The organism is Curtobacterium sp. 320 (assembly GCF_031455235.1).
Taxonomy (GTDB): Bacteria; Actinomycetota; Actinomycetes; order Actinomycetales; family Microbacteriaceae; genus Curtobacterium.
This window is the reverse complement of record NZ_JAVDSI010000007.1, coordinates 110978-168103: the sequence shown is the minus strand read 5'-3', so window position 1 is coordinate 168103 and position 57126 is coordinate 110978. Positions and strand designations below refer to the sequence as shown.

The 57126-nt window shown below is 69.1% G+C and carries 49 protein-coding genes and 1 pseudogene (2 of these 50 only partly in view); 17 read left to right on the top strand and 33 right to left on the bottom strand.

The genetic code is table 11. From position 1 onward, the window contains the following. The 4 genes in view from J2X60_RS11470 to J2X60_RS11455 are tightly spaced (at most 39 nt apart) and all read right to left on the bottom strand, a layout consistent with a single transcriptional unit that may run on beyond the window. A protein-coding gene (locus tag J2X60_RS11470) for an ABC transporter substrate-binding protein (protein WP_309887567.1) crosses the window boundary here: on the bottom strand, positions 1 to 1045 show its 5' portion. 515 nt of this gene lie to the left of the window's left edge; 1045 of the gene's 1560 nt are visible here — the first part of the coding sequence; its start codon is at positions 1043 to 1045; the stop codon falls past the left edge of the window. A gap of 39 nt (positions 1046 to 1084) precedes the next feature. Continuing rightward, on the bottom strand, positions 1085 to 2407 hold the full coding sequence (locus J2X60_RS11465; RefSeq protein ID WP_309887565.1) for an NtaA/DmoA family FMN-dependent monooxygenase: 1323 nt from the start codon (positions 2405 to 2407) through the stop codon (positions 1085 to 1087). Further along, positions 2404 to 3747 (bottom strand): LLM class flavin-dependent oxidoreductase, encoded by a 1344-nt coding sequence (locus J2X60_RS11460; protein ID WP_309887563.1) that lies wholly within the window; start codon positions 3745 to 3747, stop codon positions 2404 to 2406. Before J2X60_RS11460 ends, J2X60_RS11465 begins: the two co-directional genes overlap by 4 nt. Then, positions 3744 to 4805 carry an LLM class flavin-dependent oxidoreductase gene (locus tag J2X60_RS11455; protein ID WP_309887561.1) on the bottom strand — a complete coding sequence of 354 codons (1062 nt, stop codon included), beginning with the start codon at positions 4803 to 4805 and terminating at the stop codon, positions 3744 to 3746. Before J2X60_RS11455 ends, J2X60_RS11460 begins: the two co-directional genes overlap by 4 nt. Positions 4806 to 4941: 136 nt before the next feature. Between J2X60_RS11455 and J2X60_RS11450 the strand changes: the two genes are divergently transcribed. Both J2X60_RS11450 and J2X60_RS11445 read left to right on the top strand, forming a co-directional pair. Further along, complete coding sequence (locus tag J2X60_RS11450; protein ID WP_309887559.1) at positions 4942 to 5751, top strand: DUF427 domain-containing protein; 810 nt, start codon at positions 4942 to 4944, stop codon at positions 5749 to 5751. 131 nt (positions 5752 to 5882) lie between these two features. Then, positions 5883 to 7463 (top strand): Na+/H+ antiporter, encoded by a 1581-nt coding sequence (locus J2X60_RS11445; protein WP_309887557.1) that lies wholly within the window; start codon positions 5883 to 5885, stop codon positions 7461 to 7463. 71 nt (positions 7464 to 7534) lie between these two features. Here the strand turns inward: J2X60_RS11445 and J2X60_RS11440 are convergent, their stop codons facing one another. From J2X60_RS11440 to J2X60_RS11415, 6 genes are all read right to left on the bottom strand, one after another. After that, a complete protein-coding gene (locus J2X60_RS11440; RefSeq protein WP_261647243.1) occupies positions 7535 to 8074 on the bottom strand; it encodes a DoxX family protein in 540 nt (179 codons plus the stop codon). A 57-nt stretch (positions 8075 to 8131) separates the two neighbouring features. Continuing rightward, positions 8132 to 8887, bottom strand: a complete 756-nt coding sequence (locus tag J2X60_RS11435) for an FAD:protein FMN transferase (RefSeq protein ID WP_309887555.1) — start codon at positions 8885 to 8887, stop codon at positions 8132 to 8134. After that, entirely contained in the window at positions 8884 to 9333 is a 450-nt protein-coding gene (locus tag J2X60_RS11430) for an FMN-binding protein (RefSeq protein ID WP_309779492.1), read from the bottom strand. Before J2X60_RS11430 ends, J2X60_RS11435 begins: the two co-directional genes overlap by 4 nt. Next, positions 9330 to 10793, bottom strand: a complete 1464-nt coding sequence (locus J2X60_RS11425; RefSeq protein ID WP_309887553.1) for a ferredoxin reductase family protein — start codon at positions 10791 to 10793, stop codon at positions 9330 to 9332. Before J2X60_RS11425 ends, J2X60_RS11430 begins: the two co-directional genes overlap by 4 nt. A gap of 128 nt (positions 10794 to 10921) precedes the next feature. Beyond that, positions 10922 to 12295 carry an ATP-binding protein gene (locus J2X60_RS11420; RefSeq protein ID WP_309887551.1) on the bottom strand — a complete coding sequence of 458 codons (1374 nt, stop codon included), beginning with the start codon at positions 12293 to 12295 and terminating at the stop codon, positions 10922 to 10924. Beyond that, on the bottom strand, positions 12292 to 12975 hold the full coding sequence (locus J2X60_RS11415; protein WP_309887548.1) for a response regulator transcription factor: 684 nt from the start codon (positions 12973 to 12975) through the stop codon (positions 12292 to 12294). Before J2X60_RS11415 ends, J2X60_RS11420 begins: the two co-directional genes overlap by 4 nt. A 185-nt stretch (positions 12976 to 13160) precedes the next feature. Between J2X60_RS11415 and J2X60_RS11410 the strand changes: the two genes are divergently transcribed. Continuing rightward, positions 13161 to 13625 (top strand): DUF2231 domain-containing protein, encoded by a 465-nt coding sequence (locus tag J2X60_RS11410; protein ID WP_309887546.1) that lies wholly within the window; start codon positions 13161 to 13163, stop codon positions 13623 to 13625. Positions 13626 to 13695: 70 nt separating this feature from the next. Here the strand turns inward: J2X60_RS11410 and J2X60_RS11405 are convergent, their stop codons facing one another. After that, complete coding sequence (locus J2X60_RS11405; RefSeq protein WP_309887544.1) at positions 13696 to 14709, bottom strand: cation diffusion facilitator family transporter; 1014 nt, start codon at positions 14707 to 14709, stop codon at positions 13696 to 13698. Beyond that, positions 14706 to 15068 (bottom strand): metalloregulator ArsR/SmtB family transcription factor, encoded by a 363-nt coding sequence (locus J2X60_RS11400; protein ID WP_309887541.1) that lies wholly within the window; start codon positions 15066 to 15068, stop codon positions 14706 to 14708. The genes J2X60_RS11405 and J2X60_RS11400 overlap by 4 nt, the downstream gene beginning before the upstream one ends. A 91-nt stretch (positions 15069 to 15159) precedes the next feature. Between J2X60_RS11400 and J2X60_RS11395 the strand changes: the two genes are divergently transcribed. Further along, on the top strand, positions 15160 to 16494 hold the full coding sequence (locus J2X60_RS11395; protein ID WP_309887539.1) for an MFS transporter: 1335 nt from the start codon (positions 15160 to 15162) through the stop codon (positions 16492 to 16494). A gap of 118 nt (positions 16495 to 16612) precedes the next feature. Here the strand turns inward: J2X60_RS11395 and J2X60_RS11390 are convergent, their stop codons facing one another. Genes J2X60_RS11390 through J2X60_RS11380 form a run of 3 tightly spaced genes read right to left on the bottom strand, consistent with a single transcriptional unit; the run spans position 16613 to position 18301 of the window. Then, positions 16613 to 17518, bottom strand: a complete 906-nt coding sequence (locus tag J2X60_RS11390) for a helix-turn-helix transcriptional regulator (RefSeq protein WP_309779481.1) — start codon at positions 17516 to 17518, stop codon at positions 16613 to 16615. After that, positions 17515 to 17889: a DUF2255 family protein gene (locus J2X60_RS11385; protein WP_309887537.1), complete on the bottom strand. Its 375-nt coding sequence runs from the start codon at positions 17887 to 17889 to the stop codon at positions 17515 to 17517. The genes J2X60_RS11390 and J2X60_RS11385 overlap by 4 nt, the downstream gene beginning before the upstream one ends. A gap of 4 nt (positions 17890 to 17893) precedes the next feature. Further along, complete coding sequence (locus J2X60_RS11380) at positions 17894 to 18301, bottom strand: cupin domain-containing protein (RefSeq protein WP_309887535.1); 408 nt, start codon at positions 18299 to 18301, stop codon at positions 17894 to 17896. Positions 18302 to 18415: 114 nt separating this feature from the next. On the opposite strand from J2X60_RS11380, the gene J2X60_RS11375 reads away from it, so the two are divergent. Then, positions 18416 to 20470, top strand: a complete 2055-nt coding sequence (locus J2X60_RS11375) for a GMC family oxidoreductase (RefSeq protein ID WP_309887533.1) — start codon at positions 18416 to 18418, stop codon at positions 20468 to 20470. Positions 20471 to 20488: 18 nt separating this feature from the next. Here J2X60_RS11375 and J2X60_RS11370 read toward each other — a convergent pair whose 3' ends face one another. The 3 genes from J2X60_RS11370 to J2X60_RS11360 form a co-directional block, all read right to left on the bottom strand. After that, positions 20489 to 21280, bottom strand: a complete 792-nt coding sequence (locus tag J2X60_RS11370; RefSeq protein WP_309887531.1) for a GAF and ANTAR domain-containing protein — start codon at positions 21278 to 21280, stop codon at positions 20489 to 20491. Positions 21281 to 22920: 1640 nt separating this feature from the next. Further along, positions 22921 to 23295 (bottom strand): hypothetical protein, encoded by a 375-nt coding sequence (locus J2X60_RS11365; RefSeq protein WP_309887529.1) that lies wholly within the window; start codon positions 23293 to 23295, stop codon positions 22921 to 22923. Further along, positions 23292 to 26354, bottom strand: coding sequence for a cutinase family protein (locus J2X60_RS11360; protein ID WP_309887527.1), 3063 nt, complete (start codon positions 26352 to 26354; stop codon positions 23292 to 23294). The genes J2X60_RS11365 and J2X60_RS11360 overlap by 4 nt, the downstream gene beginning before the upstream one ends. A gap of 513 nt (positions 26355 to 26867) precedes the next feature. Between J2X60_RS11360 and J2X60_RS11355 the strand changes: the two genes are divergently transcribed. Further along, positions 26868 to 28241, top strand: a complete 1374-nt coding sequence (locus J2X60_RS11355) for an alpha-L-fucosidase (protein WP_309887525.1) — start codon at positions 26868 to 26870, stop codon at positions 28239 to 28241. A 35-nt stretch (positions 28242 to 28276) separates the two neighbouring features. On the opposite strand, the gene J2X60_RS11350 is transcribed toward J2X60_RS11355, so the two are convergent. From J2X60_RS11350 to J2X60_RS11330, 5 genes are all read right to left on the bottom strand, one after another. Next, entirely contained in the window at positions 28277 to 31261 is a 2985-nt protein-coding gene (locus tag J2X60_RS11350; RefSeq protein WP_396127790.1) for a glycoside hydrolase family 2 TIM barrel-domain containing protein, read from the bottom strand. Beyond that, the gene (locus J2X60_RS11345; RefSeq protein WP_309887524.1) at positions 31258 to 32058 is read right to left on the bottom strand and encodes a carbohydrate ABC transporter permease; all 801 of its coding nucleotides are present in this window, start codon (positions 32056 to 32058) and stop codon (positions 31258 to 31260) included. Before J2X60_RS11345 ends, J2X60_RS11350 begins: the two co-directional genes overlap by 4 nt. A gap of 92 nt (positions 32059 to 32150) precedes the next feature. Then, entirely contained in the window at positions 32151 to 33107 is a 957-nt protein-coding gene (locus J2X60_RS11340) for a sugar ABC transporter permease (protein ID WP_309887522.1), read from the bottom strand. Then, positions 33104 to 34369 carry an extracellular solute-binding protein gene (locus tag J2X60_RS11335; RefSeq protein WP_309887520.1) on the bottom strand — a complete coding sequence of 422 codons (1266 nt, stop codon included), beginning with the start codon at positions 34367 to 34369 and terminating at the stop codon, positions 33104 to 33106. Before J2X60_RS11335 ends, J2X60_RS11340 begins: the two co-directional genes overlap by 4 nt. Before the next feature lie 90 nt (positions 34370 to 34459). Beyond that, positions 34460 to 35464: a PfkB family carbohydrate kinase gene (locus J2X60_RS11330; protein ID WP_309887518.1), complete on the bottom strand. Its 1005-nt coding sequence runs from the start codon at positions 35462 to 35464 to the stop codon at positions 34460 to 34462. A 116-nt stretch (positions 35465 to 35580) separates the two neighbouring features. Here J2X60_RS11330 and J2X60_RS11325 point away from each other — a divergent pair, with 116 nt between their 5' ends. The 3 genes from J2X60_RS11325 (at position 35581) to J2X60_RS11315 (ending at position 40823) form a co-directional block, all read left to right on the top strand. Then, positions 35581 to 36336, top strand: coding sequence for a DeoR/GlpR family DNA-binding transcription regulator (locus tag J2X60_RS11325; RefSeq protein WP_309887515.1), 756 nt, complete (start codon positions 35581 to 35583; stop codon positions 36334 to 36336). Continuing rightward, complete coding sequence (locus J2X60_RS11320; RefSeq protein WP_309887513.1) at positions 36333 to 37673, top strand: 6-phospho-beta-glucosidase; 1341 nt, start codon at positions 36333 to 36335, stop codon at positions 37671 to 37673. Before J2X60_RS11325 ends, J2X60_RS11320 begins: the two co-directional genes overlap by 4 nt. A gap of 63 nt (positions 37674 to 37736) precedes the next feature. Next, a complete protein-coding gene (locus J2X60_RS11315) occupies positions 37737 to 40823 on the top strand; it encodes an alpha-mannosidase (RefSeq protein ID WP_396127792.1) in 3087 nt (1028 codons plus the stop codon). A gap of 318 nt (positions 40824 to 41141) precedes the next feature. On the opposite strand, the pseudogene J2X60_RS11310 reads toward J2X60_RS11315, so the two are convergent. Next, positions 41142 to 41270: pseudogene (locus tag J2X60_RS11310) on the bottom strand (IS481 family transposase); the annotation flags it as partial. Positions 41271 to 41282: 12 nt separating this feature from the next. On the opposite strand from J2X60_RS11310, the gene J2X60_RS11305 reads away from it, so the two are divergent. Then, positions 41283 to 41429 carry a hypothetical protein gene (locus J2X60_RS11305; RefSeq protein WP_309887509.1) on the top strand — a complete coding sequence of 49 codons (147 nt, stop codon included), beginning with the start codon at positions 41283 to 41285 and terminating at the stop codon, positions 41427 to 41429. Positions 41430 to 42102: 673 nt separating this feature from the next. Here the strand turns inward: J2X60_RS11305 and J2X60_RS11300 are convergent. Beyond that, complete coding sequence (locus tag J2X60_RS11300) at positions 42103 to 42534, bottom strand: hypothetical protein (protein ID WP_309887507.1); 432 nt, start codon at positions 42532 to 42534, stop codon at positions 42103 to 42105. Positions 42535 to 42636: 102 nt separating this feature from the next. Further along, a complete protein-coding gene (locus tag J2X60_RS11295) occupies positions 42637 to 42891 on the bottom strand; it encodes a hypothetical protein (protein ID WP_309887504.1) in 255 nt (84 codons plus the stop codon). Positions 42892 to 43506: 615 nt separating this feature from the next. Between J2X60_RS11295 and J2X60_RS11290 the strand changes: the two genes are divergently transcribed. After that, complete coding sequence (locus tag J2X60_RS11290) at positions 43507 to 43851, top strand: Lsr2 family protein (RefSeq protein ID WP_309887503.1); 345 nt, start codon at positions 43507 to 43509, stop codon at positions 43849 to 43851. A 317-nt stretch (positions 43852 to 44168) separates the two neighbouring features. Here the strand turns inward: J2X60_RS11290 and J2X60_RS11285 are convergent, their stop codons facing one another. Then, entirely contained in the window at positions 44169 to 44621 is a 453-nt protein-coding gene (locus J2X60_RS11285) for a MarR family winged helix-turn-helix transcriptional regulator (RefSeq protein WP_309887495.1), read from the bottom strand. Positions 44622 to 44679: 58 nt separating this feature from the next. Here J2X60_RS11285 and J2X60_RS11280 point away from each other — a divergent pair, with 58 nt between their 5' ends. Then, positions 44680 to 45417, top strand: a complete 738-nt coding sequence (locus tag J2X60_RS11280) for an SDR family NAD(P)-dependent oxidoreductase (RefSeq protein WP_309887494.1) — start codon at positions 44680 to 44682, stop codon at positions 45415 to 45417. 80 nt (positions 45418 to 45497) lie between these two features. Here the strand turns inward: J2X60_RS11280 and J2X60_RS19060 are convergent, their stop codons facing one another. Further along, positions 45498 to 45905: a VOC family protein gene (locus J2X60_RS19060; RefSeq protein WP_396127791.1), complete on the bottom strand. Its 408-nt coding sequence runs from the start codon at positions 45903 to 45905 to the stop codon at positions 45498 to 45500. Positions 45906 to 46162: 257 nt separating this feature from the next. Further along, a complete protein-coding gene (locus J2X60_RS11275; protein ID WP_309887492.1) occupies positions 46163 to 46858 on the bottom strand; it encodes a helix-turn-helix domain-containing protein in 696 nt (231 codons plus the stop codon). Between the two features lie 66 nt (positions 46859 to 46924). On the opposite strand from J2X60_RS11275, the gene J2X60_RS11270 reads away from it, so the two are divergent. Continuing rightward, positions 46925 to 48322 (top strand): CoA transferase, encoded by a 1398-nt coding sequence (locus J2X60_RS11270; RefSeq protein WP_309887490.1) that lies wholly within the window; start codon positions 46925 to 46927, stop codon positions 48320 to 48322. Positions 48323 to 48529: 207 nt separating this feature from the next. After that, the gene (locus J2X60_RS11265) at positions 48530 to 49549 is read left to right on the top strand and encodes an acetyltransferase (RefSeq protein WP_309887488.1); all 1020 of its coding nucleotides are present in this window, start codon (positions 48530 to 48532) and stop codon (positions 49547 to 49549) included. A gap of 171 nt (positions 49550 to 49720) precedes the next feature. Here J2X60_RS11265 and J2X60_RS11260 read toward each other — a convergent pair whose 3' ends face one another. The 4 genes from J2X60_RS11260 to J2X60_RS11245 form a co-directional block, all read right to left on the bottom strand. After that, on the bottom strand, positions 49721 to 50584 hold the full coding sequence (locus J2X60_RS11260) for a carbohydrate ABC transporter permease (protein WP_309887486.1): 864 nt from the start codon (positions 50582 to 50584) through the stop codon (positions 49721 to 49723). Next, entirely contained in the window at positions 50584 to 51510 is a 927-nt protein-coding gene (locus J2X60_RS11255; protein ID WP_309887483.1) for a sugar ABC transporter permease, read from the bottom strand. Before J2X60_RS11255 ends, J2X60_RS11260 begins: the two co-directional genes overlap by 1 nt. Beyond that, the gene (locus J2X60_RS11250) at positions 51495 to 52811 is read right to left on the bottom strand and encodes an extracellular solute-binding protein (protein WP_309887481.1); all 1317 of its coding nucleotides are present in this window, start codon (positions 52809 to 52811) and stop codon (positions 51495 to 51497) included. The genes J2X60_RS11255 and J2X60_RS11250 overlap by 16 nt, the downstream gene beginning before the upstream one ends. A gap of 63 nt (positions 52812 to 52874) precedes the next feature. Beyond that, complete coding sequence (locus J2X60_RS11245) at positions 52875 to 54845, bottom strand: cellulase family glycosylhydrolase (protein WP_309887479.1); 1971 nt, start codon at positions 54843 to 54845, stop codon at positions 52875 to 52877. 99 nt (positions 54846 to 54944) lie between these two features. On the opposite strand from J2X60_RS11245, the gene J2X60_RS11240 reads away from it, so the two are divergent. The 3 genes in view from J2X60_RS11240 to J2X60_RS11230 are tightly spaced (at most 34 nt apart) and all read left to right on the top strand, a layout consistent with a single transcriptional unit that may run on beyond the window. Further along, a complete protein-coding gene (locus J2X60_RS11240) occupies positions 54945 to 55607 on the top strand; it encodes a TetR/AcrR family transcriptional regulator (RefSeq protein WP_309887477.1) in 663 nt (220 codons plus the stop codon). After that, the gene (locus J2X60_RS11235) at positions 55594 to 56745 is read left to right on the top strand and encodes a serine hydrolase domain-containing protein (protein WP_309887475.1); all 1152 of its coding nucleotides are present in this window, start codon (positions 55594 to 55596) and stop codon (positions 56743 to 56745) included. The genes J2X60_RS11240 and J2X60_RS11235 overlap by 14 nt, the downstream gene beginning before the upstream one ends. Before the next feature lie 34 nt (positions 56746 to 56779). Then, a protein-coding gene (locus J2X60_RS11230; protein ID WP_309887473.1) for an alpha/beta hydrolase crosses the window boundary here: on the top strand, positions 56780 to 57126 show its 5' portion. 613 nt of this gene lie beyond the right edge of the window; only the first 347 of its 960 coding nucleotides appear in the window; the start codon lies at positions 56780 to 56782; its stop codon lies off the right edge, out of view.

Below are 57126 nucleotides of genomic sequence, written 5' to 3'. Positions count from 1 at the left end.
TCGCCGCGTCCTGCGACCGCTGCTCGAGGCCCTTCGGCTGGATCGCGGAACTCGGGAAGAACGTGGTGTCGTTGCCGACCTCGGCGTTCCCGCCGTAGACCGTCTTGACGATCTCCTTCCGGTCGAGCGCCAGGGCGAACGCCTCGCGGACGTCCGGGTCGTCGAACGGCGCCTTGGTCACGTCGAGGAAGATGCCGTCGAACTTGTTGTAGTACGGCTTGGTCTCGTTGTAGTCGGAGGCCTGCAGCGTCGAGGTCGCGGTCGGGCTCGACGCGATCTGGTCGATCTCGCCGCTCTGGAAGGCCAGCAGCTGTGCCTGGTCGTCGGCGTAGAACTTCACGTCGACCTTCTCGAGGTCGACGTCCTTCGCGTCCCAGTAGTCGGGGTTCTTCGTGAACGTCGCGCCCTGGCCGGCGGAGTACTTCGACAGCACGAACTGGCCGGCACCGACGGGCTGCTTCGCCCAGTTCGTCGACGCCGTGAAGCCGGCGGGCTGGATCGTCGTGTTCGAGCCGGTGAGCAGGTAGGGGAAGTCGGCGTAGGGCTTGTCGAGCGTGAACTCCACGGCGGAGTCGCCGTCCGCGGCGACGGACCCGAGGATGCCCTCGAAGCTCGACTTGCCGGGCGACTGGCTGTCCGTGCCGATGATCGAGTCGAACGTCGCGACGACGTCCTTGCTCGTGAGGGCGGCGCCGTCCGAGAACTTCAGGCCGTCGCGCAGGGTGACGGTCCAGGTGCGCCCGTCGGACGAGGCCTTCCAGGAGTCGGCGAGCCGGCCCTCGAGCTTGCCCTGCGCGTCCTGACTGAGGAGTCCCTCGGATGCCAGCCCGACGATGAACATCGCGTTGTAGTCGGACGTGGTGAGGGGGTTGATGGTGCTGTCGGGCTCCTGGAGGCCGAGCGTGTAGGTGCCGGCGTCCGACGAGCCGGACGAGGCGTCGCCGCCGGACGAGCACGCGGCGAGGGTGAGGGCGAGGGCGGACGCGGTGGCCGCGAGGGCGAGGCGCTTGAGGCGACGCCGCCGCGACGTGAGGTCGACGGTCATGGTTGGCTCCTGGGGTTCGGGGTGCAGGGGGTGGTGCGGTCAGCGGTGCGCACGGTCGGGCACGCGGGGGTGTCCGAACCGCTCGCGCAGGGTGAGGTCGTCGTACGTGGTGGCGGTCCGGCCGCGGCGCTGCAGCTCGGGCACGACGTGGTCGACGAAGCGGTCGATGCCACCCGGCAGGTACGGGAACTGCACGATGAAGCCGTCCGCTCCGCCGTCGTCCGCGAGTTCCTCGAGCCGGTCGGCGATCTCCGGCCCGGTGCCGGTGAGCAGGCTCCGCCGGTACGACCACGAGTAGACGTCGCGGGGCGTCGCCGGCCCGTCCGCGAGCAGGCGCTCGACCGCGGGCTTCGGCGACCGGGTCTCGTTCGAGGTGTCGAACTCCTCGGCGTAGTCGAACGGCACGTCGACGTCGCGCCCCGACAGTTCCTGGCCGATCTGGTGCGACACGTCCTCGAGGATGAGCGCGTCCGGGGTGAGCGCCAGGACCGCGTCCGCCTCGGCCCGGGCGACGGCGGCGGTCTCCCCCACGACCGGCATGACCGAGGGCATGATCTTCACGGCGTCGGCAGCGCGACCGTGCCGGACCGCCCGGGCGCGCAGGTCGTCGACGAACCGACGGACGTCGGCCGCGGACCCACCCCGCGTGAACACGGCGTCCGCGGTGTCGGCGGCGAGCTCGAGGCCGGACTCGGAGCCGCCGGCCTGGAACAGCAGCGGGTGGCCCTGCGGCGGCCGGGCGATGTTGAGCGGACCGCGCACCCGGAAGAACTCTCCGTCGTGGTCGAGCCGGTGCAGCCCGTCCCGGTCGGCGAAGATCCCGGACGCGGCGTCCGCACGGATCGCGTCGTCGTCCCAGCTGTCGAGCAGACCGTGGACGACGTCGACGAACTCGCGGCCGCGCTCGTACCGGCGGGAGTGGTCGATGTGCGCGTCGCCGCCGAAGTTCCGGGCCTCTTCGTCGTAGCGGCTCGTGACGAGGTTCCACGCCGCGCGGCCCCGGCTGATGTGGTCGAGGGAGGCGATCGTCCGCGCCACGTGGTACGGCTCGTTGTAGGTGGTCGAGACCGTCGCCGCGAGTCCGATACGGCTGGTCACCTGGGACAGCGCGGCGAGCAGGGTGAACGGCTCCGGGCGGAGCGCGCCGTAGTGGTCGACGCCGGACGGGTACCGGTCCCAGAAGTACAGGCCGTCCGCCAGGAACAGCGTGTCGAAGAACCCGCGCTCGGCGCTCTGCGCGATGTGGCGGTGGTGGCCGATCGTCAGGTGCTCGGCCGGCCGCGACGACGGGTGCCGCCAGCCGGTGACGTGTGCGCCGCCGGGGTGGAAGGCGAACGCACCGAGCAGGATCCGGTCGCTCATGCCGAGACCTCCGCCGTCCGGAGCGTGCTCGCCGGTCGCGCCAGCCCGAGGTGCTCGCGCAGGGTGTCCCCGCGGTACGTGCGGTCGTACACGCCGCGGCGTTCGAGCTCCGGCACCACCTGGTCGACGAACCGGTCCACGCTCACCGGGATCGACGAGAACGCGAGCATGAAGCCGTCCGCGGCGTCCTGCTCGTAGCGCTCGGTCAGCCAGTCCGCGATCTGCTCGGGTGTCCCGGGCAGGAACCGGCGCCGCAGGATCGTCCGGTAGACCTCGCGCAGCGTCGTGGCGTCCGCGGCGATGCGTCGGATCGACTCGTACACCGACTTCGACTGGGTGATCGACGACTCGTCGAAGACGTGTTCGAACGGCGCGTCGAGCGGCCGGTCGGACAGGTCGGTCTGCAGGTAGTGCGAGAGCAGGTCGAGCGAGACGCGGTCCGGCGTGAGCTCCTCGATCTCGTCGAGCTGGCGCAGCGCGTCCGCCTCGGTGTCGCCGATGACGGGCGACACGGCCGGCAGGATGAGCATCGACGACGGGTCGCGGCCGTTGTCGACGGCTCGGCGCTTGTAGTCGGCGTACAGCGCCTGCGCGTCGGCGATCTCGTCCTGCCAGAGCGTGAAGACGGCCTCGGCCTTCGCCCCCGCCAGCGCTCGGCCGGCCTCGGACGCGCCGGCCTGGAACAGCACCGGGTGCGCCTGGGGCGGACGGGCGATGTTCAGGGGTCCCCGCACCCGGAAGAACTCCCCCTGGTGGTCGAGGACATGCAGGCCCTCGCGCTTGGCGAAGTACCCGGACTGCTTGTCGTGCAGGAAGGCGTCGTCGTCCCAGCTGTCCCAGAGTCCCTGCACGACGTCGACGAACTCGGCCCCGCGCCGGTAGCGCACCGCGTGGTCGAGGTTGGCGTACCGTCCGAAGTTCCACGCCTCTTCGTCGGAGGCGCTCGTGACGAGGTTCCACGCGGCGCGGCCCTCGCTGAGGTGGTCGAGCGAGGCGAGCTTCCGGGCGACGTGGTACGGCTCGTTGTACGTCGTCGACACCGTGGCGGCGAGTCCGATGTGCTCGGTCCGCTGCGACAGCGCGCCGAGCAGCGTGAAGGGCTCGGTGCGGATGTTCACGACGTGGTCGATGCCGGAGTCGAACCGGTCCCAGACATAGAGCTCGTCGGCGATGAAGAGCGTCGCGAACCCGCCGCGCTCGAGCGTCTGGGCGAACCGGACGTAGTACTCCACGTCGAGGTACTGCTCCGGTTCGCTGCCGGGCAGCCGCCAGCTCGTGACGTGTTCACCGCCCGGGTAGAAGACCATCCCGCCCAGCACGAGGCCGCCGTCGCGCGTCATGCCGTCACCGCCTCTCGTGTCCGTGCCGGTGCGACCGGCCCCACCGTCGCCCCGATGCGTGGCGCGACGTCCTCCGCGAAGAGCGCGAGGGCCTCGCGCCGACGCCCCTGGTCGGCGTAGCCGTGCTCGACCTGCACGTTGAGCTGCGTGGCGTACCGGGAGTACGGCTTCGACAGGATCGACTCGGCGATGTCCTCGGCGGTGCCGTAGTGCAGGTTCAGCGACGCGGCCTTCTCGGCCAGGGTCGAGGCCGGGGGCAGGAACGACTCGCCCCACGCGTACTTCGCCTCGATGCCGGCACGGGCCTCGCGCAGCGCCGTGGCGCGGTCACGGGCCGGGTAGATCGCGGTGGAGAGCGCCACCCGCGGCACCGCGCCGTCGGGCAGCGCGTCGAGGTAGGCGGCGGCGGTGACCTCGGCCGGTACTGTCTGGGTGGTGCCGGCCAGGACCCCGTGTCCCCGGGTGGCGGCGATCGCAGCGCTGCCGGCGGTGAGGGTGGCGTCCCAGAGCCGGTCCAGCAGCGCGCTGCCGTCCGGGTTCAGTCGGGCCGTGCCGGTCCCGAGCGGCTCCCCGCGGAGCGCACCGAGCAGCGCGTCGAGCTGGGCGTCGAAGGCCGCCCGACGTGCCTCGTGCTCGGCGTGGGCGAGGTCCGGCGCGAAGACGTCGAGGGTCTCGGGGCCGCCGCCGTTCGCGACGCCGAGCTCGACCCGGCCGTCGCTGAGCGCGTCGAGCACCGCGGCGTCCTCGGCGACGCGGACCGGGTCCTCGTGCGGGAGCGTCACCGCACCGAGTCCGAGCCGCAGGGTCGAGGTGCGCTCGGCGAGGGCAGCGAAGAAGACGAACGGTGACGGCAGCCCGCCGCGGGTCGGGTCGTCGTCGTGCCGGAAGTGGAACTGCCGGACCCACGCGCTCTCGTACCCGAGTCGTTCCGCGGCGGCGAACAGGTCCAGCTCGTCGCGGTACGCCCGGCTCGCCGGCGGCGCTTCCGTCCCGTGCGAGAACACCGCGATCCGCAGTGGCACCGAGGCCACGCGGGCGGCCCGTTCGACGTGCGTCATGGAACACTCCCTCGTCAGTGGAGTGATGCAAACACGCACCACCGACGGTCCACGAGCGGCGACGTAACGGAGCGTTGCGCGACGTCACACAACGTAGGAGTGCGCACGGACGGCGTCCGAGGAGCATGATCGCCCCGTGCCGCAGCCCGTCGAATCCGACACCCTCCGCCGTCGTCACCCCGCCCTGCCGGACCATCTCACGTGGGAGCCGAGCAGCCGCTGGGTCCGCGCGGTCGTCGACGGCCTGACGGTCGTGGACACCCGTGCGCCGATCCTCGTGTGGGAGGCGGGCCACAAGGTCCCCGAGTACGGGATCCCACGAGCCGACGTCCGCACCGACCTCCTGTCGCCGGCGGACGACGCACCCGCACCGGGTCGGTCCTGGCGCCCGGTCCGACCGGCCCGACGCTGGTACCACCTCCGGCTCCCCGACCGGGTCGTCCCGCACGTCGCCTGGTCGTGGGACGACGACGGCCTCGACGGGTGGCTCGGCGTCACGTGGACCCCGGGGATCCTGGACGCCTGGTACGAGGAGGACGAGCGCGTCATCACCCACCCCCGTGACCCGCACAACCGGGTGGACGCACTGCCGAGCAGTCGGCACGTGGTGGTCCGCGACGGCGACCGGGTGCTCGCCGACTCCCGTTCGCCCGTCGCCGTGTACGAGACCGGCCTGCCGACGCGCTGGTACCTGCCCCGCGAGGACGTCCGGTTCGACGAGCTCGTCGCCACCGACACCGCCAGCGAGTGCCCGTACAAGGGCCACGCGACCGCGTACTGGGGTGTCCGACGCGCGGACGGCACCGTCGAGGACGTCGCGTGGTCCTACCCGGACCCCTTCCCCGCGGTCGCCGCCGTGCGCGACCGCGTCGCGTTCTGGGGTGAGCGGGTGGTCGTCGAGGTGGACGGCGTCCGCGCGTCGTCCGCGGTGGACCTGCGCGTCTGACGGACGGGAGGCGCGGGTCGGGCCCGACCCGCGCCTCCCGTCCGGCACTGGTCGCGACCACCGCCCGGCGCGCGTGTGCGCTGTCAGCGCCCACCGCGTTGACTGGGGTGTCGGTCGATCGAGGAGTGCGTGTGCTGGGACCTGAACTGGTGGTCGTGCTCGGCCTCGCCATCGCCCTGACGGCGGGCATCGCCGACCGCATCCGGGTCGCCCCGCCGGTGCTGCTGCTCGTCTTCGGCGCGCTGCTCGCCCTCGTGCCCGAGTTCGCGGGTGTGCAGCTCCCGGCCGACGCCGTCCTGCTGCTCTTCCTGCCGGCGCTGCTGTACTGGGAGAGCCTGACGACGTCCCTGCGCGAGATCCGGAAGAACCTGCGCGGCATCGTCCTGATGGGCACACTGCTCGTCGTCGTCACGGCCGGGGCGGTCGCCGTCCTGCTCCACCTGCTCGGCATGCCGTGGGGTCCGGCCTGGGTGCTCGGTGCCGCCGTGGCCCCGACCGACGCCACGGCCGTCGGGGTGCTCACGAAGATGCTGCCGCGACGGAACGTCACGGTGCTGCGTGCCGAGAGCCTCGTCAACGACGGCACCACCCTCGTGGTCTACGGGATCGCCGTCGCGGTCACGGTCGGCACGCAGGAGCTCACGTTCTGGGGCGTCTCGGGCATGCTCGCGCTGTCCTACCTCGGCGGCGTGGCGGCCGGTCTGGTCGCGGCGTGGCTCGGCACACAGGTGCTCCGGCGCGTCGACACGGTCGTCCTCGAGAACCTGGTGACGCTCCTCGTGCCGTTCGTCGCGTTCCTCGGTGCCGAGGCGATCGGTGCCTCCGGCGTCCTCGCGGTCGTGGCCGCCGGAATCGTGGTGAGCCAGGTCGGTCCGAAGCTCGACCGCGCCGAGACCCGTCAGCAGGTCCGCGCGTTCTGGTCGTTCCTGACCTTCCTGCTGAACGGCGCGCTGTTCGTGCTCGTCGGCATCGAGGCGATGGTCGCCGCCCGTGCACTGGAGCCCGCCGAGCTCCTGCGCGCCACCGGCGTGATCGCCGCCGTGTCGATCGCCCTCGTGCTCGTGCGGTTCGCGTTCCTCAACGCTGCCGGCGGCACCGTGTGGCTCGTCACCCGACGGTCCGGCGGAGCACCGCGCGAGGGCCACCGGGACCGGCTCGTCAGCGGTTTCGCCGGGTTCCGCGGGGCGGTGTCGCTCGCGATGGCCGTCGCCGTGCCCCGGACCCTCGAGTCCGGCGCGGCCTTCCCCGACCGGGACCTCATCGTCTTCGTCACCGCCGGGGTCGTCGTCGTCACGATCGTCGGGCAGGCCCTGGTGCTGCCGGCCGTCCTCCGCCGGGCCGCGCTGCCCGAGGACGAGTCGGTCGGCGAGGAGCGCCGCTACGCCGAGCGCACCGCGATCGAGGAGGCGCTCGACGCACTCCCCCGCCTGGCCCGCTCGACCGGCGCCGACCGAGCGACCGTGGAGCGGGTGCGGAAGGACTACGAGGCGCACCTCGACGTCATCCAGGCCCGCGAGGAGGAGGACGACGACCACCCGGCGCTGCAACGGCACGACACCGCGGTCGCCCTCGAGCTCGCCCTGGTCCGGCACAAGGCCGCGACGCTCCTGCGGTTGCGAGACGCCGACGAGATCGACGACCTCGTGCTGCGGCAGGTGCGGTCGGGGTACGACGCGGAGGAGGCGCGGCTGAACGGGGTCACCACGACGTGACGGTGCGGCTCGCGGATGTCCGGGCGGGAGGCGCGGTGCGGGCTGGCACCGCGCCTCCCGTCCGTCACGTCCTACGACTCGTCGGCAGCCGCCGGTTCCGAGGCGAGCGCCTTCCGACGCTGCGCGACCTGGACCGCGATCGCCACCGGGACCGCCGCGAGGGCGAGTCCCCGCAGCCACGGACGGTCGAAGACGTGGCCGGACGCGTGGTCGAGGGACACCGGACCGGGCCCACCGAGGGCGAACATCGCCGCCGAGAAGCCGAGGAACGCCGGGAACTCGAACCCGCCGTCGGCGTTGAAGAAGCCGTTCGGGGTGTGCACGCTCGAGGCGACACCCATGGTCGTCGCGGCGCCCGCACCGGCGATCGGGGTGGCCAGGCCGAGCGCGAGGGCGGCACCGGAGCCGGCCTCGCCGATCCCGGCCAGGACGGCGTTGCGGCGGCCGGGTCGGAAGCCCATCTGGTGCATGCCCTGGGCGGTTCCATCGATGCCGCCGCCGCCGAACGCGCCGAAGAGCTTCTGGGAGCCGTGCGACACGAGGACGGCGCCGAGGGCGATGCGGAGCAGGGTCTTGGCGGTGACGGAAGCGGTCGTGGTGCGTGAGCTCATGCGTTCTCCCGGTGCGTGGTCGGTGATGTGGTGCGCCAGACGGTACGCCGCGCGCCGTCACGCCGGTGACGGGTTCGCCACCGAGCGGACGAACGTGGACGCGCCGGGGGTGGCCCAGACCGTCCCGTCGGCGGCGAACGCGAGCACGTCCACGCCCGCGTCGCTCGTGAGTCGGCGCAGGTCGTCCTCGTCGCCGGCGACGACCGCGGTCGCGAGGACGTCCGCCGTGACGATGTCGTCGGCGATGACCGTCGCCTGGACGAACGTCGGGGTCGCCCGGCGCCAGATGTGCTCGCCGCGCTCGGCGGTGCCGGAGGTGGCGACCGCACGACGAGGTGCCTTCAGCCGGACGACGCCGACGACGGTGTCCCGGTGGGCCGGGTCGACGACGCCGACGCTCCAGGGGTCGTCGCCGCTATGGTGTCCGCGGACGAGCACGTCGCCGCCGGCGTTGACCATCCAGTCGCCGCCGCCGCTCGCAGCGTCGAGGACGGCTCCGGCGTCGCGGATCGCGAGCGCCTTCACGACGCCGGAGAGGTCGATCACGCCGTCCGGGCGGTGCGGGGTGAACGCTCCCCCGGTGCGCTCCCGCCAGTCGAGCGCGAGCGCGTACACGTCCCGCACCTCGGACGGGGTGTCCGCGAGCCGGACCGAACCGTCGGCGACGCGGCTGAGGACCGACGACGGGTCGTACAGGCTGTAGCGGTGGTCGTAGCCGGCGAAGACGGCGCGCACCTCGGATGCGGCCTCCGGGGTGGCACCCCGGAGGCTCACGACGGTGCCCATCGTCTCGAAGGTGGTGACGCCCCTCACAGCCCGGCCTTGTCGATCGCGGACTGGAGGGACGTCGTGTAGCCCTCACTGGTGAAGGTCGCGCCGCTGACGGACTGGATCTGCGCGGACTGCGCCTGCAGCGCCTCCTGGCGGAGGATCGGGGCCGCCTGCTGACTGATCTGCACCGACCGCCCGTCGCTGTTCGTCAGCTGCAGCGCGGTGACGTCGGTGATCGTCCCCTTCGCGACGGTGATCTGGACCTGCACCGGGCCGTACCGGGTCTGCGTCGTGTCGCCGGTGAAGGTGCCGGTGGCGGAGGACCCGCCGGTGGTGCCGGTGCCGGTGCTGCTGCCCGTGGTGCCGGAACCCGACGTCGTGCTCTGCTGTGCCGGTGCGGTGACCGCAGGCTGGCCGCCGAGCTGCCACCCGACGACCAGGACCGCGATGGACGAGACGACCCCGCCGGCGATGACGCGTGCTCTCATGACTCGAACCGTTCCTGGTGGATCTGGTGCTCGGGGACGCCCGCGAGCCGTGCTTCGCGGACGACCAGGTCGGACCAGGCACGCGGCCCGCAGACGTACAGGTCGGACTGGAGCAGGTTCGGGAACACGGACCGGAGGGAGACCCCGCGCCGGACGTCCTCCTCGGTCATCCAGCTCTCGCGGGAGCGGGACCGGTGGCCCACCATCGTGTAGAGCCGGCTTCCCGTCACCTCGGCGAGGTCGGCAGTCTCGTGCCACAGGTACTGCTGGTCGGCGTCGGTCCCGCGCAGCAGCACGGTGGCCTCACCCGGACGGAGGTCGGTGTCCTCGAGCAGCGACCGCACGGGGGTGATGCCGATGCCGGAGGCGACGAGCGCGAGGTACGGAGCGGTCCGAGCCCGGCTGGTGAACAGGCCGTAGGGGCCCTCGAGCGAGACGAACGCACCCGGGGTGATCCGGCCGAGTCGCGCGGAGCCGGCGCCGAGGTCGCGCACCGTGATCCGGGCACGATCGCGGCCGGGGACGGCGGAGAACGACACCGGGTGGGCGTGCCACCAGGTGCGGGCGGTCCAGAAGCGCCACACCCCGTACTGCCCGCCCTCGGTCCCGAGGCGGTCGAGGTCCCGTCCGGCGAGGTGGATCGACACGACGCCCGGTGCGATGGGCTCGACGCCGACGACACGGATGCGGTGGCGGAGCGTCACGACGAGGGGCAGGGCGAACCGGTACAGGGCGATCAGGCTGAGGGCGAGGACGTAGAGCGCGATCCAGTAGACCCGCTGCCACGTGCCCTGCGCGAGGACGCTGCCGACGCTGAGCATGTGCGGCAGCGCGACGAGCACCGCGGCGTAGCTGAGGAGATGGATGACGTGCCAGGCCTCGTACGGCAGGCGACGGCGGACCGCGACGAGCGAGGACACCACCACGGCGACGAAGAGTCCGAGTCCGAGGTAGGCCAGCGGCATGTCCGGCGTGGAGAAGAGCGCGATCGTCTCGGCGATCGGCCCGGTGCCCGCCGAAGCGCCGTACCCCAGGGTCAGGAGCGCTCCGTGCGCGAGCAGCAGGTACAGCACGGGCTTCCCGAGCGACCGGTGCACCGCGATGGCGTTGTCCTGGCCGAAGGTCCGGTCGATGAGCGGCACGCGCGCGGCGAGCACGAGCATGACGAGCACGAGGTCGGTCGCGACGAGGCCGGCGACGATCCCGGCGTCGGTGAGCCAGCCGCCGATGCCGACGACCGTGTGCGATTCGGGCGACACGAGCCAGAGCATGACGGCCACCGCTGCCGAGACCCAGGCGAGGATCCCGAGCAGGTCGGTGACGGCGTTGCGGCGGCGTCCGGCTCGGCGGCGGCGACGGGCCGCGACCTCGAGGGACTCGGCCGGTGGCAGCGTGCCACGGACGGCGCCGTCGCCGGAGTGTCTCGGCGTCGGGCGGGTGGGGCGAGCGGTGTCGATCATCGGCTCGTTCCTCTCCAGCGTGTGATCGGGTGGCTCACAGCATCGGCATCGGAGCTATGGAGGAACCCGGAACGGGACGTGCGCTTCGTTCGAGACTTCGAGTGATCGACGGCGGCGTCGGATCGGCGTCAGGCCGCCGGCAGCCGGACGGTCGCGACCGCGCCGCGGTGATCGGGGCGCTCGCCGTTCCGGAGCGACGCCGACCCGCCGGCGCGCTCGGCGATCCCACGGACGAGCGCCAGACCGAGTCCGCTGCCACCGAGCACCGCACGCCGCGCACTGTCCGCCCGGGCGAACCGCTCGAAGGCCTGGGGCAGGAAGTCCTCGGGGACACCGTGACCGTCGTCGACGACGGTGAGTTCGAGCGCGTGCGAGGCGTCCTGGGCGAGCGTCACCCGGATCACGCCGCCGTCGTCCCCGGCGGCGATCGCGTTCGCGACCAGGTTGTCCACGATCCGGGCGAACGCGGCGGGCTCGAGGGCGTACCGCTCGTCGGGAGCGTCGAGTGCCGCCGTGAAGTCGATGTCCCGATCGACGGCACCGCCGAGTGCTCGCGCGCGGTCGATCGAGCCCATCAGCTCCGTCACGAGCGCGGCCGCCGGGGTCGACGGTGCAGGACCGGACTCGTCGAGCCGGCTGAGCTCGAGCATCGTGTTCGCGAGTGCCACGAGCCGTGCGGCGTCGCCCTCGGCAGCGCGCAGCTCCCGTTCGAGCGCCTCCGCATCGCCCGACGAGCGGTGTGCGAGCTCGAGCCGAGCGGTCAGGGCGGCGAGCGGTGTCCGGAGTTCGTGACTGGCGTCGGACACCATCCGCCGCTCCCGCTCGGCGTTCTCGCGCTGCCGGTCGATGAATGCGTTGAGCGTCCGGGCGAGAGCGGCGAGCTCGTCGTCCGACGGTCCGACCGGCAGGTGTCCGCCCGCGGTCCCCGCGCTGAGTTCCTCGGCGGTCCGACGCATGCGCGCCACCGGCCGGAGCGCGAGGGTCGACAGCAGCCACGCGGTCGCGGCGAAGGCGAGGAGGGCCAGGACGGTCCCGACGACGAGCGAACGGTCCACGCGGGCGACGGTCTCCTGCCCGGCCCTGCCGTCGTGCGCAGCCCAGACGACGGCGGAACCGGTGTCGCTCGCGACCGGCACTCCGACGACGGTGACGAGCCGGTGCCCGGTGTGGAGACGGAGCGTGACCTCGTCCTCGGGGACACCGGACGGCAGTGATGCCCGGACGTCGCGCGGCAGCGAGTCCACGAGCCACGTACCGGAAGCGGTCCGGATCCCGACCAGGACGTCCTCGGCGGGGCGGTCCGGCGCCTCGTCCGGGTTGTGACGGAGGTCGGAGACGAACGGCGCGGCGTCCCCGGCGGCGAGGGACTCGTCGGTCGCGATCGTCGCCCGCTCGATCTGCACGTGCAGCACGACCGCGATCCCGGAGAGGACCACGGCGCCCACGACGAGGCTGCCGAGCGTGATGCGCGCGCTGATCGAGAGGCGGCGGAGGACCCTCATGCCGTCGGCACGACCTCGAGCGCGTAGCCGACGCCGCGCACGGTGCGGATCGCGACGTCGGCGTCCGCCGCCTGGAGCTTCTTGCGGACGTAGCTGACGTACTGGTCGACGATCGTCGGGTCGAAGTGCTCGGCGCTCCCCCAGACCTCCTCGAGGACCTCGGCGCGGGTCCGCGGTGCCGGCGAGCCCTGGATGAGGAACCGCAGCAGCGAGAACTCCTTGACGCTCAGCGGCAGGTCACGCCCGCGCACGGCGGCGCGGACGGCGACGGTGTCGAGTCGGACCGAGCCGGCCTCGACGACCGTCGCGGTCCCCGCCGCGCGACGGCGCAGGTGGGCTCGGATGCGGGCGTTGAGCTCGGCGATCGCGAACGGCTTCGTGAGGTAGTCGTCGGCTCCGGAGTCGAGCCCGAAGACCCGGTCGTCCACCGCGTCGCGCGCCGTGACGAGCACGACCGGGAAGTCCTCGCCCATCTCGCGCAGCCGACGGCAGACCTCGAACCCGGACATCTCCGGGAGCATGACGTCGATCGCGGCCGCGTCGAACAACTGCGCCCGCGCCTGGACGAGCGCGGCGACCCCGTCGGACACGACCGTCACGGCGTGCCCCTCGCCGACGAGCCCGCGTTCGACGAGTGCGCCCATCTCGGGATCGTCCTCGACCACCAGGATGTTCGCCACGTCACACCACCCCGCTCGTCCCGAGGAGCGATTCGAAGACGAACGTCGCCGTGCTGGTCATGCCCCCAGCGAACCAGGTCCGGGCGCTTCCGTTCGTGTGAGGTTTCGAACGATGCCGGCGCCCGGAACCGCTTGGCTGGAGCCACAGTGCCGGCGCCGATCGGCGCACGATGTGGAAGGCCGACATGGACTGGCAGTTCGGCGGGTTACCGCTCCACCCCCTCTTCGTCCACCTCACCTCTGTCGCGGTCCCGGTCGCGGCCCTGACCGCGATCGCCGTCGCCGTGTGGCCGAGAGCACGACGGTGGCTCGCGGTCGGAGCGCCGATCATCGGGCTCGTCGCGCTGGTGTCCGTCCCGCTCGCGACGTCCTCCGGCGAGTGGCTGGAGCACCACGAGCAGGAGACCGCGTTGCTCGAACGGCACACCGAGCTCGCCGACGGGATGCTCCCGTGGTCGATCGCGGTGTTCGCGCTCCTGACGCTCTGGTGGGGCTGGCACCGGTTCGGGACCGCCCGGGTGACGAACAGCGGCGTGGTGCGGGCCGTCGGGATCATCGGGCCGGTGCTGCTCGCGGTGGTCGCCGTCGTCTCGATCGTCGAGGTCGTCGTCATCGGCCACGCCGGAGCAGAGTCCGTCTGGAAGGGGTAGGCGCCACCCCGCGTCGGACGGGAGGCGCGGTGCGGGCCCGCACCGCGCCTCCCGTCCGAACGTGTGCCGGTCAGTGCGTGTGGTCGCCGATGCTGGTGGCCACCGCGGGGGTCACCGTGAACCGGTCGAGGTTGCGCATCGCGTCGCGGAGGTGCTCCTCGGCGTGCTCCGCGAGGTGCGTGGCGGCGTGCAGGTCGGCGGCCGCGACCTCGACCGTCGCGGATCCCGTGAGCCGGTGCCCGGTCCAGCGGAGCCGGACGTCACGGACGGCGAGCACCCCGTCGGCGTGCTCGAGCGCGTGTTCCGCCCGGGCGACCAGCGCGGGATCGACCGCGTCCATGAGCCGCGCCCCGATCGACCGCACCGTTCCCCAGAGCAGCAGCAGGATCGAGATCGAGATGAGGAGACCGATGATCGGATCGGCGAGCGGGAAGCCGAGCATCACGCCGGTAGCACCGAGGACCACCGACAGCGACGTGAAGCCGTCGAGCCGGGCGTGCACGCCGTCGGCCACGAGCGCCGCCGAACTGATGCGCTGACCGACGCGGATGCGGTAGATCGCCACGATCTCGTTGCCGGCGAACCCGATGAGCCCGGCGGCGACGAGCAGCCAGGGCGCCTCCACCGGCCGCGGGTGGACGAACCGGTCGATCGCCTGCCACCCCGCGACGACGGCGGAGAGCGCGACGACGAAGACGATGAACATACCGGCGAGGTCCTCGGCGCGACCGTACCCGTAGGTCATCCGGCGGGTCGCGAGGCGGCGGCCGAGGACGAACGCGATCCACAGCGGCACGGCGGTCAGCGCGTCCGCGAAGTTGTGGATGGTGTCAGCGAGCAGGGCGATCGAGCCGGTGAACGCGACGATCACGGCCTGCAGGACCGTCGTGGCGAGCAGGACGAACAGGCTGGTCTTGAGCGCGCGGACGCCGGCGGCACTGGCTTCCATCGCGTCGTCGATCGAGTCGGCGCTGTCGTGCGTGTGCGGGACGAAGAGGTGCTGGAGGAAGCTCCGCACCCCACCGTGCGGATGCGAGTGGTCGTGCCCGTGGTCGTGCGGGTGCGTGTGGTCGTGGCCGCTCATGCCCGTCCCGGCTCCCCGCGGTGGTGCGGTGGCGCGCCGACCACGTGTTCCGCCTGCTTGACCGCGTCGATGACGAGCTCGGACGCGTGCTCGTCCGTGAGCCGGTAGAACACCGTCGTGCCCTCGCGCCGCGTCGAGACCATCCGGGCGAGCCGCAGCTTCGCGAGGTGTTGCGAGACCGCTGCCGGAGTCTTGTCCACGACGTCCGCCAGGTGGTTCACGGACATCTCCTCGGCGCTCCGCAGCGCGAGGATGATCTTCACCCGGGTCGCGTCCGCGAGCATCGCGAACACCTCGACCGCGAGCTCGACGTACTCCGACTCCGGATCGAGTCCGCATAGTTGCTTGTCTACGTGCACACGCAGATACTAATGCACTGGTGCGTCACCGCCACCCGGAGTACCCGCTCAGGGCATCCCACCCGGCCGCCCGGCGCGCGACCATCGAACCGTGACCACCTCGGCGCCCCGTGTCGCGCTCCTCCTGGCCTCCCTCGGGTTCTTCCTCATCACGCTCGACATCCTGATCGTGAACGTCACGCTGACGACGATCGGCCGGGAGCTCGGCGGCAGCACCTCGGGCCTGCAGTGGGTCATCGACTCGTACACGCTGCTCTTCGCGTCCCTGCTGCTGTTCGCCGGCAACCTGTCCGACCGCATCGGTGCGAAGCGTGCCATCGGGTGGGGCATCGCCGGGTTCCTGGTCGCCTCGGTCGCCTGCGCGATCGCTCCGACGCTCGGCACCCTGATCGGAGCGCGCGCCGTCCAGGGCGCTGCGGCAGCGGTCATGCTGCCGGCGTCGATGGCGCTCGTCCGCGAGGGGTTCCCGGACGCCCGCGAACGCGCCCACGCCCTCGGCATCTGGGCGGTCGGCGGCGCGGTGGCCGGAGCGGTCGGGCCGGTCCTCGGCGGCGCCCTGACCACGGTCGACTGGCGGCTCGTGTTCGCGATCAACCTCCCGGTCTGCTCGGTCATGCTCGGCATGCTGCTGCGGGTGGCGCCCTCGCCCCGTCACCCGAGCCGGTTCGACCCCGTGGGTCAGGTTCTGGCGCTGCTCACCCTCGCCGGACTCGTCTTCGGCCTCATCGAGGGCGGCGCGCACGGCTTCGGCACCGGGTACGTCGTCGCCGCACTCGTGGCCGCCGCTGCATCGCTCGTCGGGTTCCTCGTCGTCCAGGCCCGGGGTCGCTCCCCGATGATGCCGCTCGACCTGTTCCGGTCGAGCGGCATGCGGATCGCGCTCGGAGTCGGGTTCGCGTTCATGGTCGGCAACTTCGGCAGCGTCTTCGTGCTGAGCCTGTACCTGCAGCAGCACCTCGGGCTGTCGCCGCTGCTCGCCGGACTCGTGTTCCTGCCGTCTGCGGCGTGCAGCATCGTCGGCAACGTCGTCAGCGGCACCCTCGCCAACCGCTTCGGCGCCCGCGTCCCGGTCGTCGCCGGACTCACCACGATGGTCCTGGGCCTCGTCGTGGTGATCGTGTCCGCACCGTTCGACTCGTGGGTCGCCGTCGCCGTCTGCGCGGTCCTGACCGGCGCGGGCGGATCGGTCGCGATGCCGCCGGCGACGTCCGTCGTCCTCGCCAGCGTCCCCCCGGAACGCTCGGGGACCGCGAGCGCCGTCTTCAACACCTTCCGCCAGGTCGGCGGCGCGGTGGCCATCGCCGTGTTCGGCGCCCTCCTCGCCGACCGGGCGCACTTCGTGACCGGCACCCAGGTCAGCTTCGTCGTCGCGGGAGCCGTCATCCTCGTCGCCGCGGTCGCGGCCACCCGCATCCGCACCACGTGACGGTCGGTCCGGTCGGGCGGGAGGCGACCAGTGACGGACGGGAGGCGCGGTGCCGGCTGGCACCGCGCCTCCCGTCCGCTGGGTGGTCGCGTCGCGACCCGGTGTCAGCGAGCCGTCGTCACGCGCGTCCGTCCGCCGCAGCGGGGTCGGCGGCGTGCGCCGCGTCCCGGCGCTCGGTGGCGTCGAGGGATCCGAGCAGGCGGAGCGCATCCGACGTCGGCGAGCCCGGTTCGGCCGTGTAGAGCAGGAAGCTCAGCGCCGGGTCGCTCATCAGGCGGGAGCCCTCGAACAGCAGGTCGAGTGCGCCGACGACCGGGTGCACGAAGTGCTTCTCGCCGGTGCCGTGCCGGCGGACGTCGTGCGCGCCCCACTTCGTCCGGAACTCGGGGCTGCGCGTGGAGAGCTCGCCGACGAGGTCCTGCAGCTCCCGGTCGTGCGGGTCGTGCCCCGCGGCTGCGCGGAGGATCGCCACGCTCTGGTCGGCGGCGAGGTCCCAGTCCGGGTAGAACGCGTCCGACCACTCGCGGTCGAGGAACGCTGCGCGGGCGAGGTTCGGGCGCTCGGCCTTCCGGAAGAGGTCGGCGTAGAGTGCCCGTCCGAGCGCGTTCGCGCCGAGCACGTCGAGGCGGTCGTTGCGGATGAACGCCGGTCCCCCCGTGAAGGCGTCGAGCGCGTACTGCAGGCCGGGGCGCAGCGTCTTCGGCGTCGTGGACCGGCGGCGGGCGGCCCGCACCGGCGAGGCGTTCGCGGCTCGGGCGAGGTCGAACAGGTGGTCGCGTTCGGCGTCGTCGAGGAGCAGCGCACCGGCGATCGCGTGCAGGACGCCCTCGGACACCCCGGAGAGACTGCCGCGCTCGAGTCGGGAGTAGTACTCGACGCTCACGTCGGCGAGCATCGCCACCTCGCCGCGGCGGAGGCCCGCGACCCGCCGGTTCGCTCCTGCGGGCAGGCCGACCTGCTCGGGGCGGACGCGGGCGCGCCGGCTGACGAGGAAGTCCCTGACGTCGTCGCGGTTCGTGCTCATGGACGGGGACTGATCCGGACGGTCGCCGAGGTCGGTCCGTCCTGCAGCATCGGGGGCAGGTACGGGCTGCCGGCGTACTTCGCCTCGTAGGCGGCGTCGATGCGGCTGTTCAGGTCGGGGCCGACGGCCTCGAAGGCGACCTCGTGCTCGGCCCCGGCGGCGCGGATCCTGCCGGCACCCTGCTCGACAGCGGCGCGGAACCACCGGGAGCGTCGACCGTTGTAGGCGCGGGCGTACAGCCCGCCGCCGACGACCACGGACCAGATCCACGTCGGCGTGCCGTACGTCGTGCCGTCCCCCCGGAACGGGCTGACGTGGAGGTCGTCGCTCGCGGCGATCGCGGCGATGGTGTCCTCGTCCCAGTTCGTCATCGGGTCACCGGCCCGCGAGGTCGTCGTCGGAGACGTGCTCGAGCCACGTGGTCGTGGTCGACGGGTCGTCGGCGCTCTCGAGCATCGCGAGGTGCTCCATGAAGGTGCCCTCGGCGGAGGCGTGGAAGTGCTCCTCGCCCGGTGAGACGTAGACGGTGTCGCCGGGACGCGCGGTCACGATCTTCCCGTCGCGGGTCCCGAAGCGCGCCACGCCCTGGGTGACGCGGAGGAACTGGCCGCGGGCGTGGGAGTGCCAGGCGGTGCGGGCACCGGGGGCGAACTTCACGAGCGCGAGCGTCGCGCGCTGGTCGCCGTCCTGCGGGGTGACGATCGGGTCGACCCACACGTCGCCGGCGAACTGCTCCGGCGGGTTCTTGGCGGTGGGCTGCTTCGGCAGGATCTCCTGCGGCATGGGTTCGTCCTCTCTCGGCGGGTGGTCGTGCGCCCGCTGCGTCCGACGCTACGACCGATGGCGGTCGGGAGGGATGTCCTGACAGGGTGACCTTGTCGGTCTAGCGTTGCGAACATGGGCAGTGACGCACCCCGGACGACCGGTCGCGGTGATTCGACGCAGCAGGTGTTCCTCCGCCGCAACCGCGTCCGACTGCAGTCCCTCGTCGACCGGGTCGTGCCCGCCGACGAGTACCCGTCGGCGTCCGAGGCCGGCGGGCTCGAGTTCCTGGCGTCGGTCCTCGACGAGCGTCCGGACTGGCTCGACCGGCTCCGTGCGGTCGTGGACGGCCACGACCAGGACGACGACCCCGACTGGGCGTGGTTCGCAGGGATCGTCGCCGCCGGCTACTACGCCGACGCGGGCAACGGCGGCAACGCCGGCGAACGCTCGTGGGACATGGTCGGCTGGCAGCCCGGGCCGCCGGCGGGGTGGAGTGTCCCGGTACCGGTACCCACGGCGCAGCCGGTGGTGGTGCGCCCGTCCGAGTTGGCCGAGCGGTACGACGCGATCGTCATCGGTTCGGGCGCCGGCGGGGGTGTCGCGGCGTGCGGGCTCGCCGAGTCCGGGCGCCGGGTCCTCGTGGTCGAGGCCGGGTCCTGGCCTGGCACCGCCGACCTCGCGCAGGACCACATCCGCAATCCCCGGTCGACGTGGGGGCTCGCACCGCGATCGGGTCCCGTCGACCTCGGCAACCCCCGCGTGATCGCCTCGCAGGAGGGAGACCGGGTCGCCCGGCCGTCCGACTGGGACTGGCACAACAACGCCTTCACGGTGGGCGGTGGCACGAGGGTCTACGGCGCGCAGGCGTGGCGGTTCGCCCCGAGGGACTTCACCATGGCCACCGACCACGGCGTACCGGACGGCAGTGCCCTGGCGGACTGGCCGATCGGCTACGCGGACCTCGAGCCCTGGTACGAGCGGGCGGAGTGGGAGCTCGGCGTGAGCGGCGACGGCGACGGTCCCTGGGCCGGTCCCCGCACACGGGCGCTGCCGATGCCGGCCGTGGCGGCGGGACCCGCGCGGGAGCGGCTGGCGCGGGCCGCGACCGAGCTCGGCTGGTCGACGGTGCACGTCCCGCTGCTCGTCAACTCGGTCCCCTTCCTCGGGCGGGGAGCGTGCGAGCAGTGCGGGATGTGCGTCGGGTTCGCCTGCCCCGTCGACGCGAAGAACGGCAGCCAGAACACGATGCTCCCCCGGGCCTTCGCCACCGGCAACGCGTCCGTCCTCCTCGAGACCCGGGCCGCGCGCATCCGGACGGACCGGTCCGGCCGCGTCGTCGGGGTGACGCTCGTCGGGACGGTCGACGGCGTGGACTGGCGTTCGGACGTCGACGCGGCGGAGGTCGTCGTCGCGGCGGGCGCGGTGGAGTCCGCCCGGCTCCTCCTCAACAGCCGCAGCGAGCAGGAGCCGAACGGGCTCGGCAACGGCCAGGACCAGGTCGGACGGCACCTGCAGGGGCACCGGTACGGCGGCGCGATGGGCATCTTCGACGACGTCGTCGAGGACGGCCTCGGGCCCGGGCCGTCCATCGCCACGACCGACTTCCGACACGGCGTCCCCGGGCAGATCGGCGGCGGGATCATCGCGGACGAGTTCGTCGCGACGCCCTCGAACACCTACGCGTACCTCACCGGCTTCGGGCTCGTCCCCCGTGCGGGCATCGACAGCAAGCACGGGATGCGCGACCTCGCCCGCCGGAGCATGCGGCTGATGGGGCCGATCCAGGAGGTCACGTCCGCCGACTCCCGCGTCCGCGTCGACCCCGCCGTCACCGACCGGTGGGGCGTCCCCGTCGCCCGGTTCAGCGGTGGCCCGCACCCTGAGGACACCCGTGCCCGAGACCACACCAGTGCGCGGAGCGGGGACTGGCTCCGGGCCGCGGGTGCGACGCGGGTCGCCGAGATGCACGGGGAACTGACCGGGACGAGTGGTGGCCAGCACCAGGCCGGGACCCTCCGCATGGGCGACGACCCGCGCACGTCGGTCGTCGATCCGTTCGGCCGGGTGTGGGGACACGACAACCTGCGCGTCGCCGACGGGTCGGTGCACGTCACGAACGGCGGGGTGAACCCGGTACTGACGATCTTCGCGACGGCGATGCGGACGATCGACCACATGGTCCGGTGACGTCGGGCGCCGCGGACGCTACCCGCGCCGGCGGGTGCGGGGGCCCGGCGGGTCCGTCGGGTCCGGCGGGTCCGGCGGGTCCGGCGGCTCCGTCGGCTGACCGAGGACGGTCCGACCGGCGAGGACGGCCAGCGCGACCTCGGTGACCGGGAGCCGGTTCCGGCGTGCGTGGTCACGCAGCAGCGAGAACGCGGTCGCGGGGTCCACGCCGTTCCGGTTGGCGAGCCACCCCTTCGCCTGCTCGATGACCGTCCGGCTCTCGAGGGCCGCCTGCAGCTGCGCCTGTGTCGTCACGGCGTCGTCGATGGTCCGCTGCTGCACGACCGAGATCGCGGCGATGTCCGCCAGGGCCCGCGCGGCGACGAGGTCGTCCTCGTTGAACGCGCCCGTGGACTCGCCGAACAGGTTGAGCGACCCGATGACCGTCGCCCGGAGCCGCAGTGGAATCGAGTGGACGGCGCGGTACCCGGCGTCCGCAGCGGCCCGGGAGAAGTGCGGCCATCGAGACTCGGCGGCCAGGACGTCAGGGATCGAGACGACGGTCCCCGTCCGAGCGGCTTCGAGGCAGGGTCCGTCGCCGACCTCGAGCTGCAGGAGTTCGAGCAGTCCGCTGTGGTGCCCCACCGAAGCGGCGATGTGCAACCGGTCGTCCGACCCGAACAGCATCAGCCCGGCGGCCTGGACGTCGAACAACGCCGCCGACTCGTCCACGAGGAGCTGCAGGCGGCCCGCCAGGTCCCGTGGACCGGTGGCACCGCCGACCAGTTCGATGATCGTGTCGAGCAGTCGTCGTTCGCGGTCGACACCCAAGGGGTCACTCCAGATTCGGTGATCAGAAGTGGCCGGTCGTGCGCTGCTCCAGCGGCCGGAGACCGCGTGGTCCCACCGTACGGCCCGCACATGCGAGCGGCCCGGGCGTCCGACGTGCCTGACCGGCGCACGACGGAAGGCACCGCGAACCGCGGGTCCCCGTGGTTCGCGATGCCTTCCGTTGTGCGCAAGCACCCCGCACCGCGGGGCGGCTCCGCGCGCCGCCGCCGCGGCGCCCGAGCACCAGCCGATCTGTCGGGAAACGGGGGTGTCTCTCCGTGTTGTTGGCGGAACACCTGTCTCCTCCGAGGGAGCAACGATTCTCGGCAATCTGCGTTGGGTGTCTCCTCGCATCGACCTCCGCCGGGTCCATGACGAAGTTGTCGGTTCGGGTCCTCTTCCCCCGGCGGCGCGGGCACCTTCACGAAGACTGGGGGCCGTGGGCCCGCAGCACCCGTCGCGACTGATGGAACAAAGGTCGGGCTGCTGCCCGACAGGACCTGATCAACACTGCGCTTGCCCACGACGACCCAATCCGTCTGATGACCGCGGGATCTCCGCCGTCACAGGAGGAATGCCCGGCACGCCCCGAAGTGTGACGAGGATGCCGCACCAGTGCTGAGCTGTCACGCACGATCGCGGACTCAATGAGTGTTGCCGGCGCGACGCGGAGGAGCACACCGAACACGGCGTCGAAAGGGCCGCGAACCCTTTCCGAGTCATCGTCCAGGTCGACGCGCGCGCAGACCATGGCCGATGGACAACGAATGCATTGCCCGCAGCGGATGCCAAGAACGCCGCCTACCGGCACATCCTACAGTGACCAGCACTGTTGCGGTTGGGCAGGGACCCGCGGGCATCACTATCACCCCAGACGGGAGCAAGGCATATGTGGCCAACAGCTCCAGCAAAACAGTTTCCGTGATCACGCTGCAGTGAGCCGCTGCATTGTACAGGAACGCGCCAGCCGCCTCAGCGTGTCAATGGCCTCGAGTCTCGTGTAGGAGCAGCGACGAGTCCAACAATTGTCCTGGTGTCAGCGAGCATCGCGGGTCGGTTTTGTTGGCCCCGATCAGCTTCGCCACGACGCTGCGCCTGTCTCGCAACCAACCTTCATGACAGCGATTCTGGCTGATACTTGCGACACATAGTTACGAGACTCGCCGCCCATGGAATCTCGCGGAACTCGGGTACGCGATCCCGGCACCTACGAAACGTCTCGCAACCGTAGGGATGTAAGTCGGATGGCCAGAACGGCCACTAACGGGACATTGCGGTTAAGTGCCAGTCACACCGCTCGTTGCGGATTTCTTTTGGTCGAACGCAGCGATGCTGGCCAGCACGCTCTTGCGGTGCTGGACTTCCAGCACCCGCACTGCGTCAGCCACACAACAGTCGTCGCCTGCGCACTGCCCGCACCGCCCCGCAGAGCTCCCCACCCTCCACGAAGGTGAGGAGCTCTGCACACATGGCCCGTGTCGAAGTGCCTTTCGTGGCACCGAACAGAGGATCGCTACTCCTGGATCTGCACTAGGTCCGCCGGCCCAAGTAGCAGCGGCAGGATCGTCGGAACATTCAAAATCGCAAACGCTCTTGAAAAGACATCCTGAACCTCGCGCAGCCACCCACTTCCAGGCCGCTCAGTGTTGGGGCAATGCAACCTTGAGAAAGACAACAGCTATTAAGGTGACCAAAACAACGACAACGACTGAGCCAAGGACGAATAGCGCACCACGACGACCAGTTCGGTGCCGACGCACACCGAGGAGCAATCCACCCGCCACCGCCCCAAATCCGATTGCAAGAGATAGAGCCATGCTGCCGTACCACCCCACACCGGAACATGGGACATTTTGCCTCTCCGCACAAAGCGCGTAGGCAGTCAGGTTCGAATCGAACACATAACCAGCCCCAATGATTGCCGCGAACAAACTTATGATGAAGAATACCCAAATCATAACTAAATCGGCGCGCAAGCTCGGTCGTTTACGATCGTCGTTGGTTAATGTGTTCATGCAAACTGCCTCAACCACTTCTCTTCATTACTAGGAGTAGGCTCATTCTTATACGAATTGTGGACGGGCAGCGACGTGCCGAGTGTTTGACAGAAGAGGTCATTCGGGAAACAGTAAGATCGAACTTGCGTTACCTTCTTTCCCTTATTGTTCTTGGCCTTGAGGAAGTCAACGCTATGGTGCCACGGGTAAAGCTTCCCGTTGAGGCCGCCATTGCCCGGTGCGTCCACGTACTCACCCCACCTGTACGTGGGATTGCCTGCGAGCACGCCACCCCGGAAATTAGCTTGCGCTGTCTTGGAGAATTTCCTACTCGCGAGGGTATCCTCGACCACTTGAGCCCCTTGGGAATGTCCGCCAATCCAAATCTTCGTGGAAGAGCAGCTTTTCGCTACGGCGTTAACCTCGGAAATGAGATTTGCTTGCCCCTTTGCTTCGCTATTCCAGTACACCGGACCAACAGACCCGCTCCAACTGGCAGGGTAGTTCAGGGACTCTACAGTGGCGCGAACATCGTTCCTGAGCTTTCGGGCAACCTGCTCCATCTCGCCGTACCCTCCGGATGTCCATCCGTGGCCCCACCTGGATTTTCCGGAGCCAGCTTTCTCATTTGTGCCACGCACGCCAATGAAAAGCCATGACGGACAGCTAGATGCTGCAGACGCCTGCGTCGACTCGGTTTGCGAGGAGTTTGTAGTGTCCTGAGTCGTGGCGCCTGTAATCAGATCCGAGTCTGTGGTTGCGGTGAATGACCAAGTTGGAGTGGTCACGTCTGCGATAGTCGAGCCATCGTTCAGTGGCCCTCTTGCCTCAGCGTGCCAGAAATATGTGCGCCCCGTTGTGAGGGTTCCTGACTCGACAGACAACGGGTGGGATGACCAGTCCGACTGGACGACGACACCGCTTCCGTCCTTATTAGCACTGACTGTGTATTGAAGTTCGACGTCATCACTGAACGGAGCACCGTCGGTGTCGACAAAAAGTGTGGGCGCGATATCCGCAGAAGCCTCTCCATCCTTGATCGACGGTACGTAGTCCGCGTTCGACCACAGTCCCGAGCCGAAAGCAAAGGTTGCGTCGGTGCTAGCGTTTGTCGCATCAATTGACGTCGTGGCAATGATCGAGTGCGCCGCAGCCCCCGCCGGGATTGTCACAGTCATTTGCGTGGGATCTCCAAGACTGAGAGGTTGGCTGCCGACATCGTTTCCGTCGAGAGCAACGGAAAGATTTGCCGCGTCCGTGTACGCCGGCGGCGCCGTAACCGTGCACGTCACGGGCGCATCGAGGGCGTCGTATTGCCAGCTACCGTCCTGATACGGAGAGGGGCAGGAAATAGCAGCGGTCGGTGCCGTGCTCGCTACGAACGACCATGTCGGCGATGTGACGGTCTTGACAGTCGTGGAGCCTCCGCTTGTGCCACGCACCGACACAGACCAGAAGTAGGTGTGCCCTGGCGCCAATGCAGTCGCTGGGATCGGGAAATCACCCGCGACCCAGTCGCTGTCGGCCACCAAATTGCTACCGTCGGCGTCGCTTGTGATGACGTAGTGGAACTGAGCGTCAGGGCCGAATGTGTCGTCGGCAGGAGCGACTGAAAGCGACCCGTCTGTATTGGTCTCCGCCCCGTCAGCGGGAGTCGGAGTCAGCGACTTCAACGACCAATCACCGAGGCCAAAGGAGTAGATATTCGCTGCAATAAAGGCGCCACTTGCGGTATCAACCTCTACCGAAATCGTGTGGACACCCCCGTGCGCCGGGACGGCAACGGAGGTCGTCGTCGTGCCGCTTTCGGACAGGTCATTGAGACTGTCAAGATCCCCGTCGAGGGTGACGGCGAGCTGTTGGCCGCTGCTCGATTCCGTGGGTGTCACGACAGTGCACATGATGTCAGCAGATGGAACCGCTGTTGCCCAGCTGCCCGCGAGATATGGGCTCGGGCACGAGATAGTCGGCGCTTGCGGGTTTGCGTACCAGCCCTGCACGTCGATGATGAAGTTCGTTGCCCCGTTGCCGATGTTGTGGAGGCTGATCTTCCCGTTCGCGCCGACGGGGACGGTGATCGTGTTGCTGCGGATCGTGCCGTTGTCGTAGCGGAGGGAAGCAGTGTCGGGCTCGCTGGTGCCGTTGGCCCAGACGCGACCCCACCCGGAACCGTTCGCAGCGCTGGCGGTCAGGGTCAGGACGACAGAGTTGATGCCCGAGCCCATGACGGGGACGCCGACCTGTCCGGCGACGTCGACTGCGCGGGTCTCGTTCCCAGCGAGAATCGTGTTCCCAGTCGCCCGGGTGTCGAAGATGCGGCCCGAGCCCGGCGTGAACACCGCACCGGAGCCCCCGGTGGCGGTGAAGTAGCCCTGCACATCGATGGCGAGGTCCATGGTGCTGTTGGCGTTGTAGACCGTGATCTTGCCATCAGCGGACAGCTGCACCTGCGCCTGCATCGTCGTGATGGTGCCGCCGGCGTAGTTGAACGAGTTCGCCGGACGCGCCGCACCCGTCGGGTACGGCGTCAGGAACCCCACGTTCGACGTCGCGTTCATCGCAACCAGGTTCACGATCACCGCAGACGCACCCGCCGGCACACCGGCGGTACCGGTGACCTGCAGCACGGCGCTCTTGCCGGTGGTGAGCTGCGCCTGCGGGAACCCGGTCCCGGAGCGGGTGTCCGCGACGCGCTTGCCGTTCAACGGCACGAACCCACCGGGGGCGGTGCCGTCCGTGTTCGCGGTGTAGTAGCCCTGCACGTCGAGGATCAGCCGCGCGCTGGTCTCCGCGTACACCTGGATGGTGCCGTCGGCCCCGACGGCGAGGACGGACGAGAACGACGTGTTCTGCTGCTGCTCGCCGCCGTAGATCCCCATCAGCGTGTACTTCGTGTCCGCATCCGGACGGCCAAACAGCTGCCCTTGCCCGGAGATGTCCGCCACGGTCGCAACGACCGATACCGCACCGACCGAGCCGTCGTCCGGCAGACCAGCAAGGCCGGCGACCTTGACGGTGCGCCACGTCTTTGCGGGCATCGGCGTCGAGTACCCGCCGATGTTGTTCTTCGTGTCCATGATCCGGCCCGTGGCCGGGACGAACACACCACCGGTACCGGTGTCGTTCAACGCGGACGCCGGCGTTGCCACCAGCAGTGAACCGATCAGTGCGAGCGCTCCGAGTGTGGCGGCAGCGATGCTGCGCCTCCTCGAGCGCGGAGCGTGCAACAACGTGCGCACGAGACCCCCTGAGCCAAGCGACAGCACGGTTGCTGTCAGTTCTCGGAGCATAAGAGGAAGCTGAGATCGACTCGGTGGCCCCCTTTCGGGGACGAAAGGAAAACCCCAGTTCACAGGCTTAGTTCCGCGATGGGCTTAATGGACTCTCAGACCCAGGTGGTCGCGTCCGAGATTAACGGTCGTACTCCTCGAGGGCCGATCTCTCCCCTCAAGTGCGCCGATCCGCGGCGGGCTCTGGACGGGCCCCTCGGCACCCTCCTAGGCTTGTCAGCACAAACTCGAAGCCGCTTGGGCAGCCCATCAGTGGCCCCAAAGTCGTGCTGCGCCGCACCTGACTCAGGAGCAACGTCCATGGCCATGTTCGACCCTTCCGCGCGTCGTCCTGCGCTCTATGAGCAGTTCATCCGGCCCGTGCCAGGGTGGTTCCCCGCAGCCAGGTTCGGCATCTTCGTGCACTGGGGTGCGTACTCGGTACCGGCGTGGGCGATCCCGCTCGGCGAGCACGGCACCGCGCACGACGACTGGTTCCTCCGGAACCCGTACGCGGAGTGGTACATGAACACGATCCGGATCCCCGGCTCGCCCGCCGCCGCCCACCAGCGAGACGTGTGGGGCGGCGCCCCGTACGATGCTTTCCTCGACAAGTGGCGCGCTGAGGCGTTCGACCCTGCGGCGATGATCGACCTGTTCGCGCGCGCCGGCGCCGGCTACGTCGTCCCGACCACGAAACACCACGACGGCATCGCGCTCTGGGACGCGCCAGAGACCGGGAACCGCAACACCGTGCACCGCGGCCCGCGACGCGACCTCGTGCGCGAGTTCGAACGGTCGACCCGGGCGGCGGGGCTGCGGTTCGGCGTGTACTACTCCGGAGGCCTCGACTGGCACGCGGCGGACACCGGGCTGATCTGGGACGCCGACGACGACTCCGGTGCACGCCCGCTCGGGGTCGAGTACACCCGGTACGCGAACGCCCACGTCCACGACCTGATCGACCGGTACCGTCCCGACGTGCTGTGGGGGGACATCGACTGGCCCGATGCTGGGAAGCCCGACGGTCCGGACAGCTTCGCTCACGTCCTCGAGCACTTCTACGCGACGAACCCGGAGGGCGTCGTCAACGACCGGTGGGGCACGACGCACTGGGACTTCCGCACGAGCGAGTACCAGGCGGGCACAGACCTCGAGGGCGGCGAGCCGTGGGAGAACTGCCGCGGGATCGGCCTCTCGTTTGGGTACAACCAGCTCGAGGACGACCTGGACCTGGCGATCGACGGCCCCGGCGCGGTCCGGCACCTCGCAGACGTCGTGTCCCGCGGCGGTAACTTCCTGCTCAACGTCGGCCCGGACGCCGCCGGGCGGATACCGGCTCCGCAACGGGCGTGCCTCGAAGGATTGGCGGCCTGGATGGTGCACAACCGGCGCGCGGTGATCGGCGCCGGGCCGGTGCCTACCGAGGTCGCCCGCCGCGGCTCCACGCCGTGGGTGCGCTGGACCCAGGATGGCGAGGACGGGTCCCGGTACGCGATCGTCGACACGGCGGGCGCCGCGATCGACGTCAAGCTCGACGTCACTCCCGACCGGGTCCGGCTCGATGATGTCCACGTACTGCGGGCGGACGGTGGGCCAAGGCTCGACGCGACGGCTGCGGAGGACGGCGTGCAGGTCCGCATCCCGTCGACGGGGTCTTCAGCGCCAGTGGTGCTCCGTTTCGGCTGTCGCTGACACCCCGCGCCCCGGTCCTGCGCCGGGCCCCGCGCTCACGACGACGAGCGGAACACCATCTCGAGCGCGACCTGCCGCGGCCACAGCGCGAACCGCGGTAGCACGTCCGGTCCGCACGCCCGCGAGCCGAGCCCGTGCTGCGCGGCGTCGAGGTACAGGTGCAGGCGATCGGACGGAGCAAGCTCGTGCGGGTGCTCCGCCCGGTCCCACTGCTGCGCCGTGTGCCGGGCGAGCTGGAACCCGGGCAGGTCCGCACCGGCACCGCGCTGGGCGTCGATACAAAGCCGTCCGATGCGCAGCTCCCGGAGGCCAGGACGGTGCCCGGTCTCCTGCGGCCGTGCGTACCGGACGCCGAGGGCGTCGACGGAGGACGCGAACCGGCCGATGACGACGCCGTTGGCAGCGTCCGGATAGGACTCGTGCGGGCCGGTCCCCCACCACTCGACCGCGTCACCGAGGTCGTCCGGCAGGTCCAGGTGCAGGCCGATCCGCGGCCAGGTGCAGTCCCACGGCCCGACGGGCACGGCGCTCCAGCGCAGCCGCAGGTCGTCGCCGTCACCCGACCAGCGGAACTCCGAGTCGATGCCGGACCCCGTGCCGGCCGGCATCGACCGCAAGCGCTGCACGAGCACCCCGCCCTCGTTCTCCACCGCCGTCACACGGTGCGTCAGCCGGTCGAGTCCCCGCTCCCGCCACCGGTCGGCTGAGGGCGGCACGGACTCGTCACCCCGGCCAGCGCTGAGCTCCGGCGACGTCGTCTCGTAGGAGCCCTGGCCGCACGCCCGGTCGTTCTCGGTCGGTGCGCGCCAGAGCTCGGGCACCAGGACGGCGACGTCGATGCCGAACCACGACCGCAACGCCCCGTCCTCGCCGAAGACCGCCGCGGTCGGCAGCGTGCCGGACAGGCGCGCCGACGGCGTCAACGGCACGACCTCGACAGGGGTCTGGACCTCGGCCACAACCTGACCACGCGGCGCCCAGACGGTGTCCCGCCGGAGGGAAGCCCGGAGCGTGAGGTGCGCCTCCCGGCCCCTGCGCGGCGCGACCGCGTCGCTCGGCAACGCGACGATGACGTCGCGCCCCGGGCGGACGGGAGGCACGTCCAGCGCTCCGCCGTCGACCACCCGTCCATCGACGCGAAGCTCCCACGACACGGCCAGGTCCGCCGTGTCGGCATGCGCCCGCTGCGAGTGGACGATGAGCGACGACCCCGTGCGAGTGAAGCGGACCGGTGCCCAAAGCGCGCCGAGGTCGGCCAGTGCCGGGCTCGGCGTGCCGTCGGACAGGACAAGCCCGTCCATCACGAAGACACCGTCGTGCACCGGCTCGCCGAAGTCGCCGCCGTACCCGAAGTACGTGGACCCGTCAGCGGTGGTGGTCAGGATGCCGTGGTCTCGCCACTCCCACACGAACCCGCCGTGCAGCCGCGACCAGCGTTCGAAGCGGTCCTGGTAGTCGGCGAGCGAGCCGGGACCGTTACCCATGGCGTGGCCGTACTCGCACAGGACGAACGGCTTCGCGCGTTGCCGGGCACCGGCTGCCGGACCGACCTCGTGCACGGGCATGGCGAGGTCACCGCAGACCGAGTCGATCTCCTCGAGCGTCGGGTACATGCGCGAGTACAGGTCGGTGTACGCACCCTCGGTGTCGCCCTCGTAGTGGATCGGTCGGGACGGGTCGCGGCGGCGGATCCAGTCGGCCATCGCGGCGAGGTTGCGCCCTGTACCGGACTCGTTGCCGAGGGACCAGACCACGACCGACGGGTGGTTCTTGTCGCGTTCGACGGTCCGGCGGACCCGGTCGAGGTACGCGTCTCGCCAGGCGGGGTCGTCCGACGGGTTGCCCGACCAGCCGACCTCCCAGAAGCCGTGTGTCTCGAGGTCGCATTCGAGCACGACCCAGAAGCCGTACTCGTCGGCCAGTTCGAGGAAGCGCGGGTGCGGCGGCTGGTGCGCGGTCCGGATCGCTTGCACACCGTGCCGCTTCATGAGCGACAGGTCGGCGCGAAGGGTGACCTCGTCGAACACCCGGCCACGGTCCGGATGGGTCTCGTGCCGGTTGACGCCGTGAAACACGAGCGGCACGCCGTTGACGAGTAGCCGGTCGTCGACGACCTCGACCCGGCGGAACCCGACGCGGAGTCGCACCGTCTCGGCGTCTGTGGCGACAGCGACGTCGTAGAGCCGCGGCTCCTCGGCGGACCACGCGTCCACCGTCCCGACGTCGACCCGGGCAGGCGTGCCGGGAGTGACCTGTGCCTCCAGGCCGGTCTCGGGCAGACGGACCGTGACCTGTGTCGCGGTGGTGACCGTCTCGACGACAAGGGTGCCACGGCCGCTCGCCGGGTCGCGGTCGGCGGTGACGAAGACGTCATCGAGGCCGCCGTCCGGGCGGTGTTCGAGGGTGACGGAGCGGAACACACCGGGCAGCCACCACTGGTCCTGGTCCTCGAGGTAGCTCCCCTGCGACCACTGGTGCACGCGGATCGCCACCGTGTTCGCACCGGGCCGCAGGTGCTCAGTCACGTCGTACTCGGTCGTGAGACGGCTGCCCGTCGACCACCCGACCGCCCGGCCGTTCACCCAGACCCGTGCGAGGGACTCGGCCCCGTCCAGCCGGAGCAGCGTTCGGCCTCCGGCGGGCCACCAGTCCGGCAGGTCCACGGTCCGGACGTGGTCGCCCGTCGGGTTGCGGTCGGGCACGTGGGGTGGATCGACCGGGAAGGGGTAGCGGATGTTCGTATAGGCGGGCGCGCCGTGACCGTGGAGGACCCAGTGCGAGGGGACGGGGAGGTCAGACCAATCGGGCTCGGTTACGTCGGCCACTCCGGCCGGGGTGGCCGCGAACGGAGGGACGCCGTCGACCTCATCCCGCGGTACTCGGTCGTGCAGCCGGAAGCGCCACGTACCGTCCAGCGACAGTGTCTTGGCGTCCGAACGGAGTCGGGCGCGCGGTGGTAATCGCGAGTCGGACCCCGGAGCGGTCGTGCCGATCGGTCCGACGGCTCCGGGAGCCGTCACTTGATCGCGCCCTTCGCGATGTCCCCGATGAACTGCCGCGCGCCGATGAGGAACACCACGAGCAGCGGCAGAACGGACAGCAGGGCGCCGGCCATGACCATGCTGTAGTTGTTCGCGAACGTCGTGTTCAGCTGCGCCATCGCCACCTGCAGCGTCAGGTGGTTCGGGTCGTTCAGAACGATGAGGGGCCAGAGGTAGTCGTTCCATGAGCCGATGAACGTGAAGATGCCGAGGAATCCCAGGCCCGGTCGGATGAGCGGGATGCAGACCGTCCACCACTGCCGGAAGAACCCGGCGCCGTCGATCACGGCGGCATCCATCAGCTCGTCGGGAACGCTCGAAAGGATGTACTGCCGCAGCCAGAAGATGCCGAAGGCGTTCGCCGCCGCCGGGACGATGAGCGCCTGCAGGTGCCCCACCCAGCCGAGGTTTGTCATGGTGATGAACTGCGGGATGATCGACAGCTGCATCGGAAGCATGAACGTCACGAGCACGATCGTGAAGAGGGTCCTCCGCAGCGGGAAGTCGAACTTCGCGAAGGTGAAGGCGGCGAGCGAGTCGAAGAAGAGCACGAGCACCGTGACGCTCACCGAGACGATGACCGTGTTGAGCAGCGCGCCGCCGAAGTTGATCTTGTCGAAGACCTCGCCGATGTTCTGGAACAGCCACGGACCCGGAACGAAGACGGGCGGTGACTTGTAGATGTCACTCGTCGTGTTACTCGCCATCACGAACAGCCAGTACAGCGGGAAGATCGAGATCACCGCGCCGATGGTCAGCAGTGTGTAGAGCACCACGCGAGGAGCCCCGGGGCCGCGTCGGCGTCGGGGTCGACGGGTGACGGTTGCGCGGGTGGCAGGCACGGTGTTCGCGGGGCGGGTCAGGGCGGTCACGAGCGTGCCTCTTCCTTCCGGCCGGCGGTGAACCGCCAGCTGATGATGGTGAACACGACGACGATGAGGAACACGCCCCAGGCGATCGCGGCGCCGTACCCGAAGCGGTTGAAGCCGAAGGCCTGCTGGTAGAAGTACAGGACCATCGTCAGGCCGCCCTGCCCGGCACCACCGCTGTTCGTCGAGCCGGCTGTGGTGGTGAGAACCTGGGCCTCCGTGAAGCTCTGGAGGCCGGTGATGGTGCTGACGACGAGCACGAAGATCACTGTGGGACGCAGCAGCGGCAGGGTGATCGAGAAGAAACTCCGGAACGCCCCGGCGCCGTCGATCTTCGCGGCTTCGTAGACCTCGCCACCGATGGACTGCATGCCGGCGAGGAAGATGATCGCGTTGTACCCGGTCCACTGGTACGTGATGAGCAGCGACACCGTGACCTGGATGCCGAACGGCGTGCTCAGCCACGGGACGGCGGGGAGGCCGATCGCGTGCAGCAGCGTGTTCGCGAGCCCGAAGTTCTGCCCGAAGATCGAGCCGAACAGCACCGCCATCGCGACGACCGACGTGATGTTCGGGATGAAGTAGGCGATCCGGAACGCCGTGCTGTAGCGGACGGCGCTGTTAAGCATCGCGGCGATGACGATCGCGATGACGAGCATCGGGAACGTCGACAGCGCGAAGATGACGAACGTGTTCCTGATGGAGAGGTAGAACGTCGGGTCGGTGAAGAGCTTCTGGAAGTTCTCGAGGCCGACCCACGTGGGGTCGCCCAGTCCGTTCCAGTCCTGGAACGACAGGACGAGCGAGTACATCGTCGGGTAGAGCCCGAAGACGAGGAACAGGATGAAGAACGGTGCGACCGCGAGGTACATCGGCCAGGTGCGGCGGATGCCCCGCCGGCGAGGCCGGGTCGTGGGACCCGGCCCCGCCAGCGACGGCGCGACGGACGCGGTCACTTCGCTGATTCCAGGGCTGACTTCGCGGCCTTCACCGCGTCGTTCCACGCCTGGTCCGGGTCCTTGCCGCCCTGGATGTTGGTCAGCTCGACCAGGTACGGGGCCGACACCTGCGCGTCGTAGGGGCTGGTGTACTTCGTCGGCATCGACTCGATCGACTTCTGGAAGACCGAAACGGTGTCCTGTCCGCCGAAGAACGAGTCGCCCTTGGTCAGCGCCGACTCGGAGAGGGCCTTCGACGAGGACGGGAAGTTGCCGACCTGGCTGTACGTGGTGGCCTGCGCGGACGGGGCGACCAGCGCCTCGATCACCTTGAGGGCTGCCTTCTTGTCCGAGGTCGCCGCGGGGATGGTGAGGAACGAGCCGCCCGCATTGCCGGGGCCGCCCGGGGTCGCGGTAACACGCCACTTCCCCGAGGTGTCAGGTGCGGCGCTCTTGATGTCGCCGGCGTGCCACGCCGCGCCGATGACAGTCGGGATCTTGCCCTGGTTGACAGCCGACGCCCAGTCCGGGCTACCGTCCTCGATGTTCGCGACGATGCCGGCCTTCTCGGCGGTCACGGCGCGGTCCCAGGCCTCCTTCACCGTCGCGCTGTCGCCGGTGAACTTGCCCGACTTGCTCACGAAGCCACTGTCGGCCTGCGCCATCGACCAGCTGAAGACGTCGCCCATGGACACCTCAAGCGAGGCCCCGGTCTTCGCCTTGAGCTGCTTGCCGAACGCGAAGTACTTGTCCCACGTGCTCGTGGCGTCGGCGACCGCTGCGGGCTCGCTCGGCAGCCCGGCCTTGGCGAGGACGTCCTCGCGGTAGAACAGGGCCGAGGGACCGATGTCCGTCGGGATGCCGATGAGCTTGCCGTCCGACGTGGTGGCTTCGGCGAGCTTCCACTTCGGGAACTGCGCGAGGTAGGACGCGGGGACGAGCGACTTCAGGTCGGTGAAGAGGCTCGACTGCTGCAGGAAGTAGGGCATGTCCTCGCCCTTGACGCCGGTGATCGACGGCACGTTCGTCTTGCCGGTGAACGTCGTGACGAGCTTCTGCTTGAAGTCACCGCCGATCACGTTCACCTGCAGCTTGTCCGAGGCGAACTCCTTCTTCGCGCTCGAGACGACGGAGTCGCCGAGGGCGCCGGGCCAGAGCCACGCGGTGAGCTTGCCGTCGGAGGCGGACGATCCGGCGGAGCAGCCGGAGAGGATGAGTGCCGCGGCGACCGCGGTGGCGAGGACCGCGGCGGTGCGGCGTCGCTTCGTGGTGGTGCGCATGGAGTCTCCTGTGGTCGGGTGGAAGGGGGAGGAAGAGCGGGGAAACTAATGGGGCTTTGCTGGTGGGGCTGGGGTGGCGGAGCTGGGGGTTCAGTGGGCGCGGTCCGCCGGTTCGGCGGTCGCTGCCGGGAGGCCCGTGGTGACGAAGCCGTACCGGTCCCGGTCCGCGGCGGCCGGGTTGGCAGCCAGCCACGGTGCGAGTTCGTCCCGTCGGGGCGCGGTCGAGGCGCCGCCGGGTCGGGACACGGTGATCGCGGCGACGAGCGCCGCGAAGTCGATGCGCTCGCGCAGTGGACGGTCCTCGAGGGACGCGACCGCGAGCGCTGCGCAGAAGACGTCGCCGGCACCGGTCGCGTCGACGGCGCGCACTCGGACGGGCGGCGCGATGACCTCCTCGCCGGTGGACGAGTCGACGGCCACGACGCCGTCGCCGCCGAGCGTGACGACACTGAGCGGCACCCGCTCGGCGAGGGTCCGGGCGGCGGTACGGGCGTCGCCGGTCCGGGTGTAGGCCATGGCCTCGCGGTCGTTCGGCGTGAAGGCGTAGGCACCGTCGACGGCGTCGAGCAGGGCGGGGTCCCACGACCCGGTGGTGTCCCAGCCGACGTCGGCGAAGACCCGGGTCCCGCGGTTCGCGCTCGTCCGGACCCAGTCGGCGGTCGTCTCGTCGACGTGCAGGGCGGCGACCCGTCCGCCCTGCGCTGGGAGCAGTTCCGGCAGCGGGACGGGAGCCGCCGTCCCGCCGGTGACGATGGCTCGGTCGTGGTCGTAGCCCATGCAGGCGCTTACGGGAATCGACCATCCCGGAGCACGGCGGAGCAACGCAGTGCCGATCCCCTCGCGGGCGAGCGCGGCGCGGCAGAGGCCGCTGAGCTCATCGTCGCCGATCACCGCGGCGACGTCCGTGGACGCACCGAGTCGCGCGGCGGCGATGGCGAAGTTCGCGATGCCGCCTGGTGTCCAGGCGAAGTGCGGAGTCCAGTGCTCCTGTCCGAGCACAGGGCCGTGCGGCAGGTCGGCGAACACCGCGTCGAAGAAGAGCAGGCCCGCGACGAGCACGTCGGCATCGGTGCTCGAAGTTCGTCGGTCGTCCATCGCTGCTCCATCGGTCGGCGTGTGAGCACTTTCTAACACAGTTCGATCGAATACACGCATCTTTTTGGTTGAAAACAATTGCATCTTGAGCGAAGTTGATCGGTATGCTGATCGGCGTGAAGGACATCCGCGATCTCGCCATCCTCGACCACCTCCGGACGTCGCGCGCCGCGTCGGTCTCCGACCTCGCCGCCGCCACCGGGTCGAGCGTCGCGACGATCCGGCGTGACCTGCAGCGCCTCGACGACGCCGGTCTGCTGCGGCGGACGCACGGTGGCGCCGTCCTCCCCGACGCCCACGAGGGCGACTCCCCGTTCCTCGAGGTCGAGACCGTCAACCGCACTGCGAAGCGCCGGATCGCCGAGGCCGCGGCGCGCCTGGTCGAGGACGGCCACACGATCGTGCTCGACATCGGCACGACGGTGCTGCAGCTCGCCGACCTGCTCCGCGGCCGTCCGATCACCGTGATCACGGCGAACATGGCCGTGTTCGAGCTCCTCAAGGACGACCCGGCCGTACACCTCGTGCTCCTGCCGGGCGACTACGACCCCGTTTACCACTCGGTCTCGGGGCACCTGACCACCGACTCGCTCCGACTGATCCGCGCCGACCACGCCTTCCTCGGCGTCAGCGGGATCTCGACAACCGGGGACCTGCGCGATACCACGATCGCGCAGGTCCCCATCAAGCAGGCAATCGCGGATGCGTGCGACGAGGTCACCGTCCTCGCCGACAGCAACAAGTTCCCCGGCACCGGGGCGGCGCGCATCGACCTGCCTAGTTCGATCGTGCGGATCGTTACCGACGACGAACCGCCGGTCCCGGTTGCCGCCGCGTTCGCCGCGCACGGCGTGGAGGTTATCGTCGCATGAAGCTCGTCATGATCGGCGGTGGCGGCTTCCGCACACCGCTCGTGTACTCCGCCCTGATGCGCGACCACGAGCCCGGCCGCGTCACGGAAGTCGCACTCGTCGACGTCGACGTCGACCGCCTCCGCACGATGGCGCGGATCCTCACCGACCAGGCCGAAGGCGTGCCAGACGCGCCCACGGTGAGCGTGCATGCCGACGTCGAGGACGCGTTGCCCGGCGCGGACTTCGTCTTCTCGGCCATCCGGGTCGCGGGCATGGAGGGCCGCGCGACCGACGAACGGATCGGCCAGTCGCACGGCGTGATCGGGCAGGAGACCGTCGGATTCGGCGGGATCTCCTACGCCCTCCGGACGCTGCCCACCGTCATGGAGCTTGCGCACACCGTCAAGCGGCTCGCCCCCGACGCGTGGGTGATCAACTTCACGAACCCCGCGGGCGTCGTGACCGAGGCGATGTCCACGGTGCTCGGCGAGCGGGTCATCGGCATCTGCGACTCCCCGATTGGCCTCGCCCGGCGGGCGCTCGGCACCCTCGGTGTCCAGCACGGCCCCGACGTCGAGCTCGAATACGCGGGCCTCAACCACCTCGGCTGGCTGACCGCCGTGCGCGTCGACGGAGTCGACCGCCTGCCGGAGGTCCTCGCGGACGTCGGCAAGATCGAGTCCTTCGAAGAGGGCAAGCTCTTCGGCGCCGAGTGGATCCAGGCCCTCGGCGCGCTGCCCAACGAGTACCTGCACTACTACTCGTATCGCCGCGACGTCCTGCAGGCCGACCAGTACGCACCGCACACCCGTGCCCGGTACCTCGTCGAGCAGCAGGACCGCTTCTGGACCGTCGCCGGCGCGTGCGAGCACCCCTACCGGGCGTGGCAGGACAGCCGCAACGAGCGCGAAGCCAGCTACATGGCGACGAACCGGGACTCCGCCGGCATGGGCGAGCGCGACGTCGAGGACATGACCTCGGGTGGCTACGAGGACGTCGCGCTGTCGCTCATGCGCGGCATCGCGTACGACCAGCGCGCCCGGCTCATCCTCAACGTCCGGAACCGGGGCGCGCTCACTGGTGTGGACGACGACGCCGTCGTCGAGATCCCCTGCATGGTGGACGCCTCCGGAGCGCACCCGATCCCGGGCGCCCGTGTCCCGGACTTCGGACTCGGCACGGTCACCACCGTCAAGTACGTCGAACGCCAGACCGTCCAGGCGGCGCTGCACGGTGACCGGGCAGCAGCGCTACGCGCCCTCGCGCACCACCCGCTCGTCGACTCCGTTCGTGTCGCCCGCGCCCTGCTGGAGGACGCGCGCTCCTCATTCCCGCACCTGTCCTACCTTTCCTGAACCGCGCCTCCAGGTCGTTCCTGATCCGCGACCTGGAGGCGCCCGCCCGTGGAGACCCCGCCCATGCACCAGAACCAGAAGCTCGTCGAGGCGCGCATCGAGCGCGTCCTGAACGAACGCATCGTCCCGGCCGTCCACCAGGCCAGGACGCCCGTCGACCTCGCCGCGTGGCAGGTACCGGACGAACCCGTGCCCGCGGCCGAGGCACTGACGGCCGAGTACCAGCCGTTCGCGGTCGGCGAGCAGTGGGGCCGGGCATGGTCTACCTGGTGGTTCAAGGTCACCGGGACGGTCCCCGCGGAATGGGCCGGCCGAACGGTCGAGCTCCTCGTGGACCCGGGGTTCCAGGGCGACTGGCCCGGCAACCAGGCCGAAGGACTCCTGCACACGCCGGACGGCACACCGATCAAGGGCATCCACCCCCGCAACCACTACCTCCGCATCGCCGACGAGGCGCAGGGCGGCGAGCAGGTGCACCTCTACCTCGAGGCCGCGGCGAACCCGGACATCCTCGTCAACGAGTTCGTCCCGACGCGGTTCGGCTCGAAGAAGACCGCACCCGAGACGCCGATCTACACGTTCCGCACCGCTGTACTCGCGGTCTTCGAGCCTGAGGTCTGGGCGCTGCGCTTCGACGTCGAGGTGCTCTTCCAAATGGTCAAGGAGCTGCCGGAGACGGATCCGCGTCGCCAGGAGGTGCTCCGCGACCTCGAGCGTGCGATGGACGCCCTCGCGCTCGACGACATCGTCGGCACTGCCGCCGCGGCCCGGGCCGAGCTCGCCGGCGCTCTCGCGAGCCCGGCGAACCCGTCCGCCCACCGGCTCAGCGGTATCGGGCACGCGCACATCGACTCCGCCTGGCTCTGGCCGATCCGGGAAACGAAGCGCAAGACCGGCCGGACGTTCTCGAACGTGCTGGCACTGGCCGAGCAGTACCCGGACTTCAAGTTCGCGGCGTCGAGCGCCCAGCAGTACGCCTGGGTCAAGGAGCACTACCCCGCGGTGTTCGAGGGCATCAAGGCTGCCATCGCCCGCGGGCAGTGGATCGTCGTCGGCTCACAGTGGATCGAGCCGGACGGCAACCTGCCCGGCGGTGAGGCCATGGTGCGTCAGGTCACGCAGGGTCTGCGGTTCTTCGCGGACGAGCTCGGCGTCGAGACGCACGGCATCTGGTTGCCCGACTCCTTCGGCTACACCGCCGCGTTCCCGCAGATCGCCCGGCTCGCGGGACTCGACTGGTTCCTCACCCAGAAGCTGTCGTGGAACCAGACGAACACGTTCCCGCACCACACGTTCTGGTGGGAGGGCATCGACGGGTCGCGGATCTTCACGCATTTCCCGCCGATCGACACCTACAACTCGACGCTCGAGGGCGAGGAGCTGCATCACGCCGTTCGGCAGTTCCGGGAGAAGGGTGCAGCGACGACTTCCCTCGTGCCCTTCGGCTACGGCGACGGCGGCGGCGGACCGATCCGCGAGATGATGGAGCGCCAGCGCCGGGTCGAGTCACTCGAGGGCTCGCCCCGCGTCGAGATCGAGCGCCCCGACGACTTCTTCGCCCGGGCCCGCGAGGAGTACCCCGACGCACCGACTTGGGTTGGCGAGCTCTACCTCGAGCTGCACCGCGGGACGTTCACCTCGCACGCCCGCGAGAAGCGCGGCAATCGGAAAGCCGAGCACCTGCTTCGTGAAGCCGAGCTGTGGTGGACCGCTGCAGCGTTGCAGGGCGCCGCATATCCATACGAGTGCTTCGACGAGCTGTGGCAGGCCACGCTGCTCCAACAGTTCCACGACATCCTGCCCGGTTCGTCCATCCAATGGGTACACGAGGAGAACGAGGACACCTACCGGCGGAACCACGCCGAGATCGATCAGCTCATCCTGCGCGCGCTCTCCTATCTCGGAGCGGTCGGCGTCGTCGTGAACGCGGCGGACCACGACCGACGTGAACTCGTTGCAGACGAAACTGGCGCACCCGTCGGGGTGGTCGAGGCCCGCGCCCACGCGCTCTCTCCGCTGACGGTCCTCACACCCACCAATCCGGTGACCGCCACGCACGACGCGATCGGCGTCGTGCTCGACAACGGCCTGGTGCGCGTGCACGTCGACAGTGAGGGACTCATCGATTCGATCGTCGACCTCGCACACGATCGGGAGCTCGTGCCCACCGACCGCGCCGCGAACCTGCTGTACCTGCACGAGGACCTCCCGAATGCATGGGATGCCTGGGACATCGATGCGCACTACCGGAACTCGTTCATCGAGCTGCGGGGTGCACAGTCCGTCGAGCTCGTCACCGACGGTGACCTGCGCGCTACGGTGCGGATCCGCCGGCTGTTCGGTTCCTCCGAGCTCGTGCAGACCATCGCAGTACACGCCGATGACGTGCGCGTCCACCTCGGGATCGATCTGGACTGGCGCGAACGCGAGAAGCTCCTCAAGGCCTCACTGCCATTCGTCGTGCACGCGCAGCATCACAGTGCGGAGATCCAGTTCGGGCACCTGCGCCGCCCGACGCACACGAACACCTCGTGGGACGACGCCCGCTTCGAGGTGATGGCACACCGCTGGGTGCACGTCGAGGAGCCTGGCTACGGCATCGGCGTCACGAACGCCGGCACCTACGGGCACGACATCACCCGTCACGTGGGCAGCACTGGTGAGGTGGAAACCGAGATCCGCCTCAGCCTGGTCCGCGGCGCGCAGTCGCCCGACCCTCAGCAGGACCTCGGCCATCACACTTTCGCCTACGCCGTGCACCCCGGAGCATCGATCGCGGACGTTGTCGCAAGCGGGTACGACCAAAACCTGCCGCTCCGCGTCGTGAAAGGAGAACCTGCGGCGGCCGTGATCAGTGCTCCTGTCGTTGCAACTTCCTCCGGCATTCGGGTGGAATCCGTCAAGCTTGCCGATGACCGATCCGGAGATGTCATCGTGCGTGTGTATGAAGCACTGGGTGCTCGCACCGACGGAGAACTCGACCTCCGAATCGATGCTGTCTCGGTCGAGCAGGTGGACCTCCGTGAACGTCCGCTCACCGATCCGACCCTCACGGCCCGCCGCTTCACGAAGGACGGTGGGCGTGTCCGGCTCGGGCTACGGCCGTTCCAGGTCGTGACGCTGCGGATCCGACCGCGTGTCGCATCATGAAGGTAGCCTGACGCGGGCATCTCTCCCAAAGCGAAGAACGGCTGTGGCGGGCACTGCAACAGCTCAGCCAAGAGGTCGGTGCCGTGACGTGAGCCACACGATCGAGCGTCATGCGACGAACTCCGCCGGACTGTAAAATCCTCGAAGCGCTATCGACCGCCCCCGGTGGCCGCCTGCAAGCGCGGATCCTCCGAACCGGCTCGGGCTTAGACAAGAGCTGAATCGCTCACCGCATCAAGACACTTGAAGCCGACGAGCTCGTCAAACGCTCTACGTCGCGCGACGATCGCCAATCCGTACTCGTTCAGATTACGAGCGACGGTGCGCACACTGCCGCGAGACGCCGAGCTCCTTGGCGACATGAGCGACGGGACGGTGGTCCTGAATGCCACGAGCGACGAGCAATCGCCGTCCGTGCACCGTCAAACGGGCATTAGCGTGGGACACAGAGGCCTCCTGGTGACGGCAGAACTAGACAACTCCATCAAGCCAGGAGGGGCCGCAGGCCTCGGATGGTCTTCCGCCGCGGTCGACATCGACCTCACTCCCGACGAGATCACTGCGCTCGAGGAGCACTACCAGGCGCGGCCCGCCGGCGGATTCTAAGCGCCACGGATCTCCCGCGACCACCGATTGCGCCGCCAACCACTACATGTAGTGGTCAGCGGCGTGTCGCATCACAACATGCGCGATTACCGAGTGGCCATGGTGGTGTCGAAGAGGGTGGACCGTCCGCTCGTTCGCGGCAGGAAGGAGCGCGGAGTCATGGCCAAGTCCGGCAAGAGCAGCAGCGGTTCGTCGCAAAGCTCGATCACTGGCAAGTACGTGACGTCGAAGTACGCAAAGTCGCACCCCAGCACCACGCAGACCTCGCACAAGAAGAGCAAGTAACAAGCGCCGCGAAGCGGTGACTTGCTGGCGGGAATCCGGGAACCGGGTTCCCGCCAGTGCTCTGCATGAGCGTGCCTGAGGCCTGGGTCTAATGCTGCGACGGCTTCGGCTTTGGCGGCTGGATCTGCGAGTGGGGGCCGCACGGCCGGCGGTCGCTGCAATTGGCCTCCTGGCCCTCACTGGCAACCACCCCGACAACACGACGCTCAACCACCCCTGCAGACTCGTATTCGCAGACGGCGGACGAGACATCACCATCACGGGGCCACTCCTCGAGGAAGAAGCCGCCGCCACCCACACGGGGTTCTGGGGCTGAACCCCGAACAGCGCCCATCGCGGCGGAGGGTCACGTTCATGTCGTCGCTGACGGTTAATGCGGTGGTGCTGGTCATAGCCTCGTATCCCCTTGATGCTGATCGGGTGGGAGCTGTTCTTCTTCCTCGGGCCAGTAGTCCCACTGCAACAGGCGGGTGCGAGCACCCTGGTACGGGCCCTTGTTGGCGTGGATTGCACAGTCGTGGTTGTGGGGGTCGTACGCGGCTCGGTAGTACCGGTCGGCGTCGAAGTCAGCGGCGTTGTAGGCGTTCCACGCGGTGTCGACCTCGGCTTGCCGGGATTCCCAGCCCCACCGCTGTCCCTTTCGGAAGATCGCCCACTCCCGTTCGGTGAACTCCCCCATCGGGATCTCACGCGCTGGCGCCGGCGGCGCTGCGAGCTCGTCGTAGTCCGCAGGCCCGGCGAACACGTCGGCCGGCTGGGATGGCTCGGCGGCCGGCCTCGCCCATTCCCACCGTGGCGGGTTCGACGTGCTGTCGGTCATGGTCTGCATGTCCTCGGTCGTCAGGCGGCCAGCGCCGCGATCTTTTAGGACACACGGGGCTACGGGGAGGTATCCACTCTCGTGGGCACCTCCCCGTCTGTGTCACCGCTGCTTAACGAGCAAATCGAGGCGCTTGCCAGTGCGCCCCTCGGTCTCCACGTAGAGGTCAAACCCGCGCCCCGCCGCGTGCTCGTCAGCCCACGCAAGAACCTGCCGCACGTCGTCAGCACCCTCGAGCCTGTACTCGTCGGTTGACCCATTGCTGTCCACGAAATACACCCGATACACGGAGGTCTCGTACTCCGTCTGTACGTCCCGAGGGTCGACCTGCTGCGCACGCAGTCCCGAAGAGTTCATACGGATCAGGCTAAACGAGGACCGATCGCCGGCACACGACACCAACAGTGAGTGTTCACGCTGACCTGCTGGGTCACTTACCCAACCAACGAGAACGCGCTGGCCGCGGCTCACGCCGCAACGCGTCCTCGTACGCGCCCAACCACGCCAGTGCAGTGAGCTTGCGGACGTGTGCGGCTCCAGCTCGCTTGAGTACCCACAAGACGACACCAAAGAGGGCAGCCGCTTCAGCCGCGGAGACGAGAACAGACCAGCCATCGCCAGCACCACCCCGGAGAGCCGCGAGGATCACGCCGGCAACCGAGATCAGCAACGCAGTCCCGGAGAGCACCACCTCAGCGCCGTTCGCCGCGTGTGTCCGAAGTACTCCGAGTACGGCCATACGCGTGTCAGGATCGCCCGCTGTGGCCGACACGAAACGTTCCACCGCGGCCGCGTCGAGCTTGGCTTGCGAGTCTCCTGGGAGAAAGGGACGTGCGGTGACTTTCACACGCTCAGTGATATATGGAACGTCCTTATGGTCGAGAAGGAACCTGTCTTTCTCCTTAGACTGACCCACTATTTTCCATCCTCTGCAACAATGGACATTCCCGCCTCTCTTGATAGGAGAATTCTGTGGCACAGAAGGTCACCACTCACCTCATCGACGATCTCACCGGGGACACCATCGAAGAAGGCACGGGCAAGACCGTCCAGTTCTCCTTCGACGGTAACCACTACGAGATCGACCTCACCGCCAACAACGCTGACGCACTCCGCGAAGCGTTCTCGGATTACGTGGCCGCAGCGCGAAAGGTCAGCGGCCGCCAGACCCGCAACCCCGGCAGCACCGCACCGAAACGTGGCAACCCAGACGAGCTTGCGAAGATCCGCGAGTGGGCGAACGCAAACGGCTACGACGTCTCCAGCCGCGGCCGCATCAGCCAAGCAGTCCGCGACGCATACAACGCCGCACACTGACACGAAACACACTTCCTCAGGGGACCCGCACCCCCGAGCACCCAGACCGGCCGAACCGCCACGACACTGGCGGTTCGGCCGCTCCTACTACTGGCCGGCCGATACGAGCCTCTTATGTCAGTTTGGTCGTCCCGAGCCTGCCGCCCCACCGCCCCCCTCTTCTTCATCGCGGCCCGCGAGGAGCGCTAGGGCATGTACCGTTTGGCACCCCTCACCGGGCATTCTTGCGGGACCGCCATACGGAATGCCCAGGTCAACTAGCACACGGGCAAGTTGTGGCAATTGACGCCTCGTCCCCGTGCCCCATTAGCGACCGGCTATCGAGATGGCGCTGGTGGGCTGTCGAGCGCGAGGTGTTCGAGGACTCGCACCAGCGCAGCCTGGTCGGTGCCCTCGGTGCGTTGCAGGAGGTGTTTCCGGACCGCGTCGGCGTGGATCGGTCGGGCCACACGCACGAGACGCACTCCCTCGTCCGTGATCCGCACGAGCACGCCGCCATCGACCGCGGTGCGGCTGACGAGTCCGCGCTTCTCCATCCGCGTGAGCTGGTGGGACAGACGGGTGCGATCCCACTGCAGTGAGGCGCTGAGGTCGTTCTGTCGGAGCTCGCCGCCCCCGAGCTCGACGAGTCGGGTCACGATCCCGAAGTCTTGATCGGAAAGCCCGCAGCCAGCCTTGATGTCCTCGGCCACCCGCTGCCGGACGGTGTCCGCTGCGGTCTTCCACGCATGCCAGAGGCGTTGCTCGTGCTCGGTCAGCGGCGCGGTCATGAAGCGACTCTATCGACCCTCTGTTGACGCATCAACACGGAGCGAGCATGCTGTTGACATGACAACGCCAAACAGGATGCAGAAGGTCGCGCTCGTCACCGGCGGGAACAAGGGCATCGGGATCGCGATCGTCCGCGGTCTCGCGCGAGAAGGTTTCACGGTCCTCCTCGGCGCGCGCAGCGCCGAGGTCGGCCAGGCAGCCGCCGTCACCGTCGACGGTGACGTGCGCCCGGTCGTTCTCGACGTGACGAATCAGGACCAGATCGACGTTCTCGTCGCGGATGTCGCTGACGAGTTCGGTCGGCTCGACGTCCTGGTGAACAACGCCGGCGTGAACACGCTCACGTTCCGGCCGCTGGAGGACCTGCCCAAGCCGAGCGAGGAGACCGTCGACGACTTCAAGAACGTGTACGAGGTCAACGTCTTCGGCGTCGTGCGGATGATCGCCGCGTTCCTGCCGCTGCTGACGAACGCAGCGGCGCCTCGGATCGTGAACGTGACGAGCAAGCGCGGCTCGATCGGCGAGGCGGGGGCCTGGGTGGGGCAGCCCTCGATGGTGTACTCGAGCTCGAAGACCGCGGTCAACGCCATCACGGTGCACTACGCACGCGAGTTCGCGGACACCACGCTGAAGATCAACGGCGCCGCCCCTGGACACGTCGCAACGGACTTCAACGGCTTCCGCGGCACGCGCACCCCCGATGAGGGTGCGGCTGAGGCGGTGCGACTCGCGACCCTGCCTGCTGACGGCCCCACCGGCGCGGTCTTCGAGGACGACACGCAGCTCGCATGGTGACCGCGACCTCGCGCGAGATCCCGGTCGCCGGCAATCCCGAGATCCATCCGACGAGACAAGCATCCGGAAAGTAAGCGGTCTCAACCGGCACTCGGCTCCTGACGAGAGGGCGTCCGGTGAGGGGGTGCGATCAGTTCGAGGAATCCGCCGTGCGTACCCTCGAGATAGATAATGCGCGTGCCGGCGCGGGCACCGTTAGTCATCCGGTGTGGCGTCCCGACTGGTCGCCAGCCGTGTATGGCACACAACTCGAGCACCCGATCGAGGTCCGAGACCGTCAGCGCGATGTGCGCCGTGCCAATGCGCGCCGGGGAGCCCGCTCGCTTCGGCGGCTCGGGCGGGATGTACTGCAGGAGCTCGACTCGTTGGTGGCCGAGCGTGACCGTAGCTGCGCGGATCGTCGCCCCTCTCCGACGCCGGTGGTCGCGGCCGTCGTGTCTGCGTCGAGTGAGAAGACGCGTTCGACAGTGAAACCGAGCCCGGATCACCACAGCGACAAGGCGTCGTCCAGGTCGGTCACGGTGAGTCCGGAGTGAGCGACGTCCGAGACGAGCGGTGGTGTCATCAGATCAGTATCGGACTCGAACTCGTGATCACGATCGGCGTGTGACTGGTGCCGAGAATGTGACGAACGAACACCTCCGTCGGCGAATCGCCCGTGTTCGGGGCGTGCTGCGCCAGCTGGGGCGAGCCGTTCGGCGCTCGTACGCGGGCTGTCGATATCCGCGAACGACGCGTCGCGGCTTCATGATGGGCCGTTGCTCGTCAGTTCGTGGGCTGCGGTCTTCAGGAGTGCGGTGTCGATGCCTCGGCGGCCGAAGAGGACGAGCGCTCCGCGGTCGTCTCGGTCAGGGAAGACCGCGACCGCAGCGACGGGTTCTTGTGAGAGGCCGTCACTCCACGCCGTTCGTCGCCGCCGGATGGTGGGCAGGACCCGTTCGTATTCGTCGACGAGCTCCGGATGCGCTGGGCGCGCGTCGCGAAGCACGTTTGCACGCACGTCCTCTGGCGCAGCACTTAGGAGGAGCCGCCCGGCCGCCGTTGTGAGCGGGTTCCTCGGGAGGTACTGATCAGCAACGACAGCGAGGCGCTCGTCGAAGGGCCGCTGCGATCTTGCGGTGTAGACGACGTGGCGGCCGAGGAGAACGGCGATCGCACTTGCAGTGTTGAAGCGTTCCGCGATCGCGTCAACGTCGATCCTGGCCCACTGGACGTGCCGCGCGGCGAGGAGTTCGAGAACCAAAGGAGCCGGCCCGATACTGAGTCCACGCTCGGTGCGGATGAGCCAGCCGCGCGACACCAGCCCGAGGGCGATGTCATGAACGGATGACCTCGGGATGCGCAGTCGGCGCGCCAATTCACTCACCGTCAACGGGACGTCCGCGCGGGCCACCATGTCGAGTACGTCGACGATCCGGTCGACGCTGCGATGGAGACTCATGTGTTCAGGGTGCCGCAGATGCGGCAATTCTGTGATCTGCACCATCGGTGGCCCGAGGCTTCGCGTATGAACTCCACGCCGCTTCAGTACCTGTCCGAAGTTCTTTCCCTCGATCTCTCCAACGCGGAGATCGCTGGCTCCGAGCCCGAGACGACGTCCCCACATCGGCTCGCCGAGTGCATGGCGGCAGCGATGGCCGCACACGGGTCGGCGGCAGCGGGGTTCGGTGCGCTGCGAGGCGGTCCAACACGATCTGTGCGCGTCCGGACCGAGGATGCGCTGCTGCAGCTCATGGCTGTCTTTGCGACGCGGATAGGTGACGTGCCAGCCGCGGCCACCATGGAGGACCCGCATCTGTTGGGGGACAGCGACTTCTACACCTGCCGTGACGGCCGCGAGATCTTCATTCTCCTGTCCTTCCCGCACCTGCGCGATCGAGCCCTTCGCGTGCTCGACTGTGCGCCGGGAGCTGATCGGATCGCGGCAGCAGCCAAGGGCTGGGACGCGCTCGCACTCGAGGAAGCAATCGTTGCCGCCGGCGGGACGGCCACCATGGTGCGGTCCCGAGAGGAGTGGGCGGCGTCGGCCGCAGGGCACGCGATCGCCAGAGAACCGTTGGTGCGCCTCGAACGCACCGGTGACGCCTCCCCCGTCCACCGTGCGCCGCTCGCGCCGTCCGGCCCACCGCTGTCCGGTGTCCGCGTCATCGACTTCACGCATGTGATCGCCGGGCCAATTGCCGCTCGTCTGCTCGCGGAACTTGGTGCAGACGTCCTCCACGTGTCGCGTCCCGACCGGGCCGACCCGAACGCCATGATCATCGAGACCGGCGTCGGGAAGCGGAACGCGTTCTGCGACCTTCGAACAGCAGCGGGCAAGGCGCAGTTCGAGGACGTTCTCGCCGGTGCGGACATCGTCATCCACAGCTACCGCCACCTCGCCAGATTCGGATTGGACGCAGCACAGCTCGCCACCGGACACCCGGGGCTCGTCTTCGCCGACGTACACGGCTGGGGCGACCGCGGGCCGTGGGCAGACCGAGGCGGGTTCGATCAGCTCGCCTGCTCCGCGACCGGTTTCGCTCTTGAAGAGGGCGGCGGGGAGCGTGCCGCTCTTCCGCCGACGTACCTGTTGAATGACTACGTCGCCGGGTTCCTTCTGGCAGCAGGGATCGAGACCGCGCTGACCCGGCAGGCGACCGATGGCGGTTCCTGGCACGTGCACGTCGACCTCGCACGGGTCTGCACCTGGGTCCAGTCATTCGGGCCGAACCCGAACCAAATCACGGCCGGACCCGACCTTCGCGCTGGGCTCGCCGCCGTTGACACGGTGCAGATCGACGGACCGTTCGGACGCACCAGTGCCTTTCCGAGTTTCGTGCAGATCACCCCACCCTGGGACTTCGTGCGCGGTGTTCCTTCCCCGTTGGGATCATCGGCAATGAAGTGGTCGGACGCTCACTGACCTTCCTGGACTGCCGCCCGGGCGACTAGTCGATTCGTGGACCGCGGCGAGCCCGATCACGTTCCTGAAGAGGCGAACTCGTCGGACTGGTCGGCGTGCTCGTGGTCCTCGCCGCGGCCGTCGGCACGCTTCAGGTCGCCAGCAGCGGGAACCTGTTCTAGCGGATTCGGTTCGACGCCGACCGCACCGGCCGGTAGCGTGCACGCCGTGCTCGAGTTCCCGATGACGACCGACCGTTTCACCCTCGCTCCGCTCGGCGCGATCGACGGCTCGTCGTTCACCGCCTACCGTCGCGACCCCGACACCGCACGGTTCCAGTCGTGGACGCCGGCCTGGTCCGAGGCGGATACCGATGCACTCCTCGCATCGCAGCCGAGCACGGTGCGTGCGCAGTCTGGCGAGTGGCTCCAGATCGCCATGTGCGACCGGACGACGTCCGCGCTCGTCGGGGACCTCGCCGTCCACGCCGTCGCGGACCAGCCGGACACGTACGAGGTCGGGATGACCCTCGCGCCGGCGTCGCGAGGCGTCGGCGCCGGAGCAGAAGCGATGGGTCGCCTCGTCGAGGGGCTGTTCTGTCAGCAGGGCGCGCACCGGGTGTTCGCCGTGACCGACGGACGCAACGCCGCGGCGGGGCGGCTCTTCTCGCGCCTCGGGTTCCGGCACGAGGGACGCGCCGTCGAGGCGGACTGGTTCAAGGGCGAGTGGACCACGCTCGATACCTGGGCGGTGCTGCGCGGCGAGTTCGACGACCGGAGTGGGCCCGCCTTCGCCCTCCGAGCGGGCGACCCAGCGGAGTACCCGGCGCTCGGTGCGATCTGGCGGCGTGCCGTCGACGCCACGCACGACTTCCTCTCCGACGAGGACCGCGATGCGATCGAGGCGCAGCTGGCGACCGCGTACCTCCCGGCGGTGACGCTCGTCGTGGCCGAGTCCGGCGGCGAGCCGATCGGGTTCGCTGGGGTGCTCGACGGCGTCCTCGAGATGCTGTTCGTCGACCCCGACCACCACGGGAGGGGTGTCGGATCCGCCCTGCTGGCTCGGGCGGTCCGCGAGCACGGGGTCACCCGCCTGGACGTCAACGAACAGAACCCGGACGCCGCCTCCTTCTACACCCGCCGGGGCTTCCGGACGGTCGGACGGAGTCCGACCGACGAGGCCGGGCGCCCGTACCCGGTGCTGCACCTGGAGCTCGGTGAGCCAGGCGCCGACCGAGCGCGCTCGTAATCGCGAGCCCCATCGGGGCTGGCGGGGCCGCGTGTCCCGTCCGCGCGGCCCCGCCGCGGGGAGAACCACTCCCCGAGCGGGATGAATCAGGGATCCCGCTCCGTCCGCCCGGTCGAGGGCGGACGTCTGGTCACCGCACGGACCGCGGTAAGAGCTCACCCGAGCACGGGTTCACCCCTTCACCGCCCCGGCTGCGAAGGCGTCGATGAGTCGTCGCCGAAGGATGGCGTAGAACACGAAGACCGGGACAACGCTGATCACGACTCCGGCGGCGAGCCGTCCGAGGTCGACGTCGGCGCCTTGGAACGCCCCTTCGCTGCGGAGGAGCGGCAGCGCGACCTGCACCGTGTAGGAGGTGTTGGTCGTGATCACCTGGGCGAAGATGTACTCGTTCCAGGCGGACAGGAAGCACAAGATCGCGACAGTGGACAGCCCCGGGGTGACGATCGGCAATAGGACGTGCCGCATCCGTTGAGCCGCCGTCGCCCCGTCCAGTTCCGCCGATTCCTCGATCTCCTTCGGCACCGCTCGGAAGAACGGGATCATGAGCAGCACCGCCAACGGAACGTTCATCGCCGCGTAGAACAGGACGAGGAACAGCAGCGGCGCATGGATCAGCCCCGTCTTCACCGCGAACAGGTACGTCGGCACGAGCACGGCGAACTGCGGAATGAGGAACGCGAAGCCGAACGCAACCTGCGCGAAGGTCGAGAAGGCACCGGCACGGCGAGCGATCCCGTGCGCCGCCGGAGCGGCGAGCAGGATCGTGAGGGCGACCGAACCGATAGCGACGCCGAGCGAGTTGCCGGACGACGCCAGCAGCGCGACCGACCGGTTCGCGTCGAGGAACTTCTCGAACGAGAACGCAGACGGCAATCCGAGCGGATTCAGGGTGATATCGAGGTTCGACTTGAACGCGCTGACCAGCAGGTAGTAGAGGGGCAGCAGGATGAGGATCGCGTAGACAACGACGGGGGTGTACGCCGCCGTCCATCCCAGCGATCGCTTCACCCGGGTGACACGTGATTGCATCATCACTCCCTGGTCCGGAAGGCGAATCGGATGACGCCCATGCCGATCAGCCCGACCAGCAGGCCGACGACACCGATCGCCTGGCTGTAGCCGATCCGCCCGGACACGAACGCCTGGTCGTACAGGTAGAAGGCGAGGGTCATCGTGCTCGAGCCCGGCCCTCCGTTGGTGAGCAGCAGGACGGTTCCCGCCGATCCGAGGAAGAGCCAGAGGAACTGCAACATCGTCATCAGTCCCACGAAGTCCTTCGTCATCGGGTATGCGATGGAGAACATCTCCCGCCAGACGCCCGCGCCGTCCAGCCGCGCGGCCTCGTACGTCTCGGGCGAGATCCGGCCGAGGGCAGCAGAGAAGATGACACCGGTCGCGCCGATACCGGCCCATGCTTCCGTGGCGATGACGGACCAGAGCGCGGTCGACGGGTTCGACAACCAGAGGTGCTGCAGACCACCGAGCCCGACCGCACCCAGGATGCTGTTGATCGCGCCGGACGGCTGGTACAGGCCGGTGAACATCATCGCCCGCGCGGACGCTGACACGATCCACGGTGTGAAGAGGATCACCGACAGCACCGCGTGGCCAGGTGGTCGTCGGCTGAGGAAGAAGCCGAGCAGGAACCCGCCGGGGATGATGAGCAGCAGCCCGACGCCGACGTAGAGGACGGTGTTGACGATGGCGGTTCGGAGGATCTCGTCCTGGAACAGGTACCGGTAGTTGGTCAGGCCGCCGAAGTGCGGCTGGGCGACGAGGCTGTTCCAGTTGAAGAAGCTCAGCGCGATCATCGCCAGCAGCGGCAGGACCATGAACAGCCCGTACCACGCCAGCGCAGGCGTCACCTCGGTGACCTGACTGCGCCGCTGTCGGCGGACGTGGCGCCGTCGAGCGATCGTGCTCGGCAGCGCAACTGACTCGATCAGTTGGCTTGCCATGCCTGCTCCAAGCTCTGCGTGACCTGCGCTGCGGTCGCACCCTTGACGAACGCCTGGGTCGACGCGCGGAAGAACGCCGAGGTCACCGTGGGTGAAAGGCTGTTGTAGGTGGGCTGGAAGACGGACGTGTCCTTCGGCAGTTCTTCCTGCGACTCGACGTTCAGTTTCGGCAGGGTCTTCGTGTCCAGGTCGAGGGTCCCGGTCTTCGCCGGCGACACGTACCCGAGGTTCGCGAACGCGGTGAGGTTCTTCTTCTCGTACATGAACTGCACGAACTTCTTCACCGCGTCGGCCTTCTTCTCGCCGTTCGGGCTGATCCAGACACCGGTGGACTGGCCGGCGAAGCTGATCGGCTTGTCGACGGGGCTGCCGCTCGGGAGCGGGAAGCCGCCGAGCCGGATGTCGAGGTTCCCGAACGAGGTCGCGGCGTTGCCGTACCCCCAGGAGCCGTCGAAGAGCATCGCTGCTTTCCCGGCTCCGAACGCAGCGACTTGGTCGGGGTACTTCATCCCGGCGGAGTCGTCATCGAACACACCCGCGTCGCGGAGCTGCAGCATGCCGTCGATGACCTTCTGGCCGTCAGCATCGGACCAGTCCCCGGTCGCGAACAGTTTCGTCAAGCGCTTCTCGCCGATCTTCGCGAGGCCCACGAGGGTGATCACGGCGGGCGCGGGGTAGTCGGCGGCGCCGACGGCGAACGGTTGGACGCCGGTGTCGCGGAGCTTCTTCGAGTCAGAGATCAGCTCGTCCCACGTCGACGGAGGCGTGTCGATGCCCGCCTTCTTCAGGAGGCCCATGTTGTACCACATCGGCCAGTTGTAGCCTTCGAGGGGGAAGGCCTGCAGTTGCCCCTTCGTGTTCGTCCACGCCTGCAGCGCGGACTTCGAGAACGTGTCGTCGAGGCCCCAGGACTTCAGGTACTTCTTCACGTCCACGGTGGCACCGTTCTGCAGCCAGGTCGTCGGATCACCGACGAGGTTCGTCATGACGATGTCCTGCTCGTTGCCCGCGACGATCGACTTGCCGTACGTCGTGGGGAGATCGGTCTGTGCGACGAAGTCGTTGCTCACGTCGATGCCAGGGTTCGCCTTCTCGAAGTCGGCACTGAGGCCGTTGAGCCACTTCCCGGCCGGGCTGCTACCGGAGTAGAGACTCAGGGTGGTGATCTTCGTCGTCCCACCGGACGTGTCCGCGGTCGTCGAAGTGGAGCAGCCAGTCATGGCGATCGCCACCGCAGCGGCAAGGACCGCCGCTGCGGCGCTCCTGCGTCGAATGGTCCGGCTGGTCTGGATGATGGTCATCGGGTTCTCTTTTCTCATCGTTGAGTGTGAGCAAGGTGGTGCGGAAAGGGGACCGTCGACAGATCAGGCGTCGGCGGCGACCCCGGTCATCGACGTGCGTGCACGATCAGGGTCGAGATCGTCGTGGCGGTCCAGAACGACTGCCGCGAACGCGGGGAGATGCACCGCAGCCGTGTCGCCGTCGGCGTGGCGGACGATCGTGTCACTGTCCGACCCGGCCGTGTTGACGACGACTGTGTGGACGCCGCCGTCGTCGGTCAGGAGCGTGTCGGCGAAGGAGTCGAGGTCATCGGTGCTGACGTGCGCTGACACGCCTGCAACCACGGCCAACGCTCGGTAGAGCTGAGCCAGCGGGCGGTGGTCGACGTGCGGTGTGCGTGCGCAGAGGAGCTCAAGTGGGTACGTGGAGAGCACTGTGCGTCCGAGGCCGCGTTCGTGCACGAGGATCGCGGGACGTCCGTGCCCGTCCCGCGCCACGACCTGGGCCGCCTCAGCCTCGACGGGCAGGAACGCTCGCGCCTCCGAGGCACCTCCGGCGGGGAACTGCAGCACGGTGCCTTCTTGGATGTCGCCGAAGTCGGCGCAGAAACGGATCTCGATGAGGTCATCGGTGATGGGTTCCGTGACGCCGTAGCGCGATCGCTTCCAGATGCCGAACGCCTCGTCGGCGTCGGGCCACCACCACGCGCGCTGGTTCAACGTCTCTCCGACGCAGTGACTGACCCAGACGGTGGACCCCGCGGCGGCTGCGTTCAGGAGCGCTCGCGTTCCGGGAGTGGTGATGGCCTTCGCGGACGGGACGATCAGCAAGGACGCCGACGGGATGGCGGCATCGTCAGCGACCATGGCCGGTGGCGCGTCTGCAAGTCGTGAGGCGATGTACGCCTCGAGCAGTGCAGCGCGGATTGCGTCGTTCTCGGTCTCGGACCAGAACGGCTGGTGCTCGGTGAAGTAGCCGCTGACGACCAGCCCGACCTGCGCTGGGGCGCGGTGAGCAGCGGCGAGGCCCCGTTCTTCGACGGTCCTCGAGAACCGGGCGAGCTCCTCCAGCGCCGGCTTGGCTCGTCCGGTGGTATCGGTGAGGCCGAACGAGAGCTCGAAGGGGCGGTGGTCGTAGGGCTCCTGTGTGACAGCGGCGAAGTCGGTGTTGTTCCAAGCGATCCATCCCGTCACGCCGGCGGTGAGTGTCGTCCACAGGATCTGCCGGTAGTAGTCGGCGGCGTGGTCCTCGGCGACGAACGAGTCGCTCACACCGAATTCCTCGAGGACGACTGGCTTGCCGTACCCCGCGCAGAGCTCGGCATTGAAAGCCGGGATGAAGTGCTGCCGGAGCAGGTCGTCGCTCATGTGGTAGGCGTGCGGTCCGATCCAGTCGACCAACGGCGCGGTCCAGGAAAGCCTGAACCCGTTGTCCGCTCCCATGACCTCCTTACCCCACGCGCCGTCGCCCAACGAGACGGGCTGGTGACCACCTGCCGCACGGACGGCTTGCACCATGAGCTCTGCCCAGGACCGGATCGCGTCGCCGTCGACGTGTTCGGCGGGACTCATCAGCCCGCCGCCGCCGCCGTACAGCGGCATCTCGTTGGAGATCAGCCACCCGCTGACAGCCGGGTGATCGTGGAAGCGAGCCACCATCTCGCGGATGAACCACGCCTGACGCCCAACCATCCAGACGTCGCTGTAGAGGTCGCGCCCCCCACGCCAGGCCGGATCCCAGTTCTGACCGGACATGTGGCCGATCAAGAACGTCGGGATCGTGGTCATCCCCAGTGCCTGGTGCAAGTCGAGGAACTCCTCGAAGGCAGCACACCGCGTCTCGTCGATCGACCAGGGCTCCGGGTGGAAATCGGGCCAGAAGAAGAACGACCGCGTGAACGAGACACCGTGCCGCCGCATCACCTCCAGCTCCGTTCGGACAAGCGCCGCGTCGAAGTCGCGCCACATGAACGGGCCGCCGCCGCGTGACCAGAAGTTCACGCCCACGGGAGGGTCGAAGTGTGCGCGCATCGGGCGCTCGATCTGGGTCCGCATCACCCGGTCCTTCCGCTTCGTCGTCGGGGTGTCGGAAGAGTAACCACGAAAACCGCTCACCTGCAAGCATTTTGTTCGGGAGCGCGGTACGCTCGCCTCGTGACGAACGGGAAACGGCGCGGACCCTACGCGAAGACCGCCGCCCAGCGAGAGAACATCCTCGCGGCGGCGAGGCGCAGCTTTGCTCGGTTCGGGTACAGCGGGTCATCGATGCGCGGCATCGCCGAAGAAGCAGGCATGACTTTCGCCGGCCTCCGTCACCACTTCCCGACGAAGGACGAACTCCTCATCGCGGTGCTCGAGCATCGGGATCAGGAGCACCAGGACCAACAGCGGCAGCTGCACGGCTCGGCGTACGTCCGTGACTTGACTCGCCTGCTGATGCAGTCGCTCGGCGAGCCGGCCATCACGGAGGTGTTCACGACGCTCTCCGCTGAAGCGGTGGCGAGGGATCATCCAGCGCACGAGTTCTTCACGACTCGGTACGAACGCATCCGACACCAGTTTGCGGACGAGGTCCGCCGGGCCGAGGACGAGGGTTGGGCGCCGCGGATCGGCTCGGACGATGCGGCGGTGTTGATCGCCGCTGTGATGGACGGATTGCAGTTGCAATGGCTCCTCGACGAACGCATCGACGCACAGCGGATCTTCGGCGAGTTCATGCGCATCGCGGGTCTCGAGGCAGGAACCGCGGTCACCGCTCCCGCTGGCAGCTTCGACGACGCGTCGGAACACCCGCAGGCGCCCGATGACCGGCGCTGAGGTGCGCGGGTCCGTGTCAGCGGGCTTCGACGCCGTCGCCGACGCGTTCGGTGCGAATTTCGCGCGTGGGGCCGAGACCGGCGCCGCAGTGAGCGTGTACCGCAATGGGGAACCCGTCGTGCAGCTGTACGCCGGGGTGACAGATGACGGATCTGCCTTCACCGGGGTCACCCGCAGCGTGGTGTTCTCCGTCAGCAAGGGCATCACGACGATCTGTGTGCTCATGGCAGCCGAGCAAGGACTGCTCAGCCTCGACACCCCGGTCGCGGAGTATTGGCCGGAGTTCGCCGCAAACGGCAAGAGCACCGTCACACTCCGGCAGATGCTCGCGCATCGAGCAGGCCTGGTCGCCCCCGATGAACCGATTACGATGCAGCAGCTCCAGGAGTGGTCCCCCGTCGCGGACGCGCTTGCTGCGCAGGAGCCGACATGGGAACCGGGGACGGCGCACGCATATCACGCCATCACGTTCGGTTGGCTCGCCGGCGAAGCCCTCCGTCGCGCAACGGGCCACAGGCCAGCGGAGTGGCTGCAGCACCACATCGCCGAACCGCTCGGCATCCAACTGTCATTCGGCGTCGATCCGTCGAGCGCCGACTTCTCCTACCAGATCGTCCCACCGCCCAGCAGCACACCAGACCGTCCCGCTGCCACAACGGCCGATCTCGAAGCGGTAGCAATGCAGAACCGGATCATGGGGATGCACGGCGCGTTCGATGGTGCGCACCTGTTCGACAGCGCCAACCGACCGGACTTCCTCGCCGCGGAACTACCCGCCGCCAACTTGGTCGCCACGGCGGACGAACTCGCGCAGATCTACGCAGCCACGGTCGGCGGTCTCAACGGCGTCGAACTGTTGCAGCCCGCGACCGTGCGAGATGCCCTGCGGGTCCAGTCAAGCGGCCCACCGTTCCTTGGCGACGACTGGGGACTGCGCTGGGGCACCGGCTTCATGATCGACTCACTCACGCGCCGCATGGCAGGCGCAGGCAGCTTCGGCCACGACGGCGCCGGCGGACAACTCGCGTTCGCGCATGCGGGGACGGGTCTGTCTTTCGCCTACGTCACCAACCGACCAGGAGGCGACGCCGACAGCCGTGCGGAATCGCTCTGCGAGGCGCTCCGCTCCTGCCTGTGACCGTCTGACCACACACCTGCTGAGGACCACCACCATGCCGCTCGATCCGTTCCTCGTCCCCTTCCTCGAGACGCTCCCCGGGACCCCGCCGAGCATCGACGACTGGCCAGCGTTCCGCGCTGCCGATGACGCCGCCGCCAACGCACTGGTCGGACCGGTCATCGAGCCCGGACCGCCGGTCCAGAATGTCGAAACGGTCGTCATCCCTGTGAGGGGCGGATCCGTAACGGCCGCGGTGTACAAACCCTTCTCGGACAGCCCCCGGCCCCTGCACCTCTACCTCCACGGCGGCGGGTTCGTCTTCGGCTCCGCCCACACCGCCCCAGTCGACGCGCTCTGCCGGGAACGGACGGTGGCCGCCGACTGCGTCACGATGGCCGT

Excerpts from the sequence above, each read along its gene's own strand:
- J2X60_RS11355 (WP_309887525.1), top strand. The coding sequence starts at position 26,868 with ATGGCCATGTTCGACCCTTCCGCGCGTCGTCCTGCGCTCTATGAGCAG.
- J2X60_RS11280 (WP_309887494.1), top strand. The coding sequence starts at position 44,680 with ATGACAACGCCAAACAGGATGCAGAAGGTCGCGCTCGTCACCGGCGGG.
- J2X60_RS11385 (WP_309887537.1), bottom strand. The coding sequence starts at position 17,889 with ATGACGAACTGGGACGAGGACACCATCGCCGCGATCGCCGCGAGCGAC.
- J2X60_RS11410 (WP_309887546.1), top strand. The coding sequence starts at position 13,161 with ATGGACTGGCAGTTCGGCGGGTTACCGCTCCACCCCCTCTTCGTCCAC.
- J2X60_RS11455 (WP_309887561.1), bottom strand. The coding sequence starts at position 4,805 with ATGACGCACGTCGAACGGGCCGCCCGCGTGGCCTCGGTGCCACTGCGG.
- J2X60_RS11320 (WP_309887513.1), top strand. The coding sequence starts at position 36,333 with ATGAAGCTCGTCATGATCGGCGGTGGCGGCTTCCGCACACCGCTCGTG.
- J2X60_RS11250 (WP_309887481.1), bottom strand. The coding sequence starts at position 52,811 with ATGACCATCATCCAGACCAGCCGGACCATTCGACGCAGGAGCGCCGCA.
- J2X60_RS11330 (WP_309887518.1), bottom strand. The coding sequence starts at position 35,464 with ATGGACGACCGACGAACTTCGAGCACCGATGCCGACGTGCTCGTCGCG.
- J2X60_RS11360 (WP_309887527.1), bottom strand. The coding sequence starts at position 26,354 with ATGGACACGAAGAACAACATCGGCGGGTACTCGACGCCGATGCCCGCA.
- J2X60_RS11295 (WP_309887504.1), bottom strand. The coding sequence starts at position 42,891 with ATGAACTCTTCGGGACTGCGTGCGCAGCAGGTCGACCCTCGGGACGTA.
- J2X60_RS11235 (WP_309887475.1), top strand. The coding sequence starts at position 55,594 with ATGACCGGCGCTGAGGTGCGCGGGTCCGTGTCAGCGGGCTTCGACGCC.
- J2X60_RS11465 (WP_309887565.1), bottom strand. The coding sequence starts at position 2,407 with ATGAGCGACCGGATCCTGCTCGGTGCGTTCGCCTTCCACCCCGGCGGC.
- J2X60_RS11440 (WP_261647243.1), bottom strand. The coding sequence starts at position 8,074 with ATGAGCTCACGCACCACGACCGCTTCCGTCACCGCCAAGACCCTGCTC.
- J2X60_RS11430 (WP_309779492.1), bottom strand. The coding sequence starts at position 9,333 with ATGAGAGCACGCGTCATCGCCGGCGGGGTCGTCTCGTCCATCGCGGTC.
- J2X60_RS11315 (WP_396127792.1), top strand. The coding sequence starts at position 37,737 with ATGCACCAGAACCAGAAGCTCGTCGAGGCGCGCATCGAGCGCGTCCTG.
- J2X60_RS11285 (WP_309887495.1), bottom strand. The coding sequence starts at position 44,621 with ATGACCGCGCCGCTGACCGAGCACGAGCAACGCCTCTGGCATGCGTGG.
- J2X60_RS11270 (WP_309887490.1), top strand. The coding sequence starts at position 46,925 with ATGAACTCCACGCCGCTTCAGTACCTGTCCGAAGTTCTTTCCCTCGAT.
- J2X60_RS11420 (WP_309887551.1), bottom strand. The coding sequence starts at position 12,295 with ATGAGGGTCCTCCGCCGCCTCTCGATCAGCGCGCGCATCACGCTCGGC.
- J2X60_RS11390 (WP_309779481.1), bottom strand. The coding sequence starts at position 17,518 with ATGAGCACGAACCGCGACGACGTCAGGGACTTCCTCGTCAGCCGGCGC.
- J2X60_RS11335 (WP_309887520.1), bottom strand. The coding sequence starts at position 34,369 with ATGCGCACCACCACGAAGCGACGCCGCACCGCCGCGGTCCTCGCCACC.
- J2X60_RS11425 (WP_309887553.1), bottom strand. The coding sequence starts at position 10,793 with ATGATCGACACCGCTCGCCCCACCCGCCCGACGCCGAGACACTCCGGC.
- J2X60_RS11300 (WP_309887507.1), bottom strand. The coding sequence starts at position 42,534 with ATGACCGACAGCACGTCGAACCCGCCACGGTGGGAATGGGCGAGGCCG.
- J2X60_RS11245 (WP_309887479.1), bottom strand. The coding sequence starts at position 54,845 with ATGCGGACCCAGATCGAGCGCCCGATGCGCGCACACTTCGACCCTCCC.
- J2X60_RS11380 (WP_309887535.1), bottom strand. The coding sequence starts at position 18,301 with ATGCCGCAGGAGATCCTGCCGAAGCAGCCCACCGCCAAGAACCCGCCG.
- J2X60_RS11365 (WP_309887529.1), bottom strand. The coding sequence starts at position 23,295 with ATGAACACATTAACCAACGACGATCGTAAACGACCGAGCTTGCGCGCC.
- J2X60_RS11255 (WP_309887483.1), bottom strand. The coding sequence starts at position 51,510 with ATGGCAAGCCAACTGATCGAGTCAGTTGCGCTGCCGAGCACGATCGCT.
- J2X60_RS11275 (WP_309887492.1), bottom strand. The coding sequence starts at position 46,858 with ATGAGTCTCCATCGCAGCGTCGACCGGATCGTCGACGTACTCGACATG.
- J2X60_RS11375 (WP_309887533.1), top strand. The coding sequence starts at position 18,416 with ATGGGCAGTGACGCACCCCGGACGACCGGTCGCGGTGATTCGACGCAG.
- J2X60_RS11405 (WP_309887544.1), bottom strand. The coding sequence starts at position 14,709 with ATGAGCGGCCACGACCACACGCACCCGCACGACCACGGGCACGACCAC.
- J2X60_RS11460 (WP_309887563.1), bottom strand. The coding sequence starts at position 3,747 with ATGACGCGCGACGGCGGCCTCGTGCTGGGCGGGATGGTCTTCTACCCG.
- J2X60_RS11260 (WP_309887486.1), bottom strand. The coding sequence starts at position 50,584 with ATGATGCAATCACGTGTCACCCGGGTGAAGCGATCGCTGGGATGGACG.